The organism is Methylotuvimicrobium sp. (genome assembly GCF_050611805.1).
Classification (GTDB): domain Bacteria; phylum Pseudomonadota; class Gammaproteobacteria; order Methylococcales; family Methylomonadaceae; genus Methylotuvimicrobium.
Genome location: NZ_JBNGHF010000039.1, coordinates 1 through 43793 on the forward strand (window position 1 = coordinate 1; position 43793 = coordinate 43793).

At 47.8% G+C, this 43793-nt stretch carries 32 protein-coding genes, 1 tRNA gene and 1 riboswitch; of the genes, 16 read left to right on the forward strand and 17 right to left on the reverse strand.

All coding sequences use genetic code 11. The features are described from left to right. Window positions 1-125: 125 nt before the first annotated feature. On the reverse strand, window positions 126-530 hold the full coding sequence (locus tag ACRJJO_RS16415; protein ID WP_431066734.1) for a cation:proton antiporter: 405 nt from the start codon (window positions 528-530) through the stop codon (window positions 126-128). A 1111-nt stretch (window positions 531-1641) separates the two neighbouring features. On the opposite strand from ACRJJO_RS16415, the gene ACRJJO_RS16420 reads away from it, so the two are divergent. Continuing rightward, complete coding sequence (locus ACRJJO_RS16420; protein ID WP_431066735.1) at window positions 1642-2460, forward strand: MlaA family lipoprotein; 819 nt, start codon at window positions 1642-1644, stop codon at window positions 2458-2460. A 484-nt stretch (window positions 2461-2944) separates the two neighbouring features. Here the strand turns inward: ACRJJO_RS16420 and ACRJJO_RS16425 are convergent, their stop codons facing one another. Continuing rightward, window positions 2945-3877, reverse strand: coding sequence for a bile acid:sodium symporter family protein (locus tag ACRJJO_RS16425; protein WP_404358291.1), 933 nt, complete (start codon window positions 3875-3877; stop codon window positions 2945-2947). Window positions 3878-4505: 628 nt separating this feature from the next. Then, window positions 4506-4591, forward strand: a riboswitch (cyclic di-GMP riboswitch). Window positions 4592-4675: 84 nt separating this feature from the next. On the opposite strand from ACRJJO_RS16425, the gene ACRJJO_RS16430 reads away from it, so the two are divergent. Beyond that, on the forward strand, window positions 4676-6511 hold the full coding sequence (locus tag ACRJJO_RS16430; protein WP_431066736.1) for a S8 family serine peptidase: 1836 nt from the start codon (window positions 4676-4678) through the stop codon (window positions 6509-6511). A 601-nt stretch (window positions 6512-7112) separates the two neighbouring features. Here ACRJJO_RS16430 and ACRJJO_RS16435 read toward each other — a convergent pair. Continuing rightward, on the reverse strand, window positions 7113-7826 hold the full coding sequence (locus ACRJJO_RS16435) for a PEP-CTERM sorting domain-containing protein (RefSeq protein ID WP_431066737.1): 714 nt from the start codon (window positions 7824-7826) through the stop codon (window positions 7113-7115). A 642-nt stretch (window positions 7827-8468) separates the two neighbouring features. Between ACRJJO_RS16435 and ACRJJO_RS16440 the strand changes: the two genes are divergently transcribed. The 5 genes from ACRJJO_RS16440 (at window position 8469) to ACRJJO_RS16460 (ending at window position 16718) form a co-directional block, all read left to right on the forward strand. After that, window positions 8469-10163, forward strand: a complete 1695-nt coding sequence (locus ACRJJO_RS16440) for a tetratricopeptide repeat protein (RefSeq protein WP_431066738.1) — start codon at window positions 8469-8471, stop codon at window positions 10161-10163. A 975-nt stretch (window positions 10164-11138) separates the two neighbouring features. Beyond that, complete coding sequence (gene rep, locus ACRJJO_RS16445) at window positions 11139-13142, forward strand: DNA helicase Rep (protein WP_431066739.1); 2004 nt, start codon at window positions 11139-11141, stop codon at window positions 13140-13142. Between the two features lie 843 nt (window positions 13143-13985). After that, a complete protein-coding gene (locus tag ACRJJO_RS16450) occupies window positions 13986-14654 on the forward strand; it encodes a transposase (RefSeq protein WP_431066762.1) in 669 nt (222 codons plus the stop codon). A 370-nt stretch (window positions 14655-15024) separates the two neighbouring features. Further along, window positions 15025-15948 (forward strand): ExeA family protein, encoded by a 924-nt coding sequence (locus tag ACRJJO_RS16455; RefSeq protein ID WP_431066740.1) that lies wholly within the window; start codon window positions 15025-15027, stop codon window positions 15946-15948. 693 nt (window positions 15949-16641) lie between these two features. After that, window positions 16642-16718, forward strand: a tRNA-Arg gene (locus ACRJJO_RS16460). Window positions 16719-17153: 435 nt separating this feature from the next. Here ACRJJO_RS16460 and ACRJJO_RS16465 read toward each other — a convergent pair. Next, the gene (locus tag ACRJJO_RS16465; RefSeq protein WP_431066741.1) at window positions 17154-18434 is read right to left on the reverse strand and encodes a Y-family DNA polymerase; all 1281 of its coding nucleotides are present in this window, start codon (window positions 18432-18434) and stop codon (window positions 17154-17156) included. After that, window positions 18434-19072, reverse strand: a complete 639-nt coding sequence (locus tag ACRJJO_RS16470) for a LexA family protein (protein ID WP_431066742.1) — start codon at window positions 19070-19072, stop codon at window positions 18434-18436. The genes ACRJJO_RS16465 and ACRJJO_RS16470 overlap by 1 nt, the downstream gene beginning before the upstream one ends. 324 nt (window positions 19073-19396) lie before the next feature. On the opposite strand from ACRJJO_RS16470, the gene ACRJJO_RS16475 reads away from it, so the two are divergent. Beyond that, on the forward strand, window positions 19397-19744 hold the full coding sequence (locus ACRJJO_RS16475) for a hypothetical protein (RefSeq protein WP_431066743.1): 348 nt from the start codon (window positions 19397-19399) through the stop codon (window positions 19742-19744). Window positions 19745-20019: 275 nt separating this feature from the next. Here the strand turns inward: ACRJJO_RS16475 and ACRJJO_RS16480 are convergent, their stop codons facing one another. The 4 genes from ACRJJO_RS16480 to amrB all read right to left on the reverse strand — a co-directional run bounded on the left by ACRJJO_RS16480 (window position 20020) and on the right by amrB (window position 23146). After that, the gene (locus ACRJJO_RS16480; RefSeq protein ID WP_431066744.1) at window positions 20020-20928 is read right to left on the reverse strand and encodes a hypothetical protein; all 909 of its coding nucleotides are present in this window, start codon (window positions 20926-20928) and stop codon (window positions 20020-20022) included. A gap of 428 nt (window positions 20929-21356) precedes the next feature. Next, entirely contained in the window at window positions 21357-21800 is a 444-nt protein-coding gene (locus ACRJJO_RS16485; protein ID WP_431066745.1) for a SoxR reducing system RseC family protein, read from the reverse strand. Between the two features lie 22 nt (window positions 21801-21822). Then, complete coding sequence (amrA, locus tag ACRJJO_RS16490; RefSeq protein WP_431066746.1) at window positions 21823-22380, reverse strand: AmmeMemoRadiSam system protein A; 558 nt, start codon at window positions 22378-22380, stop codon at window positions 21823-21825. Next, window positions 22367-23146: an AmmeMemoRadiSam system protein B gene (gene amrB / locus ACRJJO_RS16495; protein ID WP_431066747.1), complete on the reverse strand. Its 780-nt coding sequence runs from the start codon at window positions 23144-23146 to the stop codon at window positions 22367-22369. The genes amrA and amrB overlap by 14 nt, the downstream gene beginning before the upstream one ends. 102 nt (window positions 23147-23248) lie before the next feature. Between amrB and amrS the strand changes: the two genes are divergently transcribed. Next, window positions 23249-24334 carry an AmmeMemoRadiSam system radical SAM enzyme gene (gene amrS, locus ACRJJO_RS16500; RefSeq protein ID WP_431066748.1) on the forward strand — a complete coding sequence of 362 codons (1086 nt, stop codon included), beginning with the start codon at window positions 23249-23251 and terminating at the stop codon, window positions 24332-24334. A gap of 182 nt (window positions 24335-24516) precedes the next feature. Here amrS and ACRJJO_RS16505 read toward each other — a convergent pair whose 3' ends face one another. Next, entirely contained in the window at window positions 24517-25170 is a 654-nt protein-coding gene (locus tag ACRJJO_RS16505) for a HEAT repeat domain-containing protein (protein ID WP_431066749.1), read from the reverse strand. Between the two features lie 224 nt (window positions 25171-25394). Next, entirely contained in the window at window positions 25395-26201 is an 807-nt protein-coding gene (locus ACRJJO_RS16510; RefSeq protein ID WP_431066750.1) for a GlcG/HbpS family heme-binding protein, read from the reverse strand. A gap of 800 nt (window positions 26202-27001) precedes the next feature. Here ACRJJO_RS16510 and ACRJJO_RS16515 point away from each other — a divergent pair. Both ACRJJO_RS16515 and ACRJJO_RS16520 read left to right on the forward strand, forming a co-directional pair. Beyond that, window positions 27002-28213 (forward strand): ABC transporter permease, encoded by a 1212-nt coding sequence (locus tag ACRJJO_RS16515; protein ID WP_431066751.1) that lies wholly within the window; start codon window positions 27002-27004, stop codon window positions 28211-28213. A gap of 7 nt (window positions 28214-28220) precedes the next feature. Beyond that, window positions 28221-29420, forward strand: a complete 1200-nt coding sequence (locus ACRJJO_RS16520) for an ABC transporter permease (RefSeq protein ID WP_431066752.1) — start codon at window positions 28221-28223, stop codon at window positions 29418-29420. 60 nt (window positions 29421-29480) lie between these two features. On the opposite strand, the gene ACRJJO_RS16525 is transcribed toward ACRJJO_RS16520, so the two are convergent. Continuing rightward, window positions 29481-30362, reverse strand: a complete 882-nt coding sequence (locus ACRJJO_RS16525) for an alpha/beta hydrolase (RefSeq protein WP_431066753.1) — start codon at window positions 30360-30362, stop codon at window positions 29481-29483. A gap of 146 nt (window positions 30363-30508) precedes the next feature. Beyond that, window positions 30509-30976 (reverse strand): YaiI/YqxD family protein, encoded by a 468-nt coding sequence (locus tag ACRJJO_RS16530; protein ID WP_404358250.1) that lies wholly within the window; start codon window positions 30974-30976, stop codon window positions 30509-30511. 256 nt (window positions 30977-31232) lie between these two features. On the opposite strand from ACRJJO_RS16530, the gene ACRJJO_RS16535 reads away from it, so the two are divergent. Both ACRJJO_RS16535 and recB read left to right on the forward strand, forming a co-directional pair. After that, window positions 31233-31961: an SPOR domain-containing protein gene (locus ACRJJO_RS16535; protein WP_431066754.1), complete on the forward strand. Its 729-nt coding sequence runs from the start codon at window positions 31233-31235 to the stop codon at window positions 31959-31961. A 93-nt stretch (window positions 31962-32054) separates the two neighbouring features. Continuing rightward, window positions 32055-35591 carry an exodeoxyribonuclease V subunit beta gene (recB, locus tag ACRJJO_RS16540; RefSeq protein WP_431066755.1) on the forward strand — a complete coding sequence of 1179 codons (3537 nt, stop codon included), beginning with the start codon at window positions 32055-32057 and terminating at the stop codon, window positions 35589-35591. Between the two features lie 98 nt (window positions 35592-35689). Here the strand turns inward: recB and ACRJJO_RS16545 are convergent, their stop codons facing one another. Next, entirely contained in the window at window positions 35690-36151 is a 462-nt protein-coding gene (locus ACRJJO_RS16545) for a septal ring lytic transglycosylase RlpA family protein (RefSeq protein ID WP_431066756.1), read from the reverse strand. Between the two features lie 221 nt (window positions 36152-36372). Here ACRJJO_RS16545 and recD point away from each other — a divergent pair, with 221 nt between their 5' ends. Further along, window positions 36373-38007, forward strand: coding sequence for an exodeoxyribonuclease V subunit alpha (gene recD, locus ACRJJO_RS16550; RefSeq protein ID WP_431066757.1), 1635 nt, complete (start codon window positions 36373-36375; stop codon window positions 38005-38007). 201 nt (window positions 38008-38208) lie between these two features. Then, a complete protein-coding gene (locus tag ACRJJO_RS16555; protein ID WP_431066758.1) occupies window positions 38209-39546 on the forward strand; it encodes a DNA recombination protein RmuC in 1338 nt (445 codons plus the stop codon). 396 nt (window positions 39547-39942) lie between these two features. On the opposite strand, the gene ACRJJO_RS16560 is transcribed toward ACRJJO_RS16555, so the two are convergent. The 3 genes from ACRJJO_RS16560 to ACRJJO_RS16570 are packed head-to-tail and all read right to left on the reverse strand — an operon-like array spanning window position 39943 to window position 42744. Then, window positions 39943-40530 (reverse strand): D-sedoheptulose-7-phosphate isomerase, encoded by a 588-nt coding sequence (locus ACRJJO_RS16560; protein WP_431066759.1) that lies wholly within the window; start codon window positions 40528-40530, stop codon window positions 39943-39945. 11 nt (window positions 40531-40541) lie between these two features. Next, on the reverse strand, window positions 40542-40904 hold the full coding sequence (locus ACRJJO_RS16565) for a YraN family protein (RefSeq protein WP_431066760.1): 363 nt from the start codon (window positions 40902-40904) through the stop codon (window positions 40542-40544). A gap of 22 nt (window positions 40905-40926) precedes the next feature. Beyond that, window positions 40927-42744: a penicillin-binding protein activator gene (locus ACRJJO_RS16570; RefSeq protein ID WP_404358237.1), complete on the reverse strand. Its 1818-nt coding sequence runs from the start codon at window positions 42742-42744 to the stop codon at window positions 40927-40929. 107 nt (window positions 42745-42851) lie between these two features. On the opposite strand from ACRJJO_RS16570, the gene rsmI reads away from it, so the two are divergent. Then, window positions 42852-43712: a 16S rRNA (cytidine(1402)-2'-O)-methyltransferase gene (gene rsmI / locus ACRJJO_RS16575; protein WP_431066761.1), complete on the forward strand. Its 861-nt coding sequence runs from the start codon at window positions 42852-42854 to the stop codon at window positions 43710-43712. Window positions 43713-43793: the final 81 nt, after the last annotated feature.

Genomic DNA, 43793 nt, shown 5'->3' on the forward strand with positions numbered 1-43793 from the left:
CTAAGGATATGCTGATCTTTGGGCTTTAGCTGAAGAAACTTGCTAATCAGGAAATTAGATGACTCTCGATGCAATCGAGAATAGCTATCCTGCTCTTTTATCCCCCGCGCCCTCCATCTGCGGCGTCAATGATTATCGACGTGTTTTTTCAGTAAATAAGACAACAGCGGCGGCGTCATCAGTGTGGTGATGATTGCCATTAATACGATCACCGAAAAGACTTCGGCAGATAGGATTCCTGTGGTGTGTCCGGACATAGCAAATACCAAACCGACCTCTCCGCGCGGCACCATGCCAATGCCGACGACCGCGACTAAGGTCAAAACCCAAGCCGTCAATAACGTTTGGTTATCGAAGAACACGTATCGAGTTACCGCTTCGAAAAAATCGATGCCGATGAGTCCTAAATTACCGAGCGCAAGACCTAAAAGTAATTCGCCCAAAATAGCCGGTTGACCGACTTTTTCAATCAGGCTACAGGTTTTTGCGCTGATCAGTAAAATATCGATGAATAAAAAAACTGCGGGCATCGATTGGGTGCTACCCATCTATCGATGGCGATGCGCTAAAAGCAAGGGCTGATTATCGTAATAAAGATAAAAGACCAAGGCCATTGTCGATTCATTCGTGCATCTCCTAATTTTGGTGATTTTATTTTTAAACCTTGTGTCCATTATGCTTATAGAATCAAATAATTGAATAGAATAGCTGTTATTGCTTTTTTGATTAACGTTTTAACCTAAACTCGGCAGTTTAAGCATGAAACACATGAATTTAATGGCTTCTTTTAACGGCTTTTCTTAAATTTTTGAATAACCTTTTAGGGAAGCGGAAGTGATTTGCATGGGCAGAATAAGTCATTGAATTAACTTCTTATTCTTCAGGATCTTCATGGTGAAATGCTTTTTCTAGGTTTGACCAAGTAGTGTGCGTGAGTGACGTGTACTAAAAACCAAAAATGTGACCGTGTGAAGTATAAATTATTCTAAGTTGTCGTTAAGACTGCGATTTTAAGACGAGGGTGAATATTGGCCTTTGTTAAATTGAAAGCTAATAGTAAGTTCAGTCTGCTATGCTAATGCCCATTGATTTGGGGTTGACTCTTTTTTGATCGATAAACCGTATAATAAAAAACGGTGTGAAGGTGTCTATCGAGGGCCGCTCGCTGGCTACATCCTCGCCTTCTAAAGTTATAAGTATTCAGGCCCCGTTGGCAAATTACCGCATTCAGGCGTAATTATTGACCATTTGAAAAATGGGGGATATTAAAAATTTTTCTCTAGCCCCTCGGCAATTGCTCCTGCATTGCCCTATCTCCTGCATCTATGTGGACGTCTTTTTCAAAGAGGGGGCTGAATACTTAAACTAAATTTTTGAGTATTAAGGGAATAGTGGTTTATGCCGGTCATTCAGGCGCCAATTGACCTGAATTTTAATTGCGAACGCTTATGTTCGGCGATTAAAGGTCGGCCTAATGAATCTTGATTTACTTTGTTTACTGGACATTCCGAGGAGGTACAGCGGGATTTATTCTTTTTTTTCGTCAGCTGTTGGCAGAATCAGCAATAAGAACTCATAACAATCAGGAATTACTGCTAAAATGACGCCGATTTATTTAATGAATAACTAAATAAGAAGACTATGCGCCTAAAATTACTCGCCTCCGGGCCTCATACTTTTACAACAGTAGGCTTGTTATGTACGGTCCTGTTGAGCGGCTGTGCCGCGACTCCCGCCAACCCAGACGATCCATGGGAGGGTTGGAATCGTAGCGTACATTCCTTTAATGAAGATCTCGATCATTACATCATGAAGCCAATCGCCAAGGGCTATGATTACGTGACTCCTGAGCCGGTCAACCAAGGGATTACTAATTTCTTTAGCAATATCGACGATATCGGCGTGATTCTCAACGATATTTTTCAATTGAAATTGGCTCAGGCCGGGAAAGATACCGGACGTTTTTTTCTTAATACGACCTTAGGCTTGGGAGGCTTTTTCGACGTAGCAAGTGAAGTCGATTTGCCTAAGAATATTGAAGACTTTGATCAAACTCTTGGCTATTGGGGTGTTCCAACCGGCCCATACTTGGTGCTGCCATTCATCGGGCCCGGTTCTCCGCGAGGTGTAGCCGGCCTGGTTGGCGATGCCTTGATGGATCCGTTAACTTATACGATGTTTGCCGGAGCAGCGGTTAGCGCAGCAAGTACAGCGGCCAATGCGGTAGAGGGTGTCGACAAACGTGCTGGTTTGTTGTCTTCGGAGAAGATTTTAGATGAAGCCGCAGTCGATCGTTACGAATTCATCAAGACCGCTTATTTTCAACGTCGTGAATATTTGATTAATGACGGAGTCATGTTGCTGGACGATCATGATGATTTGTTCGATGATCTGGATGACTACTTTGAAGATGAAGACACCAGTCATCACTTGCAATTAGACAGCCCTGCCGATCAATAGTGCGACAGGCCGATAAAAGCCACTTACCACTTAAGCAGGCGATCGGTGAGTGCTCCTTCGCTAGTCAAGTATCGTCGCTAGGCAGCCCGTAAAAGGCCCAGCACCTAAATCCATAGTATTTAACTATCTGGGATATCCCAAGTGCAGGGTGAAGCTGATTTTGTATAACGCCATGGATGGCATGTATTAGGAAGCTAACATTAGGCGCTGTATGCGATGCAATGCGGAAAAACGCTCCTGCATTTTCTTCATTCACACTATCCTTGAAACTCAGCAATTGCCGAGGAGTAAAAGTCAGTAGTAGGGTACGCATCACGTATCTTTATCGTTATAGGCTTGATAGATCCGAAAGACTTGCGAGAGGGTACGTAGTACGCCCCGGCGCCGAATTTTGATCTGCGATGGGTATATGACTTGAGCATAGTCTTCACAAGCTTATACCGGAATTTGTAAAAGAAAATAGTTCATCCTGCATTATTCCCATCTATCTTTTAGTCTTTCGTATACGCCACCAGGCTGCCAGTACACTGCCGATGATCGAATGAAAACTTGCTGAAATAGCAGAGGGAATCGGTGCAAGGGCCATTTGTGCAAAGCTGGATTGAGCAAGTACCGCGCCTAAGCCGGAGTTTTGCATGCCCACCTCAATTGAAATTGTGCGGGATGCGTTTTCTTCAAGCTTCATCAAGCGAGCCATTGCATAGCCGATTGTAAATCCGCCTAGATGCAATAAGGCAACCGCGCTCAACAAAGGTAAAGCCGAATCCTTTATCGTGCCTGCATTCGCGCCAATGATGCTTGCGCAAATCAATGCGATGACCATCACTGAAACGAGCGGTGCGACAGGTGTTACAGCCTGAACCAGGCGCGGCGTATAACGATTTAGCAACATACCCGACAAAACCGGCAGAATCACCACTTGCAGAGTATTGAAAAATAAGCTCCAAGCATCCACCGGAACATAGGCACCGGCTAGCCAGTGAGTCAATAGCGGCGTCATGACAACGGCGGCGAATGTGGAGCACATCGTCATCAATACCGATAGCGCGACATCGGCATGAGCAATGTAGCTAACCACGTTTGATGCGGTACCGCCGGGGCAGCATGCCACCAGTATCAGACCGACCGCCAATTGCGGATTGAGCGAAAATCCATAAGCTATGGCCCATCCTAAAAGAGGCATCACGGCAAATTGAGCAACGACGCCGATTAAAACCGGTCGAGTCGTGCGCGTTACCCGTCGAAAATCCTCGAAGCTAAGCGTAATACCCATGCCGATCATGATAATAGCCAAGCCCCAAACGATCATCGGACCGCTGAACCAAGTAAACCAAGCAGGAAAAAATAATGCTAAACCGCTACAGGTGATGACCCAAAAAGGAAAAAGATTGGCGAGCAAATTAAGTAAGCGAAGCACGTCGTTTTAAACCGAATAAATGATAGGCGACAAGTATACTTCAAATGGGCGTATTTGCTGTTGCTTAACCCTGAGTTTGTCTATAGAGAGAACTATTGAATTTAGCACCGTAGGGTGCGCATCACGCACCTTTCCACGGTTCCAAGCCGACAAGATTTCCCGGCCCAGGTGCGCGATGCGCATCCTACGCCTGGCGCTTTATAACCTATGATCACCAATCCCTCATGCCTAAATCTAAATTGCGATTGAGAAAACTATTGAATTTAGGCCAAACGCTTATCTGAGTTAAGGTCAAAATAAGACTTCTTGTGTAATCTTTTGCTGACAAAAACTCGCCTAAAACAAATTTCTTTCTTAGGCGATTTGATCTATGCACTGTCGGCCATTGCGCCTAATTAAAGATGAACGAATGGCTAAAACTCAAAAAGTTTTTTGTGGGGAAGTCGAAATGGGCAACGCAAAAGTGCTTACTAATTCACTGAATCGATATCAACAATAACAAGATGATTTCTCTAAATAAATTTTTGCCAAGCAAGTCACATCAATTATTTCTGAAATTTATACACTGTAACTCAACCGGAACGAAAAAAGCTTTCAAAGGGCTTTTAGACGCTCCAGTCAATCGAAAATAATAAAAGGGCAAAACCATCGAAAGGTGGCGACGCAAAGTTTCCAGTCTAACGGAGTTATTCCTATGACAGTGGGATTGCTAAATTGGCATAGGGCAAACATTACGCCAATTTATATTCAGCTTCAAGGAACTCCTTCGGACCTTTATTTTAAATAAGGAGTGGGGTCATGAGCTCTAACAGCCGAAGAAGTCAAAAAAATCAAAACACATTTAATTCAACTCAGCTTTCCAAGGCCGTAGCGGCGGTATTGCTTGCCGGTGTGTTGGGCGGTGCAGCCGGACCAACCTACGCAGCCCCCGACAAGCCTTGGAAAGAAGGCCAAATTTTGGTCAAACCGAAAGCCGGATTATCGGACAGAGAATTCGACAAAATTCTGAAACGCAATAAAGGCCAAAAAAAAGAGATAATCGGTAACATCGGAGTGCATGTTATCTCTGTACCACCACAAGCCGAGCAAGCCGTTATTCGAGCATTATCCAAAAATCCTCATGTCGAATTCGCAGAGCTCGATATGGCGGTCGAATTCAGCTTGACGACGCCCAACGATCCGCGTTACGGCAACCAATGGCATTTGCCCAAAATTCAAGCACCAACCTCTTGGAGCTCAACAAAAGCCGACAACACCGTGATTGCTATTTTGGATACCGGTGTCGATAGCGCGCACTCTGACTTATCCAGCAAAATGCTGCCAGGTTGGAATGCGGTCGACGGCAGCACCAACAGTTCTGATGTACATGGACACGGCACGGCGGTAGCGGGTACGGCAGCTGCCACAACCGATAACGCTAACGGCGTTGCTGGCGTCGCTTGGAATGCGCAAATATTGCCGGTGCGCATTACCAACAGTAGTGATGGTTGGGCTTATTGGAGCGATATTGCTCGTGGCTTGAACTGGGCGGCCGATCAAGGTGCTGACGTCGCGAACATCAGTTACGGCGTTTCCAACAGTTCTGCGGTAACCAATGCCGCACAATACATGCGCAGCAAAGGTGGCCTGGTTGTTGTTGCGGCCGGTAACGACGGCGTCGATCCTGGATTTAAAGATAATGTTCATATGATCAGCGTTTCGGCTACGACTAGCTCCGATGCCAAGGCTTCTTGGTCGAATTATGGCGAGTTCATCGATGTTGCGGCGCCGGGCGCATCGATTCAAACCACTACGCGCGGCGGCGGCTATGGTAGTTGGAACGGCACATCGTTTTCGTCACCAGTGGCTGCAGGCGTGATTGCCCTGATTCAGGGCGCGAATCCAACGCTAACGCCCGATGAAGTCGAGCAAATCTTGAAATCCTCGGCCGATAAAATCGCTGGCGATATCCACCCATACTATGGTCACGGCCGCATCAATGCCGCCGTAGCGGTTGAAATGGCGCAAAGTATGGTGAATGTCACTGTCGATAGCGAGGCGCCTTCAGTCAATATTTTCTCGCCAACGGGGGGAAATACCGTCAGCGGATTGGTTGAAGTCGAGGTCAATGCCACCGATAATGTCGGTGTGAGCGAAGTGACGCTCTATGCCAATGGTATCTATGTCGGTACCGATACGACCGCACCTTACCAATTTAGCTGGGATTCCAATCAAGTCGCAGATGGTTCCGTAAACTTGAGCGCAACCACGATCGATGCGGCAGGTAATGAAGGGGTTTCAAGTGGTGTTAATGTAACGGTCAAAAATACGATCGAACAAGTTGAAGAAGTCGTTGATGAGCCTGTCGAGGAAGTGATTGAAGATATAGCGGCTCCAACCGTAGCTATCAGTAATCCAGCCGACGGTAGCCGACTATCACGAGTAGTTAAAATAAATGTTTCGGCGGAAGACGACGTTGCGGTGGCTAATATCCAGCTGTTTATTAACGGCAGTCTGGTGAGTTCGGCAGACGGCAATCAATTGTCTCATAATTGGAATACCAACAGAGAAAGCCGAGGCACTTATATCATTGAAGCGGTTGCTACCGATACTTCGAATAAAACTGCTAAACATACGATTACAGTTTCTAAATAAGCAAAAGTAAACTGCAAAAAAAAAACGCCGGCTGACGTCGGCGTTTTTTTTGCAGGATTTTTATTTTATATGTAGTAATAGCTGGCAACATCAAACTCCTTCGGAATTGGCTAGTATTCATGTTTTAACTATTAACGTGAACAGAGCCGTTTTTGCGAGGTTTTTTATAAGCTGAATCCAAATAACTATTCAATCCTCCGGCAATTATCGTTCCCATGCTCTGCGTGGGAATGCCTGAGCACCGCTCCAGCGGGACGAGACGCTAGAGCGTCTCGGAATTCATTCCCACGCTGGAGCATGGGAACGATAAGGGGTGTGAATCATTACGAATCCAATAGTCATTACCTTTAGCCTGTAAAAAGCATTTCACAATGAAGATCATGAAGAATGAGACGTCAACTTAATAACTTCTTTATTCGTTTGTATAGAACTTTCGTTCATCCAAGAGGTTAGCAGGAATGTTCAGGCAATCTCTTGAATGTTTCAGGTGTTTCATGGTTAGGTTGTCGAATTTAGGATCAATAGTGTGGACGGACGAGTCGAAAAGTAAAAAAAACGCCGGCGATTTCCGGCGTTTTGGTTCGAAGGTGTTTCTAAGTGATTAGGCTTTGGTCGTTTTGCGAAATTTTGTGGCGCCAAAACCCAATAGTCCGATGCCCATTAATAAGATCAGATGGGGTTCTGGGACTTGGCCGCCTCCTGGGCCTCCGCCGCCGTTAGGAGGCGTTGAGGTTGCGTTTTGATACCAAAGAGTCATGTTAGAAAGACTTGGGTTATCGCCTTGTCCTGGACCGGCAAAAGTAATTTCCCATGCTCCAGAGCCATTGCCATTGGATGTAAAAGTCAAATCTTCAAACAAATATGAAGCAGAACCATTAGCTGCTTTTAAATTAGCGACTACATCCATCTTTAAATCGTATCCAGGCTCATCAACTTTTTCCCATGCAAGTAACCAAGTGCCACTATTGCTAGCGAACGTTGATGCAGTTAAGGTGAATTCAATGCCTAGTACCGTGCCTTCAATATCACCGCTTGTACCGGATTCGTCTTTCGCAAACTGTGTCCAGCCGGTATCCGCCCAAACTGTATCGCTTGTTGGGTTGCCGCCAGGGCCTGAGTCAATCACGCCGTAGCAATCATTAGCATTGTTTCCCTTGAAAGTCACATCCTCGACCGATAAGCCATTCGGATGAGTATTAGGCGCTGTATAAGCGGAGCATAACGTTGCAGCCTGACTGCCGCCAGCAAATAACGCAGCAGCTAAAGCAAATGCCGCTATCGCCGGTCTGTTAATTTTTGTTTCTATTGTTTTCATAATGCCCACCACTATAGAAAAATTTTAGTATTATTGTAATGTTTCGTAAGCTAAATTTATACCAGGTTAAGAATAATCAATTTTTTCATCAGGTTGTTCGGTTTTTATTAAGCAAGTCGCTTATTTTTCGGGAGGAGTGTAAATTTTTCTGACAATGTCTGACAAATGGGGTTAGAGCGTAAAATTTGGAGGATGGCTTAATCTGAACGGCATCTTGTTGATTCAAAGAGATTGTCGTGTATTTGGCGAAAATGTGAACTGACTCACAATCTAGAATGTTTCTATCTAAAGAATAGTGAAAAATTTCTGATTTGACGCATTCGTGGTTGATTGGATGAGATGTATGTTTATAGTAATAAATAAATCATATAAATAACAATGAACTAGGTGTATTTGAGCTTTGAGCAAAAGATCGTGAAAAACGTATTTCGAAACAATGTAAAATTTACTGACACTGATTCAGGATTTTTTCCTCTTCTCAAGGCAACGCGATAGTAAACGAAAGATTAGTTGAGAGCGGCTTTCTTTTACAATGCGAAGCTAAGAGCCCCTTAATGCTGTACATTTTTTTGTAATCGCCGTTATTTTTGTCAAAGTGTTGTGTTAACCCCTCGCAGACCTGAATAAATTAAGGTATAAACCATGAAATACAAAGTATTAGCATTGCCCAAAAAGGCGGCCTTCGCCATTGTTGTTGGCCTGATGAGTGGTCTCAGCCAAGCGGCAAAATATGATCCGCAAAGTCACGATCTTTGGGCTCCGATAGAGGATGAGCTGAAAATCGATTCCACTTATGATGAAGGCGTCATGTCGTTTTTCGAATCGGCGCCTGAAACAGATCAGCAGACTCTCAAGCAAAATCATCAGCTTGTTTTGGAATTAATCAAACAAAAAAAACTCGATGAGGCGCAGACCAAGCTCAAAGGTCTGCTCCAGCAATTCCCGAATCAATCCGCGTATCATAACTTACAAGCCCTGATAAAAACCCTTCAAAAAGATCAAAAAGCCGCAGTCACAAGCTTTCAAGAAGCTCTTAACTTAAATCCCCGCAATCTAAGCGCACTGCAAGGTCTAGCTTTGTTGGCGCTTGAAAATAATGAGTCAAAAGCGGCTCAAGAGTATATCGACGCAGCTCTGGCTGCTCATCCGAAAGCGGCTGTTCCGTATATTTTGAAGGCGAACCTTGCTTATCGGCAGAATGATCTCGTCGAAGTTGAAAATATTTTATCGACCGCGCTGAAGCAGGTACAGGGCAATAAAGAGCAGGTGCTTTTGGTCGTCAATAATCTGATCAAGCTCTACGAGCTCAAGCAAGAGCCATTAAAGGTACTTGAGTTAATGCAAGGGATAGTCAATCGTTATCCGAACGAAAAATCTGTCCTCTCGATGCTGGCGAGGGCACAAATACTCAATAAAGATTTCGAAAGCGCCGCCCAAACTTTAAAGACAATAATTACGCAAGATCAAAAAGACGTTTTTCATCGGGTATTACTGGCGAGGCTTTTGATGGCGCGACCGGATGCTTCTGCGGACGTGTCAAGATTAGTCGAAGAAGCGACCGCTGTTAGCCCAGATGATCAGCAGGTCATGACACTAAAAACCGTTTATTTGATCAATGAGCAAAAATTAGATCAGGCGATGGAACAAGCCGCTCGTATCGAAAAACAGTATCCAGAATCGGCGGTTGGTTTTATCTTAAAAGCCGATATTTATCTGGCCCAAAAACAACTCGATAAGGCGTTGGAATATAATCGACGTGCTTATGAAATCAGGCCTAATGCGAGATTGTTGAACCAAATTGGTGGGTTACTCTCCGCACAAGGCAAGATCGACGAAGCCATTCGAGTGTTTAACAGTGAAATTGATAAAAATCCCAAAAATTTGGACGCGCACCTGCAAATCGCCAATCTTTATCTTAGTCAAAAAAACTTTGGCAAAGCTGAGAGCTACTATCGAACCATTCTCAACGAAAAGCCAGAGAATGTCGTGATTTTGAATAATCTGGCAATGATTTATTACGGCCAGAATAATTCGAAGGCTTTGGAATTAGCGGAAAAAGCCTATAGGTTGTCGCCTGATACTGCGGCTATTGCCGATACTTACGGTATTGTATTGTTGCAAAATGGACAAGCGAAAGACGCCTTGGCTAAATTGCAAAAAGCTGCCGACCTAGCACCTAATTCCCTGGATATCCAATTCCATCTCGCTAATGCACAACAAGCCAATGGTAATAAACAGGTTGCGATCGAAATTCTGCAAAAAATTGCGAATGCTCCCGCTCCGTTCGAAAACAAGCAAGCCGCTAGCGATTTGTTGAAAGCGTTAAGCGGCCGATAATGCTCTGCCGGATGCGTTTTGTAAGCCCGTCCGTAGCGTTTTGCCCCCTGTCTTTATTCTCTTTTGAACGTTTTTTTAAACCGGTCTGAATTGTATTTTAATTAGAATTTCCAAGCGTCCGGTGAGAAATCCGCATAATGACGGTAAGTTTTTTTGTTGTAAAAGCTGACACTCTTGTCAGCGAATGCTTACAATCTTTTCGTTGAGGAGATTTTATAAATTCGTTCGTAACGTTTCGCCGTTATGTGCTTGAAACAATTAAATCTAATAAATAATCTGTTCAAATTAGATTGTGAATTGGTCAAGGCATGCTTTTCAAGTTTCACAGTGAATTTTTCCGCAAACGAATTTGGCAATGATTGTAAGAACTTCTGACACTTTTGTCAGTTATGGCTTACAGGCTCTTCTTTTGAGTCGCGGTTTACAAATATTTGCGATTCCCTTTGAACATGCGTTTTCTAGTCGATGTCAGATTCCGAGTAAAAAGGATTGAATTATTAATTTAACCTCTTTTTATGTTACCGCCTTGTTTCACAAACGGTTTGGCAAAAATGCTATAATTTCGAGTAATGAAGCCAGGGAGCAATTTGCCGGATGAAAGTTTCTGAAATTCCCCTCAAGCTACAAAAATGATGGGTGGTATTTATAGGCAATACGCGGAAGCCTGCTCGATACTTTCACAGTCTCTCCTGCGAGGGAATACATACCGTGTTTAAAATATACGCATATGGTTTCCCACGGATGATAGCTCATCGTTATACACAAGAGCCATCATAACCGCCGGGACGCGATTATCCAATACCAAGGACGGCAAGCTAAATCCATCCATGTAGCCTGGACTCCGGCAACCCCTGCCGGAATGACGTGACTTACATAATGATGTGTATAACGATGAACGGATAACCGAAGTAACCAGTCTACTCATATTCCAATCATTAATCCTCGAAAGCTTTTCATCACGTTTCGTTAAACAACATGGCCGAACTTAATCCCCAACAACTTGCGGCGGTGCGCACCGTCGATGTGCCTTTGCTTGTGCTGGCAGGTGCCGGCAGCGGCAAGACGCGCGTGATCACCGAGAAAATCGCTTATCTGGTCAAGCAAGGCACGCCGGCTCGGCATATCGCGGCCGTGACATTCACGAACAAGGCTGCGCGAGAGATGAAATCGCGCGTTTCGAAACTGCTGAACGACAAAGACATTCGCGGTTTGACCGTCTCGACTTTTCATTCGCTCGGTTTGAATATTCTCCGCAAGGAACACAAGGCGCTCGGTTACAAAGCCGCGTTGACGCTGTTCGACGAACAGGACAAGCAAACGCTTCTGAAAAACCTGGTTATGCACAACGGGAAGGAATGCGATATCGATAAGGTCGATCATTACGCTTGGCAAATCGGCCAATGGAAAAACGCCTTCGTGACGCCGGAACAGGCCTTGTCTCATGCCTCGCAAGAACAAGCGCCGGCCGCGCACTTATATACCGATTACACGCGCAGCTTGAAAGCCTACAATGCAGTCGATTTCGACGATTTGATTTTGATGCCGGTTTTATTGTTTCAACAGCACCCGGAAGTTCTCGAAAAATGGCAGAACAAGATTCGTTATCTGCTGGTCGACGAATATCAGGACACCAACATCACGCAATATCAACTGGTCAAGCTGTTGGCCGGTAACCTCGGGCGTTTCACCGTGGTCGGCGACGACGATCAGTCGATTTATGCCTGGCGCGGCGCACAACCGGAAAATTTGGCGCAATTGCAAAAAGACTTCTCGCGCTTGAAGGTTATTAAGCTTGAGCAAAATTACCGCTCGGCCGGGCGGATTTTGAAAGTTGCGAACCAATTGATTGCAAACAATCCGCACTCGTTTGAAAAACGCTTGTGGAGCGATTTAGGCTTCGGCGACCCGCTGCGCGTGTTGAGTCATAAGGACGAAACCATCGAAGCGAAACAGATTGTTTCGGAAATCATTCATCACAAGTTTAAAACAGGCAGTAGCTACAAGGACTACGCGATTCTATACCGAGGCAATCATCAATCGCGACTGTTCGAGCGGGCGCTACGCGAAAACAACGTGCCGTATTTTATCAGCGGCAGCACGTCGTTTTTCGCATATACCGAAATCAAAGACATACTTAGTTATCTGCGCTTGTTCGTGAATCCGGACGATGATGCCGCGTTTTTGCGCATTATCAACACGCCGCGCCGTGAAATCGGTCCGACCACGCTGGAAAATCTCGGCGCCTATGCGAACGAGCGTCACGCCAGTTTGTTTAAGGCCAGCACCGAAATGGGCCTGATGCAGCGGCTGTCCGACAAGGCGCGACAGCGTTTACAAAAATTTACCGACTGGGTGAACGATACCGCCGATCGCATGGAGCGAGGCGATACTTTCGCAGTGATCGAGCAGATGATAAGCCAAATCGGCTACGAAGCCTGGCTGCGCGAAAACGCGAAAACGCCACAATCGGCCGAACGTAAGATGCAAAATGTTTACGAACTGATCGACTGGTTGAAGCGCATCGCCGACAAAGACCAGGGCAGCGAGAAATCATTGTCTGAAATCGTCTCGAAAATCATGTTGATGGATATACTCGAGCGCAATCAGGAAGAAGAGGCCGGCGACCAGGTCAGCCTAATGACACTGCACGCGGCCAAGGGTCTCGAGTTTCCTCATGTGTTTTTGATCGGTATGGAAGAAAATTTGCTGCCGCATCAAAACAGCATCGAAACCGATAATATCGAGGAAGAACGCCGCCTCGCCTACGTCGGCATCACGCGTGCGCAGCGTTCGTTAACTTTTAGCTATTGCACGCACCGAAAGCGCTACGGGGAAATTTCCGAATGCGAACCGAGCCGATTTTTAAGCGAGTTGCCGGCCGATGATCTGGAATGGAGTAATAAAAAAAAGCTGGATCCGGCCGTCATCAAAGAGCGGGGGAAGGCAAATTTGGCTCATCTGAAAAATATTTTGACATGATCGGCGGGTGCCGAATTTAAGGTCAGGATAATGATAGGGAGCCGGGTATACAGTGTTTCAGTTCAAGCAAAATCCGCTCGCCTTCTCGCCAAGCCGTGGTGGTAAATCCTTCATCGAACGAGGCCAAGTGATTCGATAACAACAAATTCGCCTACTCATAGCAGCGGCGTAAGAGAGGTACTCGACTTAAACCGACCGCAGATCGCAACGAATAGCTTTTGGCTCTTTGCTCCGAACTTAATGATAAGGATTGCCGATGGAGCACCGCAGCAAACGATGCAGGAAAGTCGTTAGGTTGAAAGTGAACCGATAAATACTCCGTCGTATCGGCTAATGATAAAAACTCTAATGGCAGTTGAGTAGATGCCACGAAACTGAAGATCGTGTTTACAATCTCCTAGCGGAAGATTGTTGAGGATGGTATCGGACTGTCTTAGCGTACCCAGCAAAAGAATCTTGGCGGGATCGGTCGTCGGGCCCAGAATGAGATAAATTCGACGGTCGAAGAGTCGCACCAGTGTAAATCTTCCAGACAAATAATCAGGGGTTGTTGGAGGCTGATGGCATCCAAAGCATCAGCTAATTCTCTGATCAAGCTTTCAGCATCGATAGATGCTCCTTGTTGTCGATTTTGCAGATTTTTCGACGATGATAGCGATGGAAAATAGGGTAGCCAGGAAGGAGCGTATAGCGCCAATGCTTCGTAAACCGAACTGTTTCTGTCTCTGCCTGTGTCAACAGGACGGCGCGCCCTTCCTGAAGTAAACGAGCATTGGCCTTATCCAAAACGAACGGTCCGAAACGTTTGCTAGGCAATGAGCGACGGGAGTAGCGGATTATTTACTGGCCGATGCCTGGTTTGGCAGCAAGGCGATGATTCGCCTGAGCCAAGAGGCGTCGTTAGTAGCTGTGCTCCGCATGAAGAAAGGCAAGCTGAAGTACCGGCTCCGCGAGTATCGCGGGGAGACGGCGATCAACCGTGACTTGGATGTCCAGGCGCTGTATCAACACGTCGTTCGGAAACACTGGCAAGCCATTGCCGGACAGCCGTACCAGGCTAAAGTCGTGGATGTTGAAATCAGCCTGGCCGAACAGGACAAGCAGTCCGAACAGTGGGCACCGGTTCGACTGTTGTTTGTACGCGGCACCGCCCGCACCGATAAAACGCAAGCCGGTAAAAAGGATTGGGCGGTGTTCCTCTGCACCGATACCGCCTTAAGGGCGACACAGATACTCGAACTTTATGCGATGCGCTGGGCGATCGAAGTGTATTTCAAGGAAGCGAAGCAGCAGCTAGGCTTTTTGAAAGAGCAAAGCAATCACTATGCGGCTTACGTGGCTTCGATTCACTTAACGGCCATACGCTTTTGCCTGTTGGTGATTGCCAAACAGATGCACGGTGCTGCCAGCGTTGCCGGTATAAGGCAGCAGTTGCGAGCGAACAGCACCGACATCCATTATGCCGCCAAACTGTGGCAGGTATTTCGCGCCATTCAGCTATGCGCTGGATGAATTAACAGCGGTATTGGGTGATGCGGTCACCGCACTCGTGCTAGAAACGATAGATGCACACATACACTGCTGGTTTACGCAAGTCTTGCAACTTGACCCTAGAACACTAAGGCTTGAGGCCTTATAGATCAGTGGCATGGGGTTATTTATGACGTTAAAATGAACTCCGAAACCTTAGTAATTAAGTTCTCATTTGTCAAGGTAATTGTTTACCAAAAACTTGTGGTTTTCTTCACTGCGTGAAGTAAGCGTTTTCTCGTACTCTAATTTGAAAATACTTGGGTTGCAGCAGCTAGCTTTAGCAACTTTAGATCGTTAGTACAGGGATTCGATTGGTAAGGATTAAAACCAACAATTGGGAAATTACTATATGTATCAAAAGTTTTTCGGTTTAAAAAAATCTCCTTTTTCGCTAATTCCGGAACCGGAATATTTATATCTGAGCCAGCATCACAAAAAAGCGCTAAATACATTGAGGTATGGCGTTTTTCAACAAGCCGGATTTACGTTGTTGACCGGCGATATCGGCTGCGGAAAAACCACGTTGCTTCAAAAGCTGCTCAACGACATTAAATGCGATGTGGATCTAGGGTTGATTACGAATACGCATCCATCATTCGGGGAGTTGTTATCTTGGGTGTTACGAGCTTTTAACGTTGATAACACTGCAAATGATGAAGCCGAACGCTACCGGGTTTTTAAACGCTTTATGGATAAGCGGCAGCTCAGCAATCGACGAGTCTTATTGGTTATCGACGAAGCACAAAATATGGATATCCCGGCATTGGAATCGCTTAGACTGCTTTCTAATATCAATGACGACGGAAAATGCATGCTTCAAATTATTTTGGCAGGGCAGTCCGAGCTATTGGAAAAGATCAACGATCCGAAATTGATTCAATTCGCGCAGCGAATCTCCATAGAATCGCATATCAAGCCTTTAAGCTATCAAGAAACCAAAGACTATATTGGCCATCGGTTGAGCGTGGCGGGTGGAAGGTCTGATATTTTCAGCCGCAAAGCCGTTTTAGCCGTGTTTGAACACAGCGGGGGCGTCCCTAGAGTCATCAACAATATCTGCGATTTGGCCATGGTATTTGCCTTCGCCAACGATTCCGGCGTCGAATACGAAACCGTTATGGAAGTCGTAAATGAAAGGCGAACCGGCGGTATTCGGAAATCTACCTCTAATCAAACATCGCATTCGAAACTCGATATTACTGAAATGTTGGGGTTTAGGTCTAACGGTTCCAGTTCTGTGAATACTAAATCGAGAACGCTCATTACTCACTGAGCGTAAAAATCAGTCCCCCTCTTTGAAAAAGACGACTGCATGGATGCGGAGGGTAGGGCTCCAACAGTAGGCGCTTTAGGCGACAACTAGTCTGACACAGGGCACAGAAAAATGCTCCTCGGCAATTGCTCCCGCATTGCCCTAATACACACCATTCATGGCGTAATGAATTTTCAGCATTCATTACATCCCTGTAATTCAGCAGTTGCCGAGTAGCTGGGAAGATTATTTAAATAAATCCCTCTCAATCTCCCTTTTCAAAGGTAGGCAAAGTTCCAACTTGCTTTAGATGGAGGGGGCTGAATTATTACCGCTGAGCGGGTTTGCTTATGATTGCGAACTTTTTCTTGAAATTATCATGCCGAGCCTATTGCCGTGTAAGACTTGATTCGCAGTATCACGCTTTTCATCGTGGTGAGGTTTTTGCCGAAAGGCACCATGATGACGAATAATTTTCTAATAAAGAGGTAAAATGATTTAACTTCATTTATAATCAGCGTCTGTCAGTTTACTATACGATTTTTCGATATTGCACGTCTTTCCGATTAATCGGCAGGTTTTATCAAGCGCCCGTAGCTCAGCTGGATAGAGCGCGGCCCTCCGGAGGTAACGGTCATCCGGTTTTTGGGCTTGAGGGTCACGGTCATTTTAGAATGACCCCAAAGACTGTAAAATTTTATCGCAATTCACTTTGCGCCCGTAGCTCAGCTGGATAGAGCGCGGCCCTCCGGAGGCCGAGGCCAGAGGTTCGAATCCTCTCGGGCGCGCCATTTTGACATCTACCCCAAAACGGCCATTTTTGCTCTGTGCCCTGTATGTGCCCTATCTGTGCCATGCCCTTTAAAATCGATTGAGGTCAATTAAAGATTTCGACCTTTACCCCCCCCCGATTGCGCATTTCGCCCATTTCAAAATAAATCAGCACGGTTTTGAATTCTATTTTTTGAATGGATATTGAGCTATTCCTTGATGTATCAGCGACAATATTTAATTCACTGCCGAAATTTGAAGCGCAAAAAGTATAAACCTGAAAAGAGCAGTTGGCATGTGTTGTAGACCCTTCGTGCTGAGCTAAGTCGAAGTATGAAGAGTCTACAACACTTTCACCGGCCTGGTGAAGCCTCAAACTACCCTTCACCCTTCGACAGGACCCGGCACGAACAGATTCCAAGCGCTTTAATTGATTTTTAGGATCATACGGACTGCTACCGGCATTGCACGATAGCTAGTTGATTCCAGTCGGTCGTATAGTGCCTCGATAAGTGTTCTACATGAAACTTCCAGTCTTTGCGGATGCCGGTCGAAGCAATGGCAATGGCTTTCGGGAAACGCTGATTAATCGTGTCGACCGCTGTCATTAGCTGTCTGGCACAGTTGGATTCAGCGGCAGTAAATAGATCCAATTGAGCGGGATGTTTTACGGATTCGATACGGTCCAATTGCACTCCGCATTTTTGATAACGGTAACCGGGCCTGAAGACTTCCCCCAGCAATTTTTTCGCTGTGCCGATTAATACGCGCGTGTCTTGAGTTGCAAAGTCCAAGGTTAGCGTGACGGCGCGGTGATATTGCGGTTCTTGGGAATTATGCGGGTTGGTTCGGAGAAAAACGGTTAGTGCTCCGGCGGCCGAGTTTTGTTGCCTTAGTTTTTCGGCTGCGCGGCTGCAAAACTCCGCCAGCGCACTGGTCAATTCGTCGAATTGCGTGACTTTTTTTCTGAAACTTCGCGAGCACACGATCTGTTGTTTGGCAGGCGTGATCTCTTCCAGCGACAAACAACCGGTACCGTTAAGCTCTAACACGGTCCGGGCGATGACAATATTGAATCGGGCCTGCATGCGGTCGGGGTTTTGCGCGGCCAAATCATACGCCATATGAATGCCGAGTCGTTTAAGGCGTTGTGCGGTTTTGATACCGATCCCCCAGACTTCGTCGACAGGCACGACACGCATCAGCTTTTCTCTGCGTACAGGGCAGGAAAGGTCGAGTACGCCGCCGGTTCCTGGCCATTTTTTGGCTGCGAAATTGGCCAGTTTCGCTAGGGTTTTGGTTGGTCCGATGCCGACACAGACAGGAATCCCGGCATCACGCAAGATCGTTTCCTTGATCGTCCGGGCATAGGCGATAGGGTCCCGGTCGCACGCGCCGGTTAGATCCAGAAAAGCCTCGTCGATCGAATAGACTTCGGTGTGTGGCGCAAAACTTTCCAGCAATTGCATCACGCGCGTCGACATATCGGCATAGAGTGCATAATTAGACGAGAACAGCTGGATCCGGTGGCGCTTGATCAAGTTTTCGACCTGATAGACTGGTGTTCCCATCTTGATTCCGAGGGCCTTGACTTCCGCGCTACGTGCGACGATGCAGCCGTCGTTATTGCTCAATACCGCGACCGGTTTTTGCCAAAGGTCGGGCCGGAATACTCGCTCGCAGCTCACATAGAAATTATTGCAATCGACTAGAGCGATGCGGGTTTGCGAAGACATTAGACGGCATGGATGACATTGGTGACGACGCCCCAGATGACCAATTCGCTATTTTCGCGGATATGGATATCGGGGTAGGCCGGATTTTCTGCGGCAAGCACGATTTCGCCGCCGAGTTTTTTCAGTCGTTTGACGGTTAGTTCGCCGTTCAATGCGCAAATCAAGATTTTACCGGGCACCGGTTTCAGCGAGCGGTCGACGATCAGAATGTCGTTCGGATGAATGCCGGCGCCGAGCATCGACTCGCCCTCGGCACGCACGAAGAAGGTCGCGGCCGGTTTCTTGATGAGCAAGTCGTTCAGATCGAGCGTTTTTTCGATGTAGTCGTCGGCAGGCGACGGAAAGCCGGCCGCGACTTTGCCGATGAATAAAGGAATTTTGACGGCGTTGAGGCGCGGGGCCGGAACCAAGACATCAGCGGAACAGGACTTAACGGTTTCAAATTGGCGTTTGCGTATTGCCAACATGGTTGTTACCTCGGGAATCAGGCTTTCGGGTACGCGAATCGCGCGGGTCGTTTCGCCATAGGCGGAAGAGCCTTTCTTTCGCCCGGCGCCGGCTCGAAAGCCGCCGCGTTTGGAAGGAGAGTCGTCTGGCATCGGAGGGTCTTCGGTCAACAAATGAAAAGTGTACAGCATTCAATTAGCAAAAAGCAATGCGCTAATATTTTATAATTTGAAGGTTTTTTAAAAGGCTTTGGCGCTTATGAAGTGAAGTATTGGTAGAGCAATCATGGCTAAATGAATATTGTCGCCTGTGAGAACAATAATATTCAGAAATTAAAGCAGGCCATCCTTGGAGGGAGGCGTCAAGAGCGAAACACGAAGGTGTAAACCTTTCGCACTTCAAATTTCGGTAGTGCTGAAATTTTATCTACGATGGCTATATATTGAATTATTGATACTGTGGTCAATCCAAGCCAAAAAGACCGAAGAGGGTTAATTGCTGCGAGGAAAGGTTTTATGAAACGATTGATAAGCCCGCTAGTTGTTTTCATGTTGATGCTGCTGTTGCAAGGCTGCGCCGTTTATACTTCGCCTTATAGTCGTTCCGTGGCTTACTATGGATATGGCCCCTCTTACGGGTTTGGCTATGGTTACTGGCCTTATTATCGGCCTTATCGTTATAGATACCCGCCTTACTATAGGCCCTATGGCTATCAGGGGCGTAAATTTTACGGAAATTTCGGTTGGCGTAGCGGTTATGACGGGAGAAGTTATCTGCGTAGTCGGGGCGGTTTTTCAGGGAAGGGCCGACAAGGTTCGCTAGGCGGTCGCCGCAGCATTAGGAGTGGTCGAGGTCGGCGCTAATAGCGCATAGTTCTAAGACTTTATTTATCACGAAATCCTAAGTTGTTGGGAATGTCGGTAACTCATTTTTGCCCTAATCCTAAAAAAGCAGTTGACATGTGTTGTAGACCGTTCATGCTGAGCTAAGTCGAAGCATGAAGGGTCTACAATACTTTCATCGTCTTTGTGAAGCCTCAAACTACCGATCACCCTTCGACGGGGCTCTCCTGAGCGCAGCCGAAGGGCTCAGGGCGGAGGCTCTCAACTGCTCTTTTTAGGCTAATAGGGTAGTCTGGTTATCTATTGATTTTGCTTTTGATGAACGAGATGAGCGGTTTTACGCCATTTTCGATGAAAAAACAGACGGTTTGCTTTGCCGCATGAAAAATCACGGCGCTCATCGAAGTCTGTTCATCGAGAGATAGCTTCTTGGCCGACGCTTTTCTGATGTTGTGATAGTGAACCGCCAAGCCATCGACAAAGACGTAGCGATACGCCCACATTTCGGCAATCGATGTAAACCACATGAATGCGAACGATACGGCCATGCCCATGCCGGCGATAATCACGAGCCACGCAAACATAGGGTGCAGCTTAGTGAGCCACCATGACATGATATCCGCTATCAAGAATACGTAAGGCATGCCGATTGCCGTACTTTTGATCATGACCGACGCGGTTTCGGAAAAACTAAAAATCAAACCGACGAACATGAAAATAAAAGCAATGCCGAATAAATGGATATGCGATATGCGAATCAACGAGGCGAAGGTGGCGCCTTCGTCTTGTTCGGTCACGGCTTTCAGTTGAGAAAAGTCATTGTAATTAGGGATTCCCGACGCATCGGCGTTGTGACACATCACACATTTGGTTTCGATGATATTTTTGGAGCCGCTGGATGCGTATTCCGATTGTTCAGCACCGTCTCGAGTCCATTGAATGAGTGTGAAGCGCTCTTGCTCGGTCGCATAAGGTTTCATCGAGCCGTTTAGCTTGGTTTCCAGTAGGGTGCCCGAGCGGTTGCCGTAATAACTGTAGACGATATCGTCGATCGATAGTCCGAACTTGCCGTCGGCCATACCGTGCGTAAAAAGAATCTGTATCAACGCAAACAAATAACCGACAGCAACGGTGCCTAAATAGCCGGTAAACAAGACTTTGATCGGAAGGTCGAGCTCTTTGAGATGGGATTTAAAAGGATGCATAGCGTGTTTCCATGGAAAATAAAAATCGAATTCGTAAAAAGGAAGGAATCGACATAATAGACGCAAATAGCGGTCCATGTCGGGGCTTGAAAGCATTCAGCGTGCACACCGCCTGCCTTTTTCAGGCTTGGCAGTGCCGGAATCCATGTGAAATGGTATAAATACATGGACTACGACATTTTCGAACAATCGTCCTCTTTTGCGATCGCGGGCTTTGATAATCATTATGTAAGTATTCAGTCCCCTCTTTCAAAAAAGAGGGGATAGGGGAGATTTTTTAAAAATAAATCCCGCTATTTTAAAGAGGGAGGCCGGCAAAATTAAGCCTGAATTTCCTTTTTTGTCAACGGAGTCTGATACTTACATTATTATTGCATTGTAAACAGACGCGCAATCTCTAAGCGTAATGGACTAAAACGGTGCAAATGTCAGTCCGCTGCTCTTCTAATGACGACAGGTCTTGAAAAAAAGGTATAGAAAAAAGATTGCTGCAGTTTGGAAATTGCCCAAAGGGACAGTAATAATGCCGAAATCGCGGTGCCGGCAATCGCCAGGTCGGCATATTCGTATCCGAACGGCAGAAATGCTTCCGCGACCGCGCCGCACAGAACCATCACAAGCAACGGCAGCATATACAGCAATAACGAGGCCTTGATTAAAATCCCTTCGCTGATTCCGATAACGACTTCGTCGCCGGTTTTTATCTCGATGTCGCAATCGACGGCGATCGAGCGCTTCTTGATAAACTTATCGAGCACCGAAGTGGAGCAGGAGCTTTTTTGCAGACAACCGCCGCAGCCCTGCTTCGGCTTGCTTTCAACCCAAACTTGGTTATGCTCGATTTTTGCCACGATTGCATTTTCTTCGATCATGATGGTTCCTCGCCACTTTGAATCAATCGATAATTTCGGCAGTATACCGCGAAATCTTAATGCTATCCGACCAATAATGTGGGGGAAGCCCGGCTTTTTGTTTGAGATGCTGTAAGAACTGCCGAGGATCGGGCAAGGAGTCCCATACTGAAGGTAAAAACGTACCTCGTTTGAAGCCTTCTTCCAAAATCAAGCCGTCGATACCAGGGCGCAATTGATCGATGAGGTCTTGCTCCGAAGTCAATGCAATTGGTTCGGCGGGACTCAGTATCGAAATATGAATGTCCAATTCATCGAGCTCGTCGGCTTCGAGCGGTGGGAACCGGCAATCCTTGAATGCTGCGGAGAAAGCATTCTCGGCGACATCTTCGGCCATTGGTCTAACCGCTTCGAGCATGCCGATGCAGCCGCGCAGTTGTCCTTGTTTTTGTAAGGTCACGAATGTTGCGCGCGACACAGTCAATTCGGGTGGATAATCGCTTAGATCGATCTTGAGCGCTTTGCCTGTGTTTAAACCATGAGCAATGGACAGCTTGGCTAAATCCAGAAGGCGCTTTCGGTTTTGTTCATTCAACGACATAGGCGCCATACCCCACGACTCGGTCTTTATCGCCTGCGGTATCGCCGGAATTTCTGAGATCAACGGTTTTGATACGCATCGATTTTTGCCGCAACAATTTCAATAATCCGGATACCGGCACTTTGCCGCAGGCATCCTCGGACGATAGCTTTTCGTATTGCATTTGCTCGATCAAGGTACTGGTTTGTTGATCGAGTTTTTTCGCAGTTAAATAATCGTGATAATGGCTCAGGTCGGAGCTGATGACGATCAAGGTTTCGGGACCGCCCCAAACCAAATCGAGAGCACGGCTGACTTGATCGGCCGAAGCATCTCCGGCGACAATCGGGACTAATTTGAAATTGGCCAGTGTTTCCTGCAAGAAAGGCAAATGCACTTCCAAGCTGTGCTCATGAGTATGCGCTTGTTCGATATATTCGACAAACGGTAGCTTCATCAATGCTTCAACCGCAGTCCGGTCGATAGCCACATTGCCCAATGGCGTTGTGTAGTAGTCAGTGCGGGTAACGGCCAAACCGCGAAAAGCCACTCGGTGCGAAGGGCCGATCAGCACGACGCGGGTGATGTTATCGCGGGCTTGTTTTAGTCTCGCATAGGCGCTGGCAGCAACCGGCCCTGAATAAATGTAACCGGCGTGGGGGGCGATAATCGCCTTCGGAACTTTCGCCTCGGTTTCGGCATCATTAATATAATGATCCACCATTGTTCGCAACTCAATCGGATCGTCAGGATAAAACAAGCCTGCGACTGCGGGTCTTCTGTTCATAGACAATATCCTGTATAAGAAGTGGTATGGAGAGAATTTTATAACAGAAAGCTTACAATCCACTGACCCGTTAAAACATTTATTGGTTCCGGGAGAGCGCTAATGCCTAACTTGATTACCCCAGACACCGTTACGACACGCTATTGGCATGCTTTAGAGGATGGGCGCGTACAATGCGATCTTTGTCCTAGGTTTTGCAAATTGCATGAGGGTCAGCGAGGATTGTGTTTCGTCAGGCAAAACCAAAACGGTCAAGTCGTCATGACCAGTTACGGCCGGTCTAGCGGCTTTGCGATCGATCCGATCGAAAAGAAACCGTTAAACCATTTTTTACCGGGCACGCCCATTTTATCCTTCGGCACGGCCGGTTGCAATCTAGCGTGTAAATTCTGTCAAAACTGGGATATTAGTAAATCGCGCGAGATGGATGCGCTGATGAGCTTGGCATCGCCTGAGGCGATTGCCAGATCGGCACGGGAAAACGGCTGCGATAGCGTCGCATATACTTACAACGATCCGGTTATCTTTCATGAATATGCCATCGATACCGCAATCGCTTGCCGAGAACTCGGAATAAAATCGGTCGCGGTGACGGCCGGTTATGTCTGTCCTGAGCCTAGGGCCGAATTTTATCGCTATATAGATGCCGCCAATGTCGATCTCAAGGCCTTTACCGAAAACTTTTATCATAAAATTACCGGTAGTCATTTGGATGCCGTGCTCGATACGCTGCTTTATCTTAAGCATGAGACTTCAGTTTGGTTTGAATTGACAACCTTGGTCATTCCCGGCGAGAACGATTCGGAAAACGAATTCGAGGCGATGACACAATGGGTCGTCGAAAATTTAGGCCCCGATGTGCCGATGCATTTCACGGCGTTTCATCCCGATTGGAAAATGATGGATAAGCCGCATACGCCGGTTTCTTCTCTATTGCTCGCGCGAGACATCGCCATCAAAAACGGCGTCCGCTACGCCTATGTCGGTAATGTGCATCGAAAAGAAGCGGACAGCACTTACTGTCATCACTGCGGAAAACTCTTGATCGGTCGCGATTGGTATCAATTATCCGACTGGAATCTCGACGAAAAAGGGTGTTGTAAATTTTGTGGAACGCGTTGCGCCGGCGTTTTCAATGAAAAGCCTGGGAATTGGGGAGCGCAGCGAAGAGCGGTAATTATCAATTAACCTAACGTTCATGAAAGCCTGGTAATCGTCCAAGTAAATGAAAGAGCTAAGCGTTGGTCAGGGTGCGGTTAATCGCCACGGCGCCGAATTCTTGTTGGCTAAAGGGATAGCTGCCGAATTTAAGATTAAGCGTAAACGAAACATGTGGTTTCTTCGTTTTCAGTTTGCCCTGCAAATGAGGCTCATTCCAAAGAAGTTGTGTTATCGTCTAAATAGCTTTGGATAGCGTCGCGCACCTCGTCGGGAAGGTGGCGGATTTCGAGCAATTCTTTAAGCTGACTCTCGATGTGCTTCTGTACCGCCTGATTGTTCTCGCTAAGATTCAGTAACACTTGTAATGAACTGAATGCACTGGACCGCACAGCTGCATCGCTGTCCGATAACGCACTGATTAAACTATCGAGAATATTCTTTTCCGCAGATTCGAAAAAACCGAGACTTTCCGCCGCTGCCGAACGCACTTCGGCGGACGCATCATTTCTCAATGCGTCCAAAAGGTGATCTCCGGCTTTTCTTGTCGGGTAGGCTGAAAGCTGCTCGGCTCCGATAACGCGCTGTCTTGGGTCTTTATCTTTCAACAAATCGCCGGCCAGAGTAACTTGCCCATCCTCGACGAGCCGCTCTTCTTCGATTTGTTCCGGAGTCGGTATGACTTGTCCACTGGATGTTGCGGCTAAAACGCGTAAGTCCGGAATTTGTGTCCGCGTTGGCTTGATGTCTGCTTTACTTGACTTCTGGCTGCAGAAGCTGCCTGGTTTTGAAGGGAGCAGAAGCGGTAAAACCGCAAGTATTGTATAAGGCACTATCAAAACACACAGCAGCAAAATTTTATTCATCGGAAAAAATTGCATTTAGAATTACACGATAAATGAGGTCCTGGAGCAATGAGCTTTATTGAGGATTCGGCAATTCGCTTGACAGGATGCCGTGACAACTACTTTCCCTGTAGCCGGCACCTGCCAATCGAGCAATCGAACCCTCCAAAATAGGGAAGTTATTTACAACCAAATCCTTAAAGCAAGAGAGCTATCCCTGCTCTCTGTGTTCCACGTGGTTTTTATCAAGGTGCCTGCAAAGTTCCGTTATCGAGCGTTACGGCATTGGTTGAATTAGGGCAAGCCGGCTGCGACCAAGCATCCCAGTAACCGCCGCTGCCGGTCAAAATCATCTCGTCACCGACGGATGCACCTGCAAGAGGCGTTTGAACATCTCCGTCGGCATTAAGGTTAACAGTGCTTATCCCAGTGCCGCCCGGATGCATGTTAAGCGCTGTTCTTACTCGCCATGCATAGGCATGGTCACGGCATGAAGTATCCCCGGAAACACCGATCGCGCCGATTTTTTTGCCCCCTGAGTACAAAGCCAAACCGCCGCCAAATACGTTGACACCACCAATCCGTCGATTATTCAAAGGGTCGCGATTCGTACCGTAAGCATTAGGGCTTCCCGCATAAGCTCGCGTGGAATCAACCGGATTACTATGTTGGAGTCCGTATAAGCTTCCTCCCGGCTGCACCGCGCTATATAAATTGGCTGTCGATATGGCATAGCCATCCAAGCTGAACGCATTAGCTGTATTGGCTTTTTGAGCCGAAATCACCCGGCTACCCAACCATTGAGAGTTTCCCGCACCCGCACCGGTCGTACCGCTAGTCGCCACATGGCAAACCTTTCCTGTTTCATCCACCATCGTAACCCACATCGGCAAACCATAGCCGCCAGTGTCAGTTCCTGCAGATTCAGCTGCGACTATTGCATTTTCCAATGCTTGCCGTGGAACGTCGTTACACGCCGCCATTAAGGGGTGACTGCCGAATAGTAAAACTGTCGAACTTAAAGTCAAATAAACTGTTGTTATTGTTTTCATCGTTATTTCACCTATACTCGTTTTCACAATAAAAAAACCTGTTCAAATATTGACAGGATGTCATTCGGCAATTACCAAAATAAATAAACAAGATAGAGAGGTTATTACTGTGAAAGTTCGCAGTTTTGCATTCCTTATCTAATTTTTCGATATGCAAAACGCGGCTGGCGTTACCGCCATAAAACACAAATCGCACTCTTAAAAATGATTAAGCTTTTTTTGCTTAGCGCAGCGATTGAAAATGCAGAACAAACCCTTCCAAGCAGACTTCATGCCCCAACTGCTGCCGGCATCTCCGATAAAATACACTCTTCATGTTAACAAGGGCGGTTTTAAACTCATTAATGTTCAAAATTGCGCAGCATCAAAACGAAGCGAAAAACGGACATACCGTTATTATTTTTAATAACTACCTTTTTTTAATTAAGCTTAACTCAAACAAAACGTTGCCGAGCTAGTTAATATTGCATTCACGAACAGTCAAGTAATCGCAACTAACACAAACCAAACCATCTAATCCGTAGATACAGCTGTTATGTTTACGCTAGTCAATTCGTTTTACTTTCAAACGCATGACTAAAACAACGAAGAAGGAAGTATTGACTCTAAGGGAACACAGGTCGATTATAATCGACTTATCTAAAATAGCTATAAATAAGTACTTTATAAACATTGTCTTAACTAAAAAACAATAAATGCTCGATGATTCCTTCTTAACATAAGAAATCAAAAAATCTGCCAAGCCTTAATTTGCTTTCAGTCTATGTAAACATCCCGATATCTGCGCCCCTAAATTTTTCATGAGAATAACCGACACCCTAAATCAAGCCATAAGCGCGATTAAAACACAGCCGCTTCGAGTTTCTTTGATTATTCTCGCGATGAGCATCGGTGTGGCGTCGGTCACGGTATTGGTTGCATTGGGCGAAAGTGCTCGCAATTACATAGTCCAAGAATTCGAAACGCTCGGTACGCATTTGGTGATCATTCTACCGGGCAGAACGGAAACCGTCGGCGGGCACCCGCCGATCATGGGTGAAACGCCGCGCGATTTAACGCTCGACGATGCCGAGGCCTTGTTCAGAAGTCATTATATCGCCGCGGTAGCGCCGATTTCGGTCGGCTCGGCGCCGGTTTCGGTGCGCGGCCAAGCGCTCGAGCGCGAGGCGAATATTTTGGGCTCGACTCATGCGCTGCAGCGCGTGCGCCGATTGACTATGGCTCAGGGCCGTTTCTTACCGGATACGGATGTCAATCGTGCGCAACAAGTCTGCGTCATCGGCCAAACGATCCGCGAGGAATTATTTCCAAAGAGACCGGCCATCGGGCAATGGCTGCGTATTCATGACCGGCGTTTTCGAGTCGTCGGCGTGCTGTCGACCGAAGGCCAGTCGATTGGCGTCGGTTTCGATGAAATCGTGATCGTTCCGGTTGCCTCGGCGCAAGCACTATTCGATACGGAAGGGCTGTTCCGAGTGTTGGTCGAAGCCAAATCGAAACCGGCGATGTATAAAGCAGTCGATGATATACGCGAGATCATCAAGGCCCGTCATGAAGGTGAAGACGATGTGACGATCATTACGCAAGATAGCGTAGTGCAAACCTTCGACAAAATATTGACTGCGCTGACCTTAACTGTGACCGGCATTGCCGGGATAAGCCTTGCGGTAGCGGGCGTGCTGGTTATGAATGTCATGCTAGTCAGCGTGACGCAGCGAACCTCGGAAATAGGCTTGTTGCGGGCATTAGGCGCCACTAAGAGCCAATTGCAGCGTTTGTTTTTGACCGAGGCGGCGCTGTTATCGTTGGCCGGGGCGGTTTTAGGGCTTGTCGCCGGTCAGTCGATTCTGTTCGTGTTGCAAATGCTTTATCCTGCGTTTCCGTTTATCCTACCGAATTGGGCGCTTGCCGCCGCGCTAGCCGTATCGTTGGCGACAGGCTTGATTTTCGGAGTGTTGCCGGCACGCAAGGCGGCGAAGATGGATCCGATCTCCGCGCTTTCGAAAAGGTAAGCAGACGATGACTATTTTCGATTTGGCCGGATTGTCGCTACGGACCGTACTGAATCAAAAGCTGCGTTCTTCGTTGACCGCGCTGGGCTTGATTATCGGCATTGCCGCCGTCGTGATTCTGACATCGATCGGACAAGGCATTCATCGTTTCGTGTTGGACGAATTTACGCAATTCGGCACGAATCTGCTCGCGATTACCCCAGGCAAAACCACGACCTTCGGCATATCGGGAGCCACCATCAGCACGGTGAGGCCCTTGACGATCGATGATGCCGAGAGTGTCGGTAGGCTCCCGAATGTCATCGCCGCAATGCCGATGGTGCAAGGCAATGCGCGCGTGGAAACGATAGGCCGCCACCGGCGCGCCAATGTTTTCGGCGTGGGTTCGGCATTACCGGAAATTTGGAAAATCAATATCGCCATTGGCCGTTTTCTGCCGGAGGATGATCAGAGCGCTTCTCGAGCATTCGCCGTTTTGGGTAGTAAATTGGCTAGCGAACTATTTGGTCGCACTAATCCGCTGGGCGAGCGTATTCGCATCGGCGGAGACCGTTACCGAGTTATCGGCGTGATGGAATCGAAAGGCCAAATGCTCGGCTTCGATCTGGACGATACGGTCTATATACCGGCGGATAAAGCCTTAGAATTATTCAACCGGCAAAGCCTGATGGAGATCGATGTCATTTACAATCCCGACATTTCGGTCGAAATAGTCGAACAAGTTATCAAGGATTTATTGATTCGGCGCCACGGTTTCGAGGATTTTACGATCATCACGCAGAATAAAATGCTCGAAACACTGGATTCGGTGCTATCGATTCTAACACTGGGGATCGGTGCGTTGGGCGGAATATCGCTATTGGTCGGTTCGGTCGGCATTTTGACGATCATGACGATCGCCGTTTCCGAACGTATCTCCGAAATCGGCCTGTTGCGTGCGCTCGGCGCCGAGCGCCGCGTGGTTTTTCAGTTGTTTTTAGCCGAAGCCTTGGCGCTCAGTCTTGCCGGCGGAATGGTCGGTATTGCCGTCGGCATGCTTACCGTGCAATTGATCGTCGAGTTCATTCCGGCCTTACCTGTGCAGTTGGCTTGGGGCTACCTGGCCGCTGCCTTTGTGTTGTCGCTGGCGATCGGCATGGCCGCCGGCGTAATGCCGGCGGTCAAAGCCGCCCGGTTGAATCCGCTGGAAGCCTTGCGGACTGAATAACCGGAACTGAGGGGAGCATCTAACGAGTGCAGAGCGTAGGTACGAAGACAAATCGGGAAGCTATTTGTCACGAAACCTTAAGTATCGGTCGAGAAACGGTAATACCTCGTTTTCATAGTGCTTGGCGTTGAATGCCAACAAGTCGGTATGGGCCGCGCCTTTGAAAACGACCCATTGTTTAGGCGTATCCGCAGTATCGAACAACTGCCGTGCTTGGGCGATCGGCGTATGCTGGTCGATTTCGCCGTTTGCTATTAATACCGGCGCTTCGATTTTTGCCATGAAATCGATCGGGCGTAGTTCCGATGATGAAACGCCAAGTCGGGGCTTCAATTGCCACAGCAATAACGGTGTTAATAGTGTGCTCAACGGACCCGTACGCATTGCAAGCCGGTTTTTGGCCGCATCCTCAATCGTCGTGTATACCGACTCCAAAACCAGCGCGTCGATAGGTAAAGGCGAAGCCATTAGCGCCGCCGCACCGCCCAAGGAACTCGCGACAATACCGATTCGATGTCGTGGATTCAGCTTCCGGGCGTAGGCAACAGCAGCACTGACATCGTGGCGTTCAATATAGCCGAATGTAATATGCCGTCCCGTACTTTCTCCATGCGCTTGCAAATCGATCAAAACTACAGCGTATCCCGCCCGGTGAAAAAGCCTGGCGCGGCCGAGCATTGCTCTTCGGTCCGAGCGGACCGGATGCAATAAAATAACCGTTGCTTCGGCCCTGTCCGCAGGTACATACCAAACAGCTATTTCGGCACCGGACTCGCTGTTTAACCTCGCATCGTAAACCGGAAAATCCAAATTCGGTTTGTCTACGTTACGATGGGCCGGTGCGATCAAAATACTGCCGGCTTGCCATGCCGCAACCGTGACGAAGACTAACCCCAAAAGCAAGGCCGATGCACGCGTTTGCCAATAATTGAGTCGGCTCATTAAAAATCACCTGAATAAAGGGGGCAAGCCTTAGGTGCAGCCAGCAAGGCTAAGAATCAAGGAGGGTGAAAGTACCTCTCTACCATCAGCTGCCCAATACGGACGGTAAGCATATCCCTGCTTGGCGAGGTAACCCCCGGTAAATGTCAACGTAGTTGACATTTACCGTTAGCGTATTGCGTCAATAATTTATCCAGATGATTGGCAAAGTTTTTTCGGTCGTTTTGATTGAGAGCCGCAGGGCCTTCGGTTTGAATGCCGCTGGATCGCAATGTATCCATGAAATCCCTCATATTCAGCAGCGATCGAATATTTTCGCTGGTATATAATTCTCCGCGCGGATTCAATGCTTTAGCGCCTTTTTCGATCGCTTCCGCTGCCAACGGAATATCGCCGGTAATGACAAGGTCGCCCGGAGCGAGTTTTTTGACGATTTCATTGTCGGCCACATCGAAACCCTTCGGCACTCGAAGGAAAGCGATAAAACGCGAAGGTGGCACATTCACTGAATGATTGGCGACCAGCGTCAATTGCGTCTTGGTGCGCTCGGCCGCCTTGAACAAAATCTCCTTGATCACTACCGGACACGCATCGGCATCCACCCATATTTTCATATTGTATCTCTATTAATTGAGTCGATTTTATCGAGGTTTCTTCGTAAACCTCAAGGAGACTAACATTTTATCCGCCAAAACATGTTCGATTTCCCCCTCTTTATAAAAAGAGGTTATTTGCCGAAGCTTGGGACCTGTTTAATGTAGCGTCTCATTTTTGAGTCTATAATGAAAGCTAATGCATTTTTGCGGTAATTAAAAAAATGGTTGAGTCGATTGCCGCCGCTTATTCAAGCCAAATCAGCGGAGAAAGCCAGTGACAGAACTAGACGAGTTAACTAGCAAGCAACAAGATTTTGAAACGAACCTAGCCAAAACATCGACTTTGAATTTTACAGCATTAGCCCTTGCCATCATTGCATTATTAATTGCAGCGGGCTTTGCTTTCATTAGTAACAACCGGAATACCGATCTTCGCGCGGAAATTTCGCGGCTAAGCGCGCAACAAGCTCAGGTTAGGCGTCTCGATAGCCGGCACGGGTATGACGAATTGGCAGCTAAAATCGAAAGTTTGAGCCGACATGTTTCGGAACTGGCCTCTGGAAAAACGACGGCACTCGACACGGCTGAACAAAAGCCGATTTCCGCCGATAAATCAAACGATTTACTCGAACAACAAAAAAACTTGCTTGATAGACTGAATCGTTTGGAAAACAAAGTTCAGCAATTATCAATTGAACGGGCAGCAGAGCCTAAACGCGCGGCCCAGCCACGCAGTCATGCGGCAGAAGCTCAGGATTACTCGATTAATATTGGCGCCTTTCAAAAAGCGGCTACCGCTGAAAAGAAAGCGGGACGTTTGAGAAAAGAAGGTATTACCGTTGACATTAATGAGGTAGTAGTCGACGGCAAAACCTGGTATCGATTGACCATACCCGGCTTTAGCAGCATGCAGGAAGCCCAACGTTTTTCAGAAACCTTAAAGAAGCAATTCGGTATCAAATCGGTTTGGATCGGCGTCGATCAAGCCTGGGGTCGAGGCTGATGAAACATAGCCGATTATTGTTGATGACTCACTCGGAAAACCCGCGAAGCGATACATAAATTCAAGCAAGCTAAAACCCTCACTCAAAGCTCCATGCCATCCGAACATTTCGACCCGATAACAACCGATTGCCGCCAAGGTATCAACTTAATCGAAGCCAGCGCCGGTACCGGTAAAACCTATGCGATTGCGATGCTGGCGCTGCGCTTTGTCGTCGAATTCGATATGAAAATCGACGAGTTGTTGGTGGTGACTTTTACGAAGGCCGCCACCGAGGAACTGAAGGAGCGGATCAGGCTCAGGCTCAATGAGGCTAAACAGGCCGCAAGCGGGAAAACCGAAAGCATTGACGGTGCGATTATCAAATGGCTAAACCGGCTCGAAATAGACCGCGATCGGATCAAAAAAAGGCTGGAATTGGCGCTGCTCGATATCGATCAGGCCGCTGTGTTTACGATTCACGGTTTTTGCCAGCGGGTCTTGAAGGAGCATGCGCTGGAAAGCGGCCAGCTTTTCGATTCCGAACTGACCGCCGATGCGGCGGCCGTCAAGCAAGCCTGTGCCGACGATTTCTGGCGCGGCCAAATTTATCAAAGAGCCTCCTGGGAAGCGGCTTTGTTGACCGCAACGTACTCAACTCCGGATGCATTATTAGCCGGCATCGATCGCATTCCGCTCGACATCGAGATTTTTCCGGAGTATCGCGATCCGAACGAAGCATTAGCCGCTTGCCGGGAGCAGGCAGAGCAAGCGCGTATCCACTTGGATCAGGCCGCTAAAACACTGCTAAACCACTTTGGTGACGGCTTCTTCAAATCGTCGTATACCGAAATTTTTGAACATCACCTCCAAGAGTTGCGCGCCTGGCTAAACCAGGAAACACTGCAGCTTCCAAGCCCCGAGGCATTTGCATGTTTGACGGTAACCGGCCTGGTCGATGGCTTGAACGGTAACAAGTTTAGAAAAACCAAAACGCAAACCGGCGAGCAACGCAAGCACGAGTATCTGGCAACACTGAAAATCGACACCACGCCTTTCGATGCCTTGTTCGACTCGATCGATCGAATCAGTCTGGTTTTTCGTCGGGCGCTGTTAGAGCATGTCCGCATAGAGCTGGACAAGCAGATGCAGCAACTCAATATATTGTCGTTCGATGATTTGATTAGCCGGCTTGCCCTTGCCTTGCAAGGCAATCAAGGGGCATTATTGACCGCCGAATTGAGACAACGCTTCAAGGCCGCATTGATCGACGAATTTCAGGATACCGATCAGAATCAGTGGCTGATATTTTCGACCTTATTCGGTTCAAACGCACATTATTTGTATCTGATCGGCGATCCCAAACAAGCGATCTATAAATTTCGCGGTGCCGATATTTTTTCCTACCTTGCCGCTCAGCAACAGGCGCATCATCGGTTTACCCTCGGCACGAACTGGCGTTCGCAGCCGACCCTGGTCGAGGCGGTGAATGCCTTATTCAGCCGCGAGCAGGCCTTTTTTCTCGAACAGTTGCAATTCCAACCGGTTGTAGGTGCTCCCGCCAATGCGGATAAAACCCTAAGTCTCGATAAAAAGACGCTGGCGCCGATGGTGCTCTGGCAACTGCCACAAAGCGACAAGGGCCACTGGAGTTCCGGCAAAGCCGGCGAATGTCTTCAGGCCGAGGTCGTCAACGAAATCGTCGGATTGCTCAATGAGCCTTACTTTTTTAGCGATAGCGGCAGGCGAGTTCAACCGGGCGATATCGCGGTATTGGTCAGAACCAATCGCCAAGCTTCGGAATATCAAGCGGCATTGCGCGAAGCCGGCGTCCCTTCGGTTTTGAACAGCACCGAATCGGTATTCGCGACCGCTGAGGCGGCCGACTTGTTTTGTTTGTTACAAGCCATTGCTCATCCTGGCGACACAGCGCTATTGAAGCAAGCCTTGACGCTCGATTGGTTCGGAATGGATGGGCAGACTTTATATCGCATGCTGAATCAAGAAGTGGCCTTGGATGCCTGGCTGTCGCATTTTTTGAATTATTATCAGCACTGGCAAAACCAAGGGCTAATGGCGATGATGCAGCGTTTGCTCGACCAAGAGCAAATACGTTTGCAGCTATCGGCTAGCCGTCTTGCCGAGCGCCGCTTGACCAACTTGCATCATCTGATCGAGTTAGTGCAGCAAGCCGCTGTCGACGAGCATTTAGGCATCGGAAAAACGCTGGATTGGCTGCGCGCGCGTATCACCGATGCGGCGGGCGGAAAAGTCAGTCTCGAAGAGCAATGCATGCGTTTGGAAAGCGATGATGAAGCGGTCAAGATTGTCACGATGCATCGGTCGAAGGGGCTCGAGTATAATATTGTTTTTTGTCCGTCCCTCTGGCAACGCAGCAGCCGACTCTCCACCGGTCGGCCCTTGATTCAATGCCACGAGCAAGGGCGCATCGTCGCCGATTTAGGCTCGGAGGATTTCGAACGCCGCCGCGCGCAAGCGATCGACGAAGAATTGGCCGAGGATTTGCGCGTATGTTATGTAGCGCTGACCCGGGCTAAATATCGCAGTTATCTGGTCTGGGCCGATGTGCGAAGCAAGGATGTTCCGAATCAATCGGCATTGGCTTGGCTACTCGGTTTCGAAGATTGCGATTTTGCCGCGCAACAATCGATCCTAATCGATTATTGCAACCGCGACCCGCATGCTTTCGAATATCGTTTATTGGAATTACCGGCGATGTCAAAGGGCCGTTACGAAAAATGGCTCGACGAAACCCGGCTATCGGCAAGGTCGAGGCTGCGTTCGCTACGCACCGATTGGCAAATGAGTAGTTACACGGCACTCTCGGCTTTGAGTCTACAGGATGCGCCGGAATTGCCGGAAGACAAGGCCCGCGAATTGGCTTCGCTCGATGCGGAACCGGCCTTGTCGGCGGCCGGCATGCAAGAGGATTTGCCGAAAGGCGCGCATACTGGCAACGTCGTGCACGACTTGCTGGAGCATCTCGATTTCGCGTACTTGGCCGATATGCCGAACATCGCCGAGTTGCGCGATAGCACCTGTCGGCGTTACGGCTTGCAAACGGAGCATCCTGAAGCCATCGATTACTTATTGCAAGCCGTCGTGACAACCCCCTTGGCCGAAGATGATCCGGCTTTTTTGCTGATGAATATTGCCGATGAGCTATGTTTGAAGGAAATGCCGTTTTATCTCGCAATGCAGCCGATGAACGCCACACAAATCAATGCGATCTTATCGGACTCTCCGGTTTATCAAGCGCTGAACAGCAAGCAAATGTGCGGTTATTTGACCGGTTTCATCGATTTGATTTGCGAATACGGCGGCCGTTATTTCGTCATCGATTATAAAACCAACAGCCTGCCGGATTACCGGCCGGAAACGCTGACGGACGCGATGCGTGAGCATAATTACGGATTGCAATATTGGCTGTATACGCTGGTGTTACATCGCTATTTGGGTCAACGCTTGGCCGATTACGATTACGAAAAGCATTTCGGTGGGGCATTGTATTTATTCGTGCGCGGCATGCAGCCCGAACAGCCGATGAGCGGTGTTTATCGGGATAGGCCGGATTTATGGCGTATCGAGGCTTTATCGGAGATTTTTGGCGTGTGTGCAAGCAGAGCTTGACGGTAGGCATTCCCAAGCTGGAACTTGGGAACGAGACAAAAAAAGCCGAAGGGCAAATGCCATTCGGCTTTTGTGCTATTCGCTTATTTACGATTCAATTACGAATCGTTGTTGCCTATTTCGGCTATCGCTTGAGATCGGCTTAGCGGTTGAATCTCTACAAAACCGACCCCCTGCTTTTGAATGCCCACTTGCTTGGCGGCGGCATAGGACAAGTCCAGTTCCCTTTTGCCATGGTAAGGCCCGCGGTCGGTGATTTGTACGACAACTGATTTATGGCTTTTGGGATTGGTGACTTTCACGTAGGATAACAACGGCAGCGTTTTATGGGCCGCAGTCATCGCATACATATCGAATTTGCGTCCGCTCGCGGTTTTTTTGCCGTGAAATCTAGGTCCGTACCAAGAGGCTCGGCCCAATCGCCCTTTTGTAGGTTTTCCGGCGGTTTTGCCCGAAGTCAACTTAGCTTTATGCTGGTCGGATGCCTCAACTGTCTTTATAGGCTGAGTAAATAGACTACTCATCATAAACACAGAACTTGCCAATATGATTTTATTCATAATGTAAAGCCTTATTATTTAACAACAAAATGATTTTAACCTTGGGAATATTAAGCTAAACTTAAGTCGTAGAACTCAAAATCAATATTCGGGTAAATATCTCCATGCCAAAAGCTATTGAGACACTGCCTTATAAGGGCTCCCTCTATTTCTCTCGTGATGTTTTAAAGCGTCCTATTGGCTTCATTTTACGGCAACAAGCGCCGAAATTTATCTGACAAATGAAAGAAGAATCTACTTTTACCCGACTCGATATGGCTTTTTCTCGTTTTTTGAGCCGCCGTAGCGCCTTGACCGGTGCCGCGCAAGATAATTTCGAAAAACTAATCGCCCGTCTTTCCTTCGAGCAAAATCAAGGGCATAGTTGTATCCGCATTGATGCGAAAGCCCGGGAAACAATCATGGCTTCAGGTCTGGCATCAAGGACTGATACCGCGCCGTTAATAGTTGAAGACGACCGACTTTATCTTCAGCGTTATTGGGCCTATGAAAAAAACTTGGTCAACCGGATCGGTGCAATGACCCGCGTCAATGTCTCCCCTGCTGACGCTGAAGCCTTATTGGACCGCTACTTCCCGGCCGCCATTGCGGAAATCGACTGGCAGCGTGAAGCAGCCAAAACCGCGCTTAATCGAACGTTCTGCATCATTACCGGCGGTCCCGGGACTGGTAAAACCACCACTATCGTCAAAATTCTGGCTTTGCTGCAGGAATTGGCAAAACGCCCGTTATTCATCGCCCTTGCAGCACCGACCGGAAAAGCCGCAATGCGCCTGCAGGAATCGATAGGTAACAGCAAGAGTGCCTTGCCTTGCTCGGAAACTATCAAACAATCTCTTCCCGAATCGGTCACGACCCTGCATCGCCTACTAGGCTCTCGTCCGCCTTCGCCTTATTTCCGGCATAATACCGAAGCCCCCCTGCCTTTCGATTTGGTCGTAGTCGATGAAGCCTCAATGGTTGATTTAGCGTTGATGAGTAAATTGGTCGATGCACTTAAACCCAGTGCCCGATTGATCTTGCTCGGCGATAAGGATCAATTGGCATCGGTCGAATCGGGCGCGGTATTGGCAGATTTGACCGCAGCGTTGCCGGATCATACCGTCGAACTAAAAAAAGCGCACCGATTCGATGTGACGATCAAAAACCTGGCCGAAGCGGTCAATTTGCAGCACCCTGAAGCCGCTTGGTCGGCATTGCAGGCCGGTAATGAAAATATCGGCTTATTGAATCAAGATGCTATCGCCTATATTGCCGGACAGCGGCTCGATTATTTACGCGCAATAGAGAATTCAAATGATATCGAGCAAATTTTTAATGTCTTCAGGCGATTTCAAGTGCTCTGTGCGAATCGGGCCGGAAAATATAGCGTCGCCGATATTAATAGCCGAGTTGAGCGCCGATTGGCTTCAAGAGGTCATATCAACCCTATCGGGACTTGGTATCATGGACGTCCGGTCATGATCACGCAAAACGATGCCGCGCTACAACTTTATAATGGCGATATTGGCCTATGTCTGAAAGACGCCGAGCAAAGTGGTAAATTGATGGTGTTTTTCCAACGCCCCGACGGCAGTATCAAAAAATGTCTGCCGGCTCGATTGCCGCATTGCGAAACCGTATACGCAATGACGATCCATAAAAGCCAGGGTTCGGAATTTGACGAAATTCTTATCGCTCTTCCGGATCAACATAATCCTGTGTTGACCAAAGAATTGCTTTATACAGCGATTACCCGTGCCCGGAAATCGGTCAAAATACTGGCCGATCAAAAGGTTTTCAACGACACCGTGTTGCGTAAAATCGAACGCTTCGGGGGCTTGGCGCAAAAACTAACGTGCATGGCAGACTTATGAAACTACTCCCTTTTGATCGAAAAGCCGTCTAAGAATAAAAGGTATGGGATGTGTCTATCGAGGGTCGCCGTCAAGCCCTTACGGACGGGTTCACGGCGTTCTTCGACAAGCATGCGTCACACCCTCAACTCCGAGAGCATGTTCAAATTGGGAATTGTTGGTTATCAGCGTGCTATTTTCTTTGACTCTTGAACAAGCCTAATGGAATTACTAAACCAAATACCCGGATCGGTTGTATTATTGATCGGATTTCTCGCCGGCATTGTATCGGTGCTGCTATTCAACCTTCGAGAGAAAAAAAACAATCAGCAAATGCTAACTCGCCTAGCCGTCGCGGAGGAAAAACTTAAAACTCTCGATGCCAAGGAGAGCGAATGCGATCATTTACAACAACAGTTACTCAGAACCAAAACCGCGAACGCCGACCTGCATGCCCGGCTCGAAGAACAAGGTAAAAGCGCATCGGAAAAACTGCTATTGCTGCAGCAAGCCGAACAACAACTCAAAACCCAATTCGAAAATCTGGCCGCCAAAATTTTCGAGGAACGCGGCAAGCAATTCGCCGAACATAATAAAACCGCGCTCGATCATATTGTTGCCCCACTTCGGCAGCAGCTCGGAGATTTCAAGACTCGCATCGAGAATATTTACGACAACGAAACCAAAGACCGCATTTCTCTTCGCCAGGAAATCATCTCGCTACGTCGCGATACCGAAAAAATGAATCAGGAAGCATTGAATTTGACCCGTGCGCTCAAAGGCAGCAAGAAAACACAAGGCAATTGGGGAGAAATGATTCTGGAAAAAGTTTTGGAGCAATCCGGTTTGCGCAAAGGCGTCGAATACGAGACTCAAGGCGCATTCAGGGATCAAGATAATCGCTTGTTCAAGCCGGATGTGATTGTTCGTTTGCCGGAAAATAAGGATGTCGTGATCGACTCGAAAGTATCGCTCCTGGCGTATGAAAAATATTGTTCGACCGAGGACGACCAAGAGCGTGAAGCGGCGCTCAAGGCCCATGTGCAAGCCGTGCGCGAACACATTAAAGGCTTGAGCGGTAAAGACTATTCCGACTTAAAGGGCCTGCGTTCTCTCGATTTCGTGCTGTTGTTCATGCCGATCGAAGCGGCATTCATGGCTGCATTTCAGGCTGATGAAAAACTGTTCAATGATGCCTTCGAACACAAAATCGTCGTAGTCACGCCGACCACGTTGCTGGCTACGCTACGCACCGTCGACAATATTTGGCGCTATGAACGCCAGAATGAAAACGCGCGCGCGATCGCCGACAAAGCCGGAGTACTGTACGATAAAATCAGGGGGTTTGTCGAAGACTTCGAAAAGCTCGGCAGACAACTTGCAACAGTCGGGCAAACATACGACGGCATCATGAATAAATTGACGACTGGAAACGGCAACCTGATTCGGCAGGCCGGTAGCTTCGTCGATCTCGGTGTAAAAGTGAAAAAGGAATTTCCGAAGTCGATTGCCGACCGAGCAGGCATAGAACAGGTAGATGAGTCAAATGTATCAAACTAGACTTTGTGTGCGGTAAGGATTTGGTTATAAATAACGACGTCCCTATTTCATGAAGGGTTCGATTGCTCGATTGACAGGTGTCGGCGGCAGGGAAAGCCGACGTCGAACCTGCAAGGACGTATTCACGGCGTCCTGTCGGGCGAGTGATCGCACCCTCCCAGGCCGAGTTTCCATTTGTTGGGGCGATGGAGGGATCTTCATGAGCGTTAGTTTGAAAAGAATGAAACTTTAGCGTTAAATCTAAAATCGGCAGTTTAACCATGAAGCTCATGAAGGATTTCAAGAAAAAACCTAAACATTCTCATTAGCCTATTCGGTGAGCGAAAGTTCTATGCAAACCTACAGCAAGTTATTGAATTAACTTCTTATTATTCATAGTGAACCGCTTTTTCTAGGTTAAAGGCTTCCGAATATTTGTTGGTCGATCAGATCGCATAAGCAGTGGCTAATCAATAAATGCGTTTCTTGGATCCGGCTATCGTTACTGGAGGGGACTCGGATCTCAATGTCCGAGGTATTTAAAATCGGTGCCAGCATACCGCCATCATGTCCGGTCAATGCGATCACCGATATATTTTTGTCGTGCGCGGCCGTAACAGATTTGAGGATGTTGGCAGGATTGCCATTGCTGGAGAAGACCAGCAAGATATCTTCGCTTTGGCCAAGGGCCTTGACTTGTTTGGCGAAAATGTCGTCGAAATGGTAGTCTGCGGCAATCGAGGTAATAACAGCAGTATCGGCAGTCAATGCAATCGCCGGTAAGGCCGGGCGTTCGCGTTCCAATCGGTTCAGCATCGCGGCCGAAAACTGTCCGGCATTTGCGGCACAAGCGCCGTTACCGCAGACAAGGATTTTGTTGTCGTTTAATATCGCCGTAACTAGTTTTTGTGAGGCGAATTCGATCGTTTCGCCGAGACCGGTCAAAGTATCTTGTAGAGTTTGTAGGCTTTCGTTGAAATGCAGGGTAATTCGTTCTTGTAACATGATGGAAGTAGTCAAGTTAAAAAGGCGTTTTTTATCCAATCGATATTAGCATCGCCGGAAACGGCAACGACGTCGAAGCGTATCGGACAAGGCGACGGGTGTCGTGATAAATAGAACCGTGTGGCGGCAATGATGCGCGATTGTTTTTGCGGGGTAACGCTTTCCAAAGCACTGCCGTAACGGTTGGATTTACGGTAGCGGACTTCGATAATTACCAGTGTTTCTCTGTCTTTCATGATCAAATCCAATTCTCCCAAGCGGCAGCGAAAATTACGAGCCACCGGTTTCAGTCCTTGCTCAATAAGAAAGCGGTGAACTTTTTCCTCGGCAGATTCGCCGCTGACCAGGTGTTTGGCTTTGAATGGATTTAACAAATGCTTTCCTTGATGAAGTCTGTTAATACGAGTCGTCGTTTGGAACTGCGATGCTTTGGTAGCCGTCATTGGCGCTTTGAACAAAGCCGATGACTTTAGGAACGCCTTGATTGAATTTGGCGCAAACCAGGTTTCTTTTGATTCGGCCGTCCCTTGTCAGCAGCAAGTTGCCTGTCGCGCCATGATATTGAACGGTGCTCAGTTTACCAAGATGGGGGACCAGATTGTAGGCGTCGATACCCATAGCCATCAAACGTAAATAAACGCTGGGGAATTGTTGCCAAGTGCTGCGTAAGGCATTGATACTTAATTCGCCTTGGTAAACATTGTCGAATAGCCAGGGAATGTCGCAAAACGTGATCGTGTTTAAATCCATGTCCAGCCGAGGGTTAGGTAGGCCGCTATAGATATGCGGCGTGGCATAAACCGGAAGGTGTTGGGCATGAAAAAAGCGCAATTGCGGATTGATTGAACGCGCCGCCGTTTCATAGGCATTCAGAAAAATGACATCGGCATCGCGTCGGATTCTCGGGACGAAAACGGCCGTTGGTAAGAATTGTCTGATTTTTTGATAGCGCTGATTGCTTTCATCCAAATTCAATAGCTTTTTAATCGGTTCGGAAAAGTCAGTCTGATTTGCTTGATACGTTTGAGTTTCCAGCAGGTTTGCGTCGGCTTTGTTCCAGAAATCCCGGATGTATTCGCCGATTCTCAATCCTTGCTCGGTATCGGGTATCAATAACAAGGCGTTTTGTCGGCCTTCGAACCAGGCAAGACTGGCGATTTGCTCGGCGTCGTCAATAGGGCTAAGTCCGAATTGGTAAAGGTTGGCTTTGTTTATTTCCGGAACATGGTTTAATGCAAGCACCGGAACGCTCAAATCAGATGATGCAGCTAGGCTTTCAATTTCGGTTTTGCTGAGCGGGCCGATGACCATTTCCGCGCCTTCGGCGATAGCCTGATGATAAAGTACTGGTAGTGTGCTTTGACCGCTGTCGTAAAAACGAAGACCGGGCTTGGTTTCATTTCGATCCTGGTAATAGGCGGCCATGATGCCTTCGCGAATCGCTTTCCCGGCGCGTCCGATAGGGCCGGTTTCGGGTAAAAATACGGCGATTTTACCCGGTTGCTTAAAGGCATGCGCCGATTGCGCCAGGTAATCATGCAGAAATGCCGAGTCAGCGGGGTGATGAGGATAGTTCTGCCGCCATTGATCCAGCGCGGTATCCAGCAGAGCGCGATTATGCTGATTGGTTTTGAGTAATTGCGCTAACGCCATCCATCCAGATAAAGCATTGGTGCTTTCGCTGCTTGTTTGTTCCAGCGTCGCTAGGGGTAGCAAGCTTAAGGTCTCAAGAATTGCGGCATGATTGGCCGGTTGTTGAGCGGGCGGCAGCAAATGGCTCAATTCGACTCTCGAAGCAGCGCTTTTTTTCAGTTCGCCGGTTAATGAATAGGCAAAGGCGCTGGATTGATGAAATTTGATTTGATCGGACCGCGACAGTTGCAGCGGTTTGACTAGATTTAGCCTGGCACTCGCTTGTTCCGCATTGCCGAAGCTGAGGTCGATCTGCGCATAATAGAGATTAAGCTGGTTGCGTTGCAACAACGTAAGATTATTCGGGTTGATTGCGTCGGCATAGTTTTTAGCCGTATCGCTATCGCCAGATTGGATTAACGATTCGATCGTAAACAAGCGTAATTGGTCTTGAAACTCGGATTGCTCGTCGGCGATGCGTCGATAAAGTTGCGCGGCTTTGGCGGGTTGGCCTTGGTCCATGAAGGCTTTAGCCGTTTGAGCGTCTGCCGGGAAAGCCGGTTCACGGTCTTGAGGAGGCATGCACCCTGCGAGAAAAGTGCAAAGTAGCAAGAATGGCGAATGAAAATGGCGACTCATAGAAGGGTATACCTTTAAAATAGTTCGGTTTAATCAGATGAGAGAATCCAATGTCTAATCAATGCGGCAAATTATACGTGGTTGCCACGCCGATAGGTAATTTAGCGGATTTTAGTTTCCGGGCTGTCGACGTGCTAAAGGAAGTCGATTTGATTGCCGCTGAAGATACTCGACATGTCAGAATGCTATTACAGCATTACGGTATTGCCAATCGCTTAGTCTCATTGCATCAGCACAACGAAGAAACGGCTTCGGCCGGGTTGCTCGATAAAATTCGTGGAGGACTCGATATCGCGCTGGTCTCGGATGCCGGTACACCACTGTTGAGCGATCCCGGCATGCCTTTGGTGCGCATGGCCAAAGATGCCGGAATCGAGGTTTCGCCGATTCCGGGGGCTTGTGCTTTGATTGCCGCTTTGTCTGCTGCAGGTTTGCCTGTGAGCCGTTTTATTTTCGAAGGTTTCTTGCCGCGGACATCGTCGGCACGTAAGGCATTTTTTAAGGAGCGGTTGGATTGCGAATCGACATGGGTTTTCTATGAGTCCAGTCATCGAATTTTAGATGCATTGAAGGATATGTCGCAAATATTGCCGGCGGGCAGGCAGTTGGTAATTGCGAGGGAAATCACCAAATTACACGAAACAATCGTCAAGCGCCGTTTGGACGAGATGCTGGAATTAGTCGAAAGCGACGAAAACATGCGCAAAGGCGAATTCGTCGTGATTGTCGAAGGCGCTGTCATCGACAAAAATAATCAAGAATTGAGTACCGAGCATTTATCGGTATTAAAGATTCTTTTAAACGAGTGTTCTGTTAAGACCGCCGCAGCCTTGGCTGCAGAAATCACCGGGGCCCGGAAGAAGGTGTTGTATCAGGCGGCTTTGGAAATGATGGGCGAAGCGAAAGGTTAAAGGTTAAAGGTTAAAGGTTAAAGGTTAAAGGGGAAAGAGGAAAGAGGAAAGAGGAAAGAGGAAAGAGGAAAGAGGAAAGAG

Coding starts and splice junctions, on each gene's coding strand:
- ACRJJO_RS16465 (WP_431066741.1), bottom strand. CDS start 18,434: ATGTCTTCGCAAACCCGCATCGCTCTAGTCGATTGCAATAATTTCTAT.
- ACRJJO_RS16515 (WP_431066751.1), top strand. CDS start 27,002: ATGAGAATAACCGACACCCTAAATCAAGCCATAAGCGCGATTAAAACA.
- ACRJJO_RS16480 (WP_431066744.1), bottom strand. CDS start 20,928: ATGCATCCTTTTAAATCCCATCTCAAAGAGCTCGACCTTCCGATCAAA.
- ACRJJO_RS16435 (WP_431066737.1), bottom strand. CDS start 7,826: ATGAAAACAATAGAAACAAAAATTAACAGACCGGCGATAGCGGCATTT.
- ACRJJO_RS16440 (WP_431066738.1), top strand. CDS start 8,469: ATGAAATACAAAGTATTAGCATTGCCCAAAAAGGCGGCCTTCGCCATT.
- ACRJJO_RS16510 (WP_431066750.1), bottom strand. CDS start 26,201: ATGAAAACAATAACAACAGTTTATTTGACTTTAAGTTCGACAGTTTTA.
- ACRJJO_RS16415 (WP_431066734.1), bottom strand. CDS start 530: ATGCCCGCAGTTTTTTTATTCATCGATATTTTACTGATCAGCGCAAAA.
- ACRJJO_RS16530 (WP_404358250.1), bottom strand. CDS start 30,976: ATGAAAATATGGGTGGATGCCGATGCGTGTCCGGTAGTGATCAAGGAG.
- rep (WP_431066739.1), top strand. CDS start 11,139: ATGGCCGAACTTAATCCCCAACAACTTGCGGCGGTGCGCACCGTCGAT.
- ACRJJO_RS16505 (WP_431066749.1), bottom strand. CDS start 25,170: ATGAATAAAATTTTGCTGCTGTGTGTTTTGATAGTGCCTTATACAATA.
- ACRJJO_RS16455 (WP_431066740.1), top strand. CDS start 15,025: ATGTATCAAAAGTTTTTCGGTTTAAAAAAATCTCCTTTTTCGCTAATT.
- recD (WP_431066757.1), top strand. CDS start 36,373: ATGAAAGAAGAATCTACTTTTACCCGACTCGATATGGCTTTTTCTCGT.
- ACRJJO_RS16485 (WP_431066745.1), bottom strand. CDS start 21,800: ATGATCGAAGAAAATGCAATCGTGGCAAAAATCGAGCATAACCAAGTT.
- amrB (WP_431066747.1), bottom strand. CDS start 23,146: ATGAACAGAAGACCCGCAGTCGCAGGCTTGTTTTATCCTGACGATCCG.
- ACRJJO_RS16470 (WP_431066742.1), bottom strand. CDS start 19,072: ATGCTGTACACTTTTCATTTGTTGACCGAAGACCCTCCGATGCCAGAC.
- ACRJJO_RS16545 (WP_431066756.1), bottom strand. CDS start 36,151: ATGAATAAAATCATATTGGCAAGTTCTGTGTTTATGATGAGTAGTCTA.
- amrS (WP_431066748.1), top strand. CDS start 23,249: ATGCCTAACTTGATTACCCCAGACACCGTTACGACACGCTATTGGCAT.
- ACRJJO_RS16420 (WP_431066735.1), top strand. CDS start 1,642: ATGCGCCTAAAATTACTCGCCTCCGGGCCTCATACTTTTACAACAGTA.
- ACRJJO_RS16430 (WP_431066736.1), top strand. CDS start 4,676: ATGAGCTCTAACAGCCGAAGAAGTCAAAAAAATCAAAACACATTTAAT.
- ACRJJO_RS16525 (WP_431066753.1), bottom strand. CDS start 30,362: ATGAGCCGACTCAATTATTGGCAAACGCGTGCATCGGCCTTGCTTTTG.
- ACRJJO_RS16570 (WP_404358237.1), bottom strand. CDS start 42,744: ATGCCTCCTCAAGACCGTGAACCGGCTTTCCCGGCAGACGCTCAAACG.
- ACRJJO_RS16560 (WP_431066759.1), bottom strand. CDS start 40,530: ATGTTACAAGAACGAATTACCCTGCATTTCAACGAAAGCCTACAAACT.
- amrA (WP_431066746.1), bottom strand. CDS start 22,380: ATGTCGTTGAATGAACAAAACCGAAAGCGCCTTCTGGATTTAGCCAAG.
- ACRJJO_RS16520 (WP_431066752.1), top strand. CDS start 28,221: ATGACTATTTTCGATTTGGCCGGATTGTCGCTACGGACCGTACTGAAT.
- ACRJJO_RS16555 (WP_431066758.1), top strand. CDS start 38,209: ATGGAATTACTAAACCAAATACCCGGATCGGTTGTATTATTGATCGGA.
- recB (WP_431066755.1), top strand. CDS start 32,055: ATGCCATCCGAACATTTCGACCCGATAACAACCGATTGCCGCCAAGGT.
- ACRJJO_RS16475 (WP_431066743.1), top strand. CDS start 19,397: ATGAAACGATTGATAAGCCCGCTAGTTGTTTTCATGTTGATGCTGCTG.
- rsmI (WP_431066761.1), top strand. CDS start 42,852: ATGTCTAATCAATGCGGCAAATTATACGTGGTTGCCACGCCGATAGGT.